Source organism: Staphylococcus sp. Z5-21 (genome assembly GCF_056529615.1).
On record NZ_CP096462.1, the window covers coordinates 1,499,459 to 1,557,129 of the forward strand.

The following is a 57,671-nucleotide window of genomic DNA, read 5'->3' on the forward strand; positions in this document are numbered from 1 at the left end:
TACTTTCATCTGTTAATTCGTCGTCTTAAATCTATAATTTTTAGAAAATTCCTTAAATTTATTCAAAAAAAATCCATATATATGGGATTATAAATTAAAATAGCATGTATATACTATCTCTTTTTACAAAACATATATGGAAGTTCATTCAAAAATCAAATCAATTGTTGTGATTTTAGATTTCTCGCTGCTCTTGAGACAGCTAATTTTACGTGTTCATATGTTAATCCGCCTTGAACATAGGCTTCAAATGGCGGTCTAATTGGCCCATCAGCAGAAAGTTCAATAGAAGATCCTTGTACAAATGTCCCTGCCGCCATGATTACATCGTCTTCATATCCTGGCATATAAGCTGGCTCAGGACTGAAATGTGCATTAATGGGAGAGGCTTGTTGTATACTTTGACAAAACTGAATCATTTGTTCTTTATTCTCAAAAGAAACCGTTTGAATTAAATCTGTTCGCGCTTCATCGTATCTTGGACTTGTTCGCATATCCATCTTCTCTAGAAGAAGACTTGTAAATAAAGCCCCTTTCAAACTTTGACTAACAACATGTGGTGCCAAAAAGAACCCTTGATACATTTCTTGTAACGAATTGAGTGATGCACCTGCTTCTTTACCTATACCAGGCGCAGTTAGACGATAACCACAACGTGCAATTAAATCTTTTTTTCCTGCAATATAACCGCCGATTTTTGCTAAACCGCCACCTGGATTTTTAATTAATGAGCCTGCAATTAAATCCGCTCCACATTCAATAGGTTCACGTTCTTCTACAAATTCACCATAGCAATTATCGACAAAAATAATGATTTCTGGATATTGCGCCTTAATTTGTTGTATGGCCTTTTCGATTAAATTTAAATTGATAGAAGGACGTTGGTCATAGCCTTTGGAACGTTGGATAGCGATGACTTTTGTTCGACTATGAATTTGTTGCATTACCGTTTCTATATCTATATCACCATGTTTCAAATCCACTTTATTATATTGGACGCCATGTTCTTTAAGACTTTCAATACCATTGCCATTGATACCAATGACCTCTAATAAAGTATCATAAGGATTGCCAGTGATATATAATAACTCATCACCATGTTTCAAAGTACTTTGCAGCGCAATCGTGATTGCATGTGTACCAGAGATGATTTGAGGTCTAACTAAAGCATCTTCTGCTTTAAACGTGTGTGCATAAATTTCTTCAAGATGATCTCTACCAAAATCATCATACCCGTAACCTGTCGTCCCTTGTAAATCACTTTCAGTAGCTTTCACTTCATGAAACGCATTAAGTACTTTTTCCTGATTAACAAAGGCGGTTTCTTCTATTGCTTTAAAATATGGCGCTAATGTAGCCTCTGTGTCCGCAATCAGTTGTTTCATCTCTTTCATTTTCATAACTTCCTTCTATTCTTTTTTGTATCCTTTAACTTGATAATTAGCATTTATCTCGTCAAATACTAATTCTGATATCAGCGTATGTTGTTTTAAAAAGTATAAGCGATCTGCATTTGCACTCGGTACACTTTCTTCATAATAAGTAAGCACTTGTTTAATTTGATTAAATAACAATGATTTTACTTTCTCTATATCTTTTTCATCTTTACTAGAAACAAATACATGAGGTTTGTTTGTAGCTGGTAATGAGCCATCATGCAAATCTTTCTTGTTAAAAATGATGGCCTGAGGTATTTGTCCCATATCTAAATCATTTACAATTTGATTAACGGTATCATATTGCGCGCGATATTCAGGATGACTACTATCGACAACATGTAATAATAAATCTGCATTTTTTGCTTCTTCTAAAGTTGATTTAAAAGCCGCTATAAGCGTTGTTGGTAGTTTTTGAATAAATCCTACTGTATCTGAAATGATGAGATTAAAGCCGTCGTTTATCTGTATCTGTCTCGTTTTGGGATCAAGTGTGGCGAAAAGCAGTTTTTTTTCATAAGTAGATTCCTTTGCTAATGCATTAAACCAAGACGATTTCCCAGCATTAGTATAACCTACCAATGCTACTTGAAATACATGATTTTGTTCTCTTTTATTACGATAGCGTTCACGGTGTTCTACTACCGTTTCTAATTGGTGTTTAATCTCATTCATTCTCGTTCTGATGTGTCTACGGTCCATTTCTAATTTCGTTTCACCAGGACCTCTTGTTCCGATGCCGCCACCTAGTCGAGACAAACTTCGGCCATGACCCTGCAATCTGGGCATAAGATAATCTAATTGCGCTAATTCTACTTGTAGTTTACCTTCTTTACTACGTGCGCGTAGAGCAAATATTTCTAATATAAGCTGCGTTCTATCAATTATTTTGACGTTTAAATTACCATTTAAAGTTTTGGATTGTGCAGTTGTAAGCTCATCATTGGCTACAACAACGTCTATGTCATGAAATTCAACATATGCTTTAATTTCATCCAATTTACCTTTACCAACATAAAATTTATTGTCTACGTTAGTTCTATTTTGGCTAAACTGTGCTTTTACGTTTAATTGGCATGTCTGAGATAAAGACGCTAATTCTTCCATTGTTGACTCAAAGTTAAAGTCTTCATCCGTTTGAGCATGTACTCCAACTAATATTGCTGTTTCTAAACTCTGTTCCGTTGTATATGTTTGTTGTTGGGTCATAACATGCACCTCTTTTCAAAGTATTCTTTGCCATTCTATCATAGTGCCAAAATAAAGACTATAAACTTAAATTATGTTAAATTAATAAAAAGAGGTGAAGTATTATGACTATTTACGACATAGAAGTGCAAAAACCAAATGGAGATGCTTATAAATTAGATGCTTATAAAAACAAAGTGATGTTAATTGTAAACACGGCTAGTGAATGTGGATTTACACCACAATTTGAAGGGCTACAAGCATTATATGATAAGTATAAAGATCAAGATTTCATCATTTTAGGATTCCCTTGTAATCAATTTGGTGGCCAAGAACCTGGTACAGGTGAGGAAGCTACTCAAAACTGTAAAATCAATTACGGTGTTTCTTTCCCAATGCATGAAAAAATTGATGTTAAAGGTGAACAACAACATCCTCTATTTAAATTTTTAACTGAAGCTCAAAATGGATTTTTCAATGAAAAAATAAAATGGAATTTCACTAAATTTTTAGTGGATAAAAATGGCGATGTGGTTCAACGTTTTTCACCACAGAAAAAACCAAGTCAATTGGAATCAGAAATTGAAGCATTACTATAACTGAAAATACAATTTTATATATGATATTAAAAAGCATTGTCGTATCCTTACTTAAACACGGCAATGCTTTTTAATACAAAAAACCGAGGTTGAAACATTTATTTGTTCCAACCTCGGTTTTACTTAAGTATTTTTCATAATTTTTAAATGTAAATTAACTTTCTTCAGTTGTGGCTGCTTCGTCAATAGTGAAGGTACTTATGGCGTGCTTATAAATAAGGTGTTGTTTTCCTTGAGATAATAGACATACGATGTATTTATCGTAATCTTCAATCGTACCTTTCATTTGAAAACCATTCACTAAAAATACAATTATTTTTGTTTGATCAGCCTTAAATTGTCCTAGGAATTTGTCTTGGATGTTTTCTGTTGTATTCATTTTATGTTCTCCTTTTCTGTATTTGGACTGAAACTTCATCTAACATTAGTGAAAGTGACATTTTCTCTCTATCTAACCACAAGACGTCTAATTTGTTCTTAAACCAAGTCATTTGTCGTTTAGCATAATTTCTAGAATGTTGCTTTAATTTATTAGTTGCCTCATCTAGACTAATTTGTCCGTTAATAACGGGTACAATCTCTTTATAGCCAATTGCTTGCATACTTTGACTTGTTTCATAACCATTTTCAACGAGTTGTTTCACTTCACTTAATAATCCACGTTCCAACATTATATCAACACGTCTATTAATTCTTTGATATAATATGTCACGCGACATTTCTATCCCTAATAATAATGTATCATAATTTTCTGTAAATTGTTGTACTTTCTTACGTGAACTCAAAAGTTTTTTTGTTTTTAAATAATATTGTATAGCACGTCTAACTCTTTTTCGATTATTGGGATGAATATCTTGCGCAGAAATTTCATCAAACGATGCCAAATACTGATGTAATTCATCATTTGATAGTTGATCAAGTTCCGCTAGCTGCGTTTCTACACTTTCGCTATGCGCTTCTGAAATAGTTTCATCTTCGAAGGCATAATCATAAATAAGTGATTGTATGTATAAACCTGTGCCACCTACAATGATTGGCACACGGCCTCTATGAGTAATTTCTTTGATTAATTTTTGTGCTCTGTTTTTGAATTCATAAGCCGAAAAAGGTTCATCGGGTTCTAATATGTCTATCATATGATGTGGTATGCCAGACATCTCATCAAGTGTTATTTTTGCTGTGCCGATGTCCATATTTTTATAAACTTGCATTGAATCTCCACTGATAATTTCACCGTTATATTTTTTGGCCAATTCAATACTAAATTCAGTCTTACCTACTGCAGTTGGTCCAACAAGAACAACTATAAAGGGCTTGTCGTTTTCCACGTGTATCATCTCTCTTTATTTATTTGCTATTTACTTTTTCTTTTTTAAAATTTGTTTTTCTATCCATTCATACATATGATGCCATGTTTCAACATAGCCTTTTTCAAAAAGTACTTCATGTCTTTTATTTTTATACAGTTGTACTGTGATATGTTTAATACCTGCTTTTTTATATAATCTACCCAGTTTCCTAATCCCTTTACCATAGTCTCCTAGAGGATCATCTTTACCTGAAATTAACAATACAGGAAGATTGGCGTTCATTTGTTTTATATTTTTCATTCGACTTGTTGATACCATTTGTTTCATAACTTGATAAATCAACTGATTTGAGACTAAAAATCCTGTATATGGATCTTTTATAAATTGTTCTACTTCATTCGCATCACTAGAGAGCCAGTCACTTGTCGTTTTTTGGTTATTAATATTTTTATTAAACGATTTATACATTATTTTGTTTAACCAATCTAATCTACGATGTTTTCCTAACACCAATGTAATTATTTTTAGTAATGTACAAATGGAAATGTTCAAAAAGGTTGGATATTGCGTTGTTCCGGTTAATATCATACCTTGAGCTGCATCTGGATATCTTTGAGCGAATATACGTCCCACAATTGATCCCATTGAATGTCCTATAATAATATATGGGATATGTAGATAATGTGAACACACCGTTTCAGCAATTTCATATGCATCTTCCGCAACTTGAGACAGGTCATCAATTTGTCCACGTTCATCTTCATTTATATCTTTGCCATGGCCCCGATGATTATGTCGTAACACATCATAACCTTGTTGGTTTAATGATTCCACAAGCTGATCATATCGATCCATATGCTCTGCCATTCCATGAAGTATATGCACGACACCGATAGTTGTTTTTTTAGCTTTATTCAATTTAACTTCTATCATTGTGCCATCTGCAACTGTAATTTTAAATTCATTTTTACTCATGTTATAGGCCTCCCATACTTTACGACTTATATTTTTGTATATTATACAATATACCTTCAAATGAGCATGTTATCAAATAGTACGCAATCAGCTCAGTATATACAAACATTGTTTTAATAAAAGTATTTTCAAATTTTAATCATGCTTTAAATTACCATTTTGGGTTAAAAAAACAGCTGCCAACCTCGCAAAGTTAGCAGCTATTTCTATTTAAATTATATTATTGAAAAAGTACTTTAATTATTCTTTTACTGCTGGTTGATGATTACCAGTTTGTGCTTCATCAATTGCAATTTGTAATTCTTTTGTATAAGCTTCTTTTTCAATATTTGTGTATCCTAATAAGCCAGCCATGACATCAATAACTTGTTCTTTATAATTTAAGACGTCATCAATTTTGAAGTATAGTTTACCTGTACGACGAATAAAGAAGTCTGTTGGACGATATACCATTTCGTTTTGGATTGAATAAACTAATTCAGTATAAATGTCTAAAGGTAAACCAGTTTCTTGATATTGTGCTGTTTGTGCAATCTTGAATAGTTCTTCAGCATTTGAACCGTATTTTGAAGCAAAGTGACGTGCAGTTGACTCATCAATTTGATAAGATTTTGCTTCTTCAACTTTTTGTTCAATAAACTTATCGAAGTTCGCACTACCACCAACATCTCCTCCTGAGATAGTTAAGTGTTTCGTCGCACATTTATCAAATTTAAGACCGAATTCTGATTTCAAGCGTTTAGATAGTAAATCCACAATTTCAAGTGCCATATGACGATAACCAGTTAATTTACCACCGGCAATTGTTAATAAACCAGATTTACCTTCCCATACTTCATCTTTACGTGAAATTTCAGATGGATCTTTACCTTCTTCTAAGATTAACGGTCTGACACCTGCCCATGAAGATTCAATATCTTCATCAGCTACATTTACATCTGGGAACATGTAATTAATAGCATCGATGAGATAGTCTCTATCTTCTTGGTTAGCTAATGGTGAAGTTTTATTGTTGTCATAGAACGTATCAGTCGTACCAACATATGCTTTACCTTCACGAGGAATAGCGAAAATCATACGTCCATCTTTTTCAGTATCGAAATAAACTGCTTGACCTAATGGGAATTTAGATTGATCAATAACAATGTGAACACCTTTTGTTAAACGTAATTGTTTATTGTTACGTGCATAGTCTCCACTGCGAACTTCATCTACCCATGGGCCACTTGCATTAATGACTTTTTTAGCTTTGATTGGATACGTTTCATTATTGATTTGATCTTCAACTTGTATACCGTTGACTTTTTCATTTGAATCATAAGTGAAATGTACTGATTTTGTATGATTAATAACTTTCGCACCTTTTTCTTCTGCACGTTTCATAACTTCAATAGTTAGACGCGCGTCATCTGTACGATATTCAACATAAGAACCGCCACCTTTTAGACCAGCTTTTTTAACTAATGGTTCTTTTTCTAATGTTTCTTTAGCATTTAACATTGTTTTACGTTCAGCTTTCTTAACACCTGCTAATCTATCATACATTGCTAATCCAATAGAAGTAGTGAATTTGCCCATTGAACCGCCTTTATGCATTGGTAAAAGCATACGTTCTGGTGTAGTAACATGCGGTCCATTTTCATAAACAATCGCACGTTCACGACCAGTTTCAGCTACCACTCCAACTTGAAGTTGTTTTAAGTAACGTAACCCACCATGTACCAATTTCGTAGAACGTGAGCTTGTTCCTTGTGCAAAGTCTTGCATTTCAACAAGTGCAACTTTCATACCTCTTTCACTTGCATCTAAAGCAATACCAGCACCAGTGATACCTCCGCCAATGATAACGACATCAAATTCTTGATCTTTTAAATCTTTTTTTATTTGTTCTCTTTTCAACGTTGATAAACTCATAATAAACAAGCGCCTCCTAAAGTATTAAAAAAAGAGAGATTAATCCCATACATATATAATTGTACGAATTGAATCTCTCATTTCTCATCTCGATATTATTAACTTACCCGTATTGTAGCATATATAACAATATTAAGTCTAATTTTTTACTCATCTTCTAATTTAAATACTTGTGTTGCTTCTACAGCTTTCTTCCAACCTTTATAAAATCTTTCTCTATCTTTTTCAATCATATCTGGTTGGAATTCTTTTTCTAAGTTCCAACGATTAGCAATTTCATCTTTACTATCCCAGAAACCTACAGCTAAACCTGCTAAGTACGCTGCACCTAATGCTGTTGTTTCATTAATTTCTGGACGCTCAACACCTACGTCTAATAAATCAGCTTGGAATTGCATAATAAAATTATTTTTTACCGCGCCACCATCAACACGTAAATTATTTACTTTGATGCCAGAATCTTTTTCCATTGCTTCTAATACATCACGTGTTTGGTAACAAAGTGATTCCAATGTTGCACGGATGAAATGCTCTTTTTCTGTACCGCGTGTTAATCCAAAGATTGCACCACGTGCATCTGCGTCCCAGTATGGTGTACCAAGACCTACAAATGCAGGCACGACATATACACCCTCTGTTGATTCAATACGTTCAGCATAATTTTCAGATTGTGGCGCTGAATTAATCATTCTTAATCCATCTCTTAGCCATTGAATTGCAGAACCTGAAACAAATATTGAACCTTCTAAAGCATAATTCACTTTACCGTCCAAACCATAAGCAATCGTAGTTAATAAACCACTCTTAGATGAAACAGCTTCTTCACCTGTATTCATCAACATGAATCCACCCGTACCGTAAGTATTTTTTACATCTCCACGGTCGAAACAAGCTTGTCCGAATAATGCTGCTTGTTGGTCGCCAGCAATACCTGAAATAGGTACTTCTTCACCAAAGAAATGATAATCAATTGTGTGTGCATAAACTTCACTTGATGCTTTGACTTCAGGTAACATTGTATTAGGAATTTCTAAAATATCTAATAATTCTTGATCCCATTCTAAATCATAAATATTATAAATTAATGTACGACTTGCATTTGTATAATCTGTAATATGCGCTTGTCCACCTGATAATTTCCAAACAAGCCATGAATCAATCGTACCAAATAATAAATCACCGTTATCTGCTTTTTCTCTTGCACCTTCCACATTATCTAAAATCCATTTCACTTTTGTACCTGCAAAATAAGGATCTAAAAGCAAACCAGTTTTATTGCGGAATTTATCTTCAAGGCCTTGTTCTTTTAAGTCTTGACAAATACCTTGTGTTTGACGAGATTGCCATACAATTGCATGATATATAGGACGTGACGTATGTTTATCCCACACAACTGTTGTTTCACGTTGGTTTGTGATACCAATACTAGCAATTTGTTCTGCTCCTACATTGCTTTCATTTAATACTTCTGCCATAACAGCTAAAACAGATGTCCAAATTTCATTAGCATCATGTTCTACCCAACCAGATTTTGGAAAGAATTGTTTGAATTCACGTTGTGCGACACCTTTAATTTTACCTTCTTTATCAAAAAGAATTGCTCTTGAACTTGTTGTTCCTTGGTCAATTGATAAAATATATTTTTCCATAATTAAAATCTCCCTCTTATCTCGTTTATCGCGGCTATATATATGTAACTCGTTTTTACACGTTATTATACACATTGCCATATATTCATTTTTACAAACATTAATCTAAATCATAAATTGTTATAATATAAAGCCTACTTATAGTTTAACTTATAAACAGGACTGTTTAAAACTTAATCAATATACAGATTCGATACCTTTTGCACTTTTAGCTTTATTTAACACTACACCAAGCGCAATAGTAACAATTAGTAATACAATCGCTACAACTGACATTGTATCAAACGCGCCTTTATAGAATAATCTATAAATGACTGCACCAATCATTCCTCCAGTAATTGGGCCTAAAACTGGCACAATCGCATAGCTCCAATTAGATTTCCCTTTCCCAGCAATTGGTAATATCGCATGTGCAATACGAGGTCCTAAATCACGCGCGGGATTAATGGCATAGCCAGTTGGTCCACCTAAACTTAAACCAATCGCTACAATTAAACCGCCAACGATTAATGGATTTAATCCATCAGCAATTTTATTCATCCCAATAAATAGTAATCCTAAAGTAAGTGTAGCAGTACCAATGATTTCACTTAAAAAATTGGCAAAATAATTTTTAATTGCTGGTGCTGTAGAGAATACACCTAATTTTGCGCCTTGATCTTCTGTTTGTTTCCAATGTGCTAAATACATTAACCAAACTAAAACACCACCGAAAATACCGCCGAGCATTTGACAAACGATATAGCCTGGTACCATACTCCAACTTAACGCGCCGTCCATAGCAAACGCTAATGTAACTGCGGGATTTAAATGCGCTCCGGAAATATTTCCAACCGCATATACACCCATTGAAACTGCAAGCCCCCAACCTAATGCAATAACAATCCAATCTGCACCGTTACCGGCACTTTTTTTCAAATTGACGTTGGCACAAACGCCACCCCCAAATAATACTAGTATTGCTGTTCCCAAAAATTCAGCAAAATACACACTCATAGAGACTCCTCCTAAAAAAAGATAGAGAGATTCCTACAATTATAGCCAGTTGCGAACCACCGGTTTAATTACTGTAGAAATCTCCCATCTCTGTTCTATTTATTAACTTGTGTTCATCTTACACCGATTTTGTAAGCGTTGTCAATCTTTTTGTAAAAATCTTGTCACATTTCAAGTGGTATTGACAGCATTTTCCTTGATTTTAAATTGTTTTTTATTACAATCTATTTTTGCTTGTAAACCATACGGTAGCATGTGCTTAGGCTCATTATGACCAAAAGACATGTTGTATAATACTGGTATATTCGTGTAATTGTATTGTTTCAATACATCTAATATTTTTTCTTTATAAGCTGTGTAATACACATTATCAAATGGTTTACCTATAATCATTCCATTGCACTGTTTTAATGCATCTTGTTGAATTAATTGGACCAACATCGCTTCAAATGCTTGAGGATCTGGTGTATCTTCAGATGTTTCTAAAAATATAATAGCATCTTCAAAATCTGTCTTATTTGGAAATAAGTCCGTGTTTATTAAACTTGTTAATGTTTCCAAATTCCCACCAATTAAGTGTCCTTGTTGAATACCATATCCTTGAATCAACTCATAACCTTGTTGTTGTATCGTTTGTCTAGCAATCATTTTATTTTCTATATACCACGCTAATCCAAATGGTCTAATATACTTTGCTGAAAGAATCTCACCTATTATATTAGTATTAAACCAAAATTTCTCTATATCTCGAACCGTATAATCGTCCATAGCAATATTTTCTGCAAAATCTGTCAGTAATGCAGGCCCATAAAAACTGACAACACCCATTTTATAAAACATCATATGAACCGTGGTTGAATCAGAATAGCCCGAAAAAATTTTTGGGTGCTCCCGTAGTGCTTCTAGATTCACAAATGGCAATATTTTAATAGCATCATCACCACCAATACAGCTGATAATACCCTTTATTGTGGGATCTTTAACGGCATTATTAAAATCTTCAGCCCGCGCTTCGGGATGTTGGCTAATATAAGTTCTTCCTTTTAAAGCATTTGGCATTACCTTCACATTTAAACCAAATACATATTTCAATCGATTAATACCTTGATACGTACGCCATAACATGTCAGTTTCACCAGCTAGTCCTGATGATAAAGAAACAATTGCTACCGTATCGCCACGCTTTAATTGTTTTGGTTTAATCATCAAATCACCCCTTAACACAATCTAATAAAATTTCACTAATCATAACATATATATTGAATCCTTTAACAATATCAGAAAAAAAGGCTAGCGCTAACAGAGTATCGCTAATATCTTTGTCAAATAGCAATATTATCTCTGTGTTTGGCTAGCCTAGCTTTTATCTTAAATTTTGTTTAAATAGAATTGATGTTTTCTTCATGATGGTTACCATAAATGGCGATCACTTGTCGTTATATATTTAGCACCATTTTTAACTGCGATATCAACTTCTTCTACCGTATTGATTAATCCACCTGCAATTACAGACGTGTTCGTTTCCTCGTTGATAATTTGTATTGCTTTAGTTGCAACTCCCGGTAATACTTCAACATAGTCTGGTTCTACACGTTTGATTAATTCAATACTTCTACGTAATGCATGACTATCTAATACAAAAACACGGAACACAGTCGTCGTATTCAATGCTTTGGCTTTGTTGATCACTTTAGTCTTAGTAGAGACAATACCTTTAGGATGATAATTTTGAATAATATATTCACAGGCAAATTCATCGTGACTCATGCCCTTAATTAAATCAATATGCATATATGTTTCAATGTGATGCTTATTTAATAAATCCATTATACTTTTAATATGACCAATATGTGTATCGAGCAATACGCATTCTTTATAATCTGTTTGCGTCATTTTTTCTAAATCTTTCATTGATCTAATTGCTGGTAAAATATATGGTTTCATCCACTTACCTCCTAGATAGTTCTTTTGAACAATCTTTCTAATTCGTAGTTTGAGAAATTAATAATAATTGGTCTACCATGTGGACAAGTAAAAGGATCTTCAGTTTCTCTCAATTGGTTGACTAGATCTGCCATTTCATTATTTTTTAAATAGTGATTTGCTTTAATTGATTTTTTGCAACTCATCATTATGGCAGCGTCTTCTCTAATTTTTTTTACATTTACTTTCTTATGCTCTAAAACATATTCAATCATATCTTTTATAATTTCTTCTGCTTCAGCTGTGGGAAACCAAACCGGATAACTATCTACAATATAGTCATTACCCCCAAATGGTTCAAGATGAACGCCTACTTTATCTAACTCTTCTTTGTGCTGATTAATAATCATTAATTCATCAGTTGAAAAGTGGAAAGTTAACGGAATTAACAAATTTTGAATTTCATTCGTCACTTCACCAATTTTCTCTCTAAAATATTCATATTTGATACGTTCTTGTGCCGCATGTTGATCAATCATATACATACCATTTTCATTTTGAGCGATAATGTATGTGCCATGAACTTGTCCGACCACTTCCATATAAGGCACACGACGTGAAGGGTCTTTACTGACACTTCCTTTAATATCATAATCTGAGTGATTGCTTATATCTGAATCAAAATCAGCTTCATTTATAAATTCAGATTGATTTTCATTTTCTAAATCATATAAAACAGATTTTTGCGTTTGGGTATAGTCATCATCACTATTAAGCGATGTAGAAACTGATGTGGTGTTTTCCTCTTTCAGTATATAATCTGTAGGTTCGTAATGAGTTTGACTGGAATGATATGCTTTGTCGTCATTCTTTTCATCTTCATCATGGCTATTTACAGGTTGTGAATGATTCTCTTGTTGTTGTTTCTTTTCAAAATCTAATTTCTGTTGCTCAAATTGATCCAACACTTTATTCTTTTTGGTAATTTTATCCATATCATTTTGCGGAATTAAAATACGATCTTTAAAAGCTTCACGTATTTTTTCAACTATTAAATTAAATAATTGATCCTCTTTGGACAGTCTTACTTCTAATTTAGTCGGATGAACGTTGACATCAACTAGAATTGGATCCATCTCAATATTGATATAGCATATTGGGTAACGACCTATCATGAGCAAGGTGTGATAACCTTCTAAAATGGCTTTATTTAACAAGAAATTTTTAATATATCTCCCATTGATAAAAATCGATATATAATGTTTGTTACTACGTGAATGTTCTGGTTTTGCAACAAAACCTTCTAAATGATAATCGCTCGTGTCACCAGAAATATGCACTAAATCTTTTGCCACTTTCATACCATAAATTTCTGACATTACTTCATTTGTACGGCCCGAACCATTTGTTTTCATAATCGTTTTGCCATCTGATATTAATGAAATACGAATATCTGGATGACTCATTGCCATACGATTAACAATATCTGTAATTTTGCCTAATTCCGTATACAAACTCTTAATATATTTCAAACGCGCTGGCGTATTATAGAATAACGATTCTACTAAGATATCTGTACCACGTTTCGCTTTAGCAGGTTTTTGATCTAATATTTCACCATTTTCCACATAAATCTGTTGTCCTTCTTCATTATCTGTACATGTACTTAATGTAACCTTTGCTACTGAAGAGATACTTGCTAAAGCTTCACCTCGGAAACCGAGTGTACGTATATGGAATAAGTCATCATCTGCATCCAATTTACTCGTAGCATGTCTGTGGAAGACGAGGCCTAAATCGTCTATGTGGATACCTGTGCCATTATCCACAACTCGTATAGATGCTACGCCGGATTGTTCAACTTCTATATTGATTTCAGTCGCTTGGGCATCAATCGCATTTTCTAACAATTCCTTCACTACTGATCCAGGTCGTTCTACAACTTCGCCAGCAGCAATTTTATTCGCTAAGGATGTCTGTAGTTCTTTAATTTTACCCATATGACTTCACCTCTATTTCAATTGTTTTTGTAATTCACTTAGTTTTACTAATGCTTCAATTGGCGTCATATTTGATAAATTTAATGTTTTAATTTCATTTTCTATTTCACTTTGTTTTGCAGGAGAATCAAATAAATCAAAGGCAGCTTGCTCAAATTGTCCATCACTTTTTGCATGTTGTGTTGCAGCTGACTGTTCATTATCAACATAATACGTAGCTTTTGTTTCTGTCACTTCATCACTTGAAGCATTTAGATTTTTATCAGTAGGAATATCAACATGATTCATGGTATTCTTATTGTTTGTTTGATTATTCAATTGTTCAAATGCATCCAATATCACTTGCGCTCGATTAATCACTTCCTCTGGTAAATGCGCTAATTTAGCTACTTGTATACCGTAACTATCATCTACGGCGCCATCTTTAACTTTGTGTAAGAAAATCAATTCACCATTGTATTCATTTGCAGCAACATGCACATTTTTCAAACATGCCAATGATTGATCTAGCGTAGTTAATTCATGATAATGTGTTGAGAATAAAGTCTTAGCATGCGACGTATGTGCGACATATTCAATCATTGCTTGAGCTAAAGCCAAACCATCGTATGTCGATGTACCCCTACCGATTTCATCAAATATGATTAAACTGTGTTCTGTAGCATGTGCAAGTGCTTTTTGAGCTTCTAACATTTCTACCATGAAAGTACTTTTCCCAGAAACTAAATCATCCGCTGCACCTATTCTAGTGAAAATCTGGTCAAACACAGGTAATATTGCCGATTCACATGGTACATAAGCACCCATTTGAGCCATGATACTAATAATTGCGACTTGTCTCATATATGTTGATTTACCCGACATATTAGGGCCAGTAATTAAATATATAAACGTTTCCTTATCTAATTCACAATCGTTAGGCACATAATCATTATGATCCATAACCCGTTCTACAACTGGGTGTCGTGAATTAACAAGTTCTAATGTCTTATCTTCACTAAAAGTCGGGCGAGCATAATTATATTTTTGAGCTATTTCAGCAAAACTCTGCAGGCAATCCAGTTCAGAGATTACTTTTGCTTGTTTTTGTAATCTTTCCGTATATGCTTTAATTTGTTCTCTAAGTTGCACAAACAATTGATATTCTAATTCAATAGCTTTATCTTCTGCACCTAGAATGATATCTTCTTTCTCTTTTAATTCATCGGTAATGAAACGTTCTGCATTTGAAAGTGTTTGCTTTCTATGATATCCAAATTCAGTGGGATCAAACCCTTGTAAATTAGCTCTAGTAATTTCTATGAAATAACCAAAAACCTTATTAAAACTAATTTTTAATGACTTAATTCCAGTTCGTTGTCTTTCTTTTGTTTGTAATTCTGCTAACCAATTTTTTCCATTTTTTGAAGCTTCTAAATAGCTATCAAGCGTTTCATTAAATCCAGTTTTAAATAAACCGCCTTCTTTAACTGAAATGGGTGGTTCTTCTTTTAAACTTTCTTCTAATAAATTCAGCAAATCATCTAGTGGTTCTAACGCCTCAAACTGTGCTGTCATTTGTTCATCAAAAGCTTGTAAGAGATTTTTTATATTGGGTATTTCTGAAATAGAATGTTTTAGCTGAATTAAATCACGTGCGTTAACATTGCCGTAACTCACACGACCAACTAGACGTTCAATATCATACACTTGATTTAAATAGCCTCTCAATGTATCTCTCTCAATAAAATGATTGATAAATTGATCTACTGTATCAAGACGTGATTCAATTTGCTTTTTTTGAATAAGCGGTCTATCGATCCATTGTTTTAAACGTCTGGCACCCATAGGTGTTTTCGTTTCATCCATTAGCCAAAGTAACGTTCCTTTTTTTGATTTTAAACGTATACTTTCTGTTAATTCAAGATTACGTTTTGCGTAAAAGTCCATTTTCATAAAGTCTACTGCTTCATATGTAATCACAGATTCAATATGAGAAAGATCTCTTTTTTGCGTATGATAAATATAATCTAATAATAATTGTGTTACGTGATATAAATGGCTATCATTCGTTGTATTAACATCATATTTTACATCAGAAATATCTGGAAGCACCGTGATAGTCTCTGTCGTTAGACTAATTTGTCGTTTTAGCGATTCACCAATGGCTTCTTTAACAACAATCTCATTTGGATTTATTGTCGTAATTTCATTAATTAAAGTTGCTTCATCTTCAAAATGAGTTACTTTTAATTCACCTGTTGAAACATCACAATAACTCAATGCATACATTGATGCACTTTGAATAAAACTCAGAATATAATTGTTTTGTTTTTCATCTACACCGCCTTGACCCATTACTGTACCAGGGGTGACAATACGAACAACTTCACGTCGAACCATGCCTTTAGTTTGTCTAGGGTCTTCCATTTGTTCACAAATGGCTACTTTATAACCGTTACTTATTAATGTCTCAATGTAGCCATCAGCTGAATGATATGGCACACCACACATTGGAATCGGGTCTTCTTTTTTTGCATCACGTTTTGTCAAAGTAATTTCTAGTACTCTCGATGCTACTTTAGCATCTTCAAAAAACATTTCATAGAAGTCACCCAATCTAAAAAACAATAGGCAATCTTGATATTGTGATTTTATTTTTAAATATTGCTGCATCATTGGGGTTTGGTTTGTCATAAATATATTTCACAATCCTTTTATTTTTCTTATTTTCACTTAGTTCATTGATTTAGTCATAGAAAGTAAGTTTTGTCTTTTTGCATCTCATCCTACATTGATTATAAGAGATGTACTTACATCTAATATCATTTTACTATCTCGTTATATTGTTTGAAATTTGTTTTAATAACCACACTATTTTTAGCTTTTCTAGCTAATTTAACTCTTAAATTTTAACATAAGTTTTCAATTTACGCCTGTTTATTAAATTTAAACATTTCTCATCATATTAAAAATTCAATGGGAGCGGGACAGAAATCAAATTTTCTAATAGAGATTTCATAATCCAACTCCCATATATAACAAAAGAGATTAAGACACTTTATTTTATCTTTAAGTAATAAATGACCTTAACGATTACAAGTTAACTTCATAAATTTACTTATTGATTAAAATAATATGTCTCAATCTCATAATAATAGTGTTTTATAAGTAGCGTTTTAAAATGCCTTTTCGCTTCAATATCATTAAAATGATATAACTAATAATTGCCCCAATTACACTTGAAACAATAAAAGCGAGCATTAATGGTTTAATTGCAAGATTTGAAAAACCAAGGACCCAAGCAAGTGGTATACACATGATGCTACCGATAATTCCAGTGCCAATCACTTCTCCCACAGCTGCCATAAATAGGTGCTTTCTATAATAATAAAAACCACTAGCGAGTAATACACCAATCATACTACCTGGAAAGGCAAAGAAACTACCGGTACCAAAAATCATGCGCAAGATTGATGAAATGAAAGCTTGAGCAAGTCCAAACCAAGGACCTACAAATACAGCGCAAAGTACGTTAATTAAATGCTGCATAGGTGCTGCTTTTATAGGACCTAGTGGAATCACAATTATACTGCTTAACACAACATTTATAGCAATAAAAATTGCTGTTAATGTTAACTTTTTAGTCTTCATAGTGTTCAAACCCTTTCCATAAGTGCAATAAAAAATTGCTTATTCTTGGTGTTTATTTAATCTATCGGACATTGTGTGAATCATCATTTGTAATAAATCATTGGCTTCTGCTTGTGATTCTCTAAATTCTTCTACAATTGGCAGTATATTGATATCTTCTTCGATGTCTTGAATCTTTTCTTCCGAGGCCTGTAAGGCATGTATTTTACCGTAATTTTGCAAATTGACCGATTGCTTTTGATTTTTCTTTAATTCTTTCATTCGTTGTTCTAAATTTTCATTATGATGAATTTGTGATTCTACTTTATGATATTCTTTGACAGTATCTAGAGATTTAATACGTTCACTCAAACGTTCTGCTTCAGCTAAAATATCATCTTTTTCATACATTATTGTGTCACCACCGTTTTATCATTCACACTGATAAACGTACCATTAAGTGAAAATTGTTTAGCTTCGTCAATATATACATTAACTATTTTTCCAGTCATTGATTTAGGAGCTTTAAAATTCACTAATTTATTTTTTGAGGTATAACCAGATAAGACCGTATCATCTTTTTTACTTACACCTTCACATAATACTTGAACTGTTTGTCCTTCATATTGTTGCATTGCACGTTCAGAATAATACGCAACTTTTTTATTTAATTGCTGTAATCTATCTTTTTTTACATCCAATGGCACATTATCATTCATCTTAGCTGCAGGGGTGCCATCTCTTTGTGAGTATATATACGTATATGCGTGTTCAAACTCAACTTCGTCGTATAATGTTAAAGTTTCCTCAAACTGTTCATCTGTTTCATTTGGATAACCAACTATAATATCAGTTGTAAGTGCAACATTAGGAATATGTGTCTTAATTCTGTTAACGAGATCTAAATAACTTTCACGTGTATATTTACGTCCCATAATCTTAAGCACTGCATTATTACCAGATTGTACAGGAAGATGGACATGTGGCACAATATTTCCACCATTTGCAATGACTTCAATCATTCTGTCTGTGAAATCCCATGGATGACTCGTCGTAAATCTTACTCTCGGAATATCAATTTTTGAAATGTCTTCTAATAAATCTCCTAAACCATATGCTAAGCCATCAATATCTTTACCATAAGCATTAACATTTTGACCTAATAATGTGATTTCCTTATAGCCTTGGCGCGCTAAATCACGGACTTCATCTATGATATCTTCTGGTCGTCTGCTTCGCTCTTTACCTCTAGTAAAAGGCACTATACAGTATGTACAGAATTTGTCACAACCGTACATAATATTAACCCACGCTTTGATATTACCTTCTCTTACTTTAGGAAGATTTTCAATGACGTCTCCTTCTTTAGACCATACTTCAACAACCATTGCTTTTGAAAGATAAGCTTCTTCCAAAATTTCAGGTAAACGATGAATATTATGTGTTCCAAATATCATATCAACATTTTGATAAGATTTTAATATTTTATTGACCACAGACTCTTCCTGTGACATACAACCACATACACCAATGACCGTTTCAGGTTTTTCTTTTTTCAAATGTTTTAAATTACCTATTTCACTAAATACTTTATTCTCAGCGTTTTCTCGAATCGCACATGTATTAATTAATATAACATCTGCATGATTAATATCTTCCGTTGCTGTATAACCCAATGCTCCAAGTATGCCTGCCATGACTTCTGTATCATGCGCATTCATTTGACAACCATATGTTTTAATCAAAAATGTTTTGCCTTGTCCCATGTTTCGGTACTTTTCATCTATTTGAAAATCGTCATTATAATTAACTTCCGCTTTACCACGTTTTCGTGCTTCTTTTAAACTCGGGGGCTGATACACGTGTTCAAAATACTTGCTATAATCTTTAGTCTTTTTTTCACGTTCTGCTAAGATATCAATAGAAGTACTTTTTCTTTGTTCTTCATTCACTCTACAAAATCCTTTCTATATCATAAAAACTAAGAACAAGTAATTCAAAAGATTTCGCATCATTTTGTTTAACAACCTCGTAGTTCTAAGTTCTATAACTTTATCCATAATCATTATTACATTATATTAAATTTGAACACAAAGTGCAAAAAGACTTGTAAATAATTAAAGTCAACTTTTTTTGCAGTTAACCTTTATAAACAACTTTCATCATTCAATAAATGTGGCCGCGCTCAAAAATATAATCAAAAGTAGCCATGTCAGTATGAAATCAATGACTTTCAGCAATTAAAGTTTATAGATTAAGCAATATGAAGAAAATAAATTGAGCAGCTCTAGCTTGGGCTTACAAGTGCCAGAGCACTTGCATAAGTACCACTATCTCAATAAATTGAGAAGTATCAGCTTGGGTTTACAAGTGCCTTTGCACTTGCATAAGTACCACTATCTCAATAAATTGAGAAGTATCAGCTTGGGTTTACAAGTGCCTTTGCACTTGCATAAGTACCACTATCTCAATAAATTGAGAAGTGGTTCTAAAAAACAGTTTATTTATAAAATAAATCTGGCGCATACATAAATCTATATTTGAACTTTTTAAAGTTCATCATACTTCCCAGTCAGTGTCTCAATCGTTATCCCCTCAGGTACATGATAAAATTTAACCTGACTTATAATACTAGGAATTTCTAGTTCAACCATGCGATCATTTAATTTTTGAATTAATATTAAACATTCATTCATTTCACCTTGTACTGTTGTTTCTAATGGACCTACTCGGTACGTTAAACCTGCGTCATCTATTACTTTAATCGCTTCATCAACATATGGAATTACGTCTTCTCCGTTAGCAGTTTTAGGAATAATCTGAATACTCATTAATGTATCATTCATACTACGTCAACCCCTTAATTACTTTATTTACTTTATATTTTAGCAAATTAAACATAATACGCACAGTTATTCGCGTGTTACTTTATTCAAAAACAAAATGAAAACTAATGTACAACAATGCAATTATCATTTCATCATGTGTACTCATGATGTACAGCTTTATAATCATCCAATATCTAAATTACTCGTACAAAAAAACTAAAGAACCTCAATTATTTATATGAGATCCTTTAGCTTTTTTTGTTTCAAACTGCCTATGAGCGCTTGCTCCGCTTCAATCATTAACTTATTAATTGGACAACTATCACCATGATTAAAACTATCTTCAAACAAGCTTTGTTTACCATCAATTGTTGTAATCACTTCATAGATTGTTACATCTTGCCACTTTAAACTTAATTGGTATCCACCTTTAGCACCGCTACTCGCTGAAATAACACCAACTTTAACTAATCTTGTTAAAATTTTTGACAAGTAAGTTGTAGAAATACCTAATGCTTTAGCAAGATCTTGTACCGGAATTCGTTGAACATCACCATTATTTTTGATCATAAATAATAACGCGTGTAACGCATAATTGGTCGCTTTAGAATATTTCATTTATCATCATCTTCCTATTATAGACATCTTGAATCTATAATAGCTTAAGTGTCCATTATTTACAAGCGTTACTACACCTTTTGTATCGCTTGAACGATTGCACTTGTAAAGTTATCCATAAACTGACTCCAATTACTTTGGTCTTCTCGGCTATGTTTATTATATTTTTGATTTTTAAAGCACAATTTTCTTAATCCCGAAGTTAATTCTAGCTGTACACCTTCACCTGTGCTACAACAATTGATAATATTATCATCGTGTGCACCAGACATATGTTTAGGCGCTTGATCTACTTTAATATCTAATTGCTCAAATTGTTCTTTTAATGCACGAATCAAACTTTCATCTTTGCCGCCCATATATACAATGCTATCATCACCCACGCAACCATGAATTGCTACTGCGTGTGTCTTATTTTTGACCATTTCCATCATATCCGGTTGGTCATAATGACGAGAGGTTACGTGTAACGCTTCATTTCCTTTTGATTTTGTTCCTTTAAAAGTAAAATAATCAAAATCACCCTTTTGTGCTGTTAAATCAGCAATTTCCGTTGTACCAGGTTCAATCGCTCCACCATGAATCGCCGAAATAATAACTTGGCTATCTAAGTCGCGACGAACCACTGACCAATCACTATTTTCAGTCGTATATTCAGCCAATTCAGTCATTGATTTATATTTATCTGCCATAAATAAACACCCTTCATAGTTTCTATTCAACCTATTCCCTAACTTAAGCACTATTATCTTAAGATTTTGTAAAGTCGTACCTAATCATTTAATATTTTTAAAGCATTGGCAATTGCAGTAGAAAATGAAAACATTAACTGCGACCAATTCTCTCGATTCTCTCTATCATGTAAATTATATTTATTATTTTTAAAACATTGTTTCCTTAATGCCACAGTTAGTTCTAATTGTACACCTGCGTCACGTTTACCCTTATTTACAAAATTCTCTGTTTGCATACCAGCTATATGTGCTGGAGCCGGTTTGACCTTTATGCCTATTTTTTGTAATTGTTGTGTAATTTCATAGGATAATTCTAAATCTTTACCTCCAATATAAAGTGCTACATCATCACCCATACAACCATGTAACGATACTACAGCTTCATGTGTCGGTACTAATTCATTAAGTATGGGCTCATCAAAATGCTTTGATGTAACATGAAGTTCATGATTTTTATTTTTCCTGATTCCTTTAAATGTATAAAAACTATAACCACCAATTTCACTAATTAATTGTGCAATTTCTGATGTGCCACGTTCAATCGCACCACCATGAACAGCTGTTATTAAACTTTTTGCAACACGCTCGTTATATAAAATTTGCCAATCTTTATGTTCTTCGGTGTGATCAATCAGTTCTGACATTGACATAAATTGATCTATCATAATGAATGTCCTCTCTATCGTGTAATGAAAATATGTTCTACAAATCATGCTTACTCAAACATACAAAAAAACTGTCACATGCTCAATACGACAATCAATGCGTGCATGATTATTTCGTTAATAATGTGACAGTTCATTAGCTTATTTAGTTAAAAATATTTTATACAAATTGTTTCGTTAATGCCTCAAATTGTTCTTCATCGATATGAATGTCTTGTTTAGCTAAAGGTGTACCGTTCATTTCTTCAATTTGTGATTCATATGAAGGTGTTTCAGTATCTTGATAAACAATACCTTTTATTAATGAATTATATTCTAACACTTTTTGAGTGGCTTTTTGCTTATCTTTAATATCAAAATCTTCAATATCATCGATATTTGTTAAATTTTCTTTAAACCAATCATACGTATTCACTTTGTTATATGTTACACATGGAGAAAATACATTCACAAATGAGAAGCCATCATGATTAATTGCGTCCTCAATCATTTTTGTTAGTCCTTTAATGTCACTTGAAAAACCTTGCGCTACAAATGTTGCACCTGATGAAAGTGCTAACTCTAAAGGTGCTACATTTTGTTCAATATTTCCTTTTGGTGTAGATTTAGTAATAAATCCTTGAGCTGAAGAAGGTGACGTTTGACCTTTAGTTAAGCCATAAATTTGATTATCCATAACAATGTAAGTCATATTCATATTTCTACGTAATGCATGAATCGTATGACCCATACCAATGGCATAACCATCTCCATCACCACCAGAAGCAATAACCGTTAAATCTTTATTAGCCATTTTTACACCTTGTGCCAATGGTAATGAACGGCCATGTATACCATGAACGCCATATGAATTTACGTATCCTGATAAACGTCCAGAACAACCAATCCCCGTAATAATCGCTACTTCTTCCGGTTCTAAACCAACATTGGCTGCTGCCTTTTGAATGGCTGCTTGTACTGAAAAATCTCCGCAACCAGGACACCAGTTAGGTTTTACATTATTTCTAAAATCTTTAAATGTCGCCATTTATACCAACTCCTTTATTTCTTTAGCTATCTCAAGTCCATTAGCTTCAATTTCATGTGGTAAAAATGGTGTGCCATCGTATTTCGTTTGATTTACTAATTTATCACCTAAATTTACGTTCATTTTTAATATATTGGCAAGTTGACCTTGATAATTATGTTCAACTACAACGACTTTTGAAGCTTTGTCGACTTCTTTTTGAATCGTTTCACTAGGGAATGGATGCAATTGTCTAATTTGTATGTGGTTAACCTTAATATTTTGTGATTCTAATCTTGATTTACCCTCTTGAATTGCACCTTTAGTTGAAATAAATCCTAAATATAGTATGTCTGCTGTTTCATGTTGTACATCAGCTTCTACTGGATTTTGTATTAATAGGTTTTCTGTTTTACGCATACGTTTATCCATTTGCTGTTGTCTATTATCTGCAGCTTCACTCGTTTTTCCTTCTTCATTATGTTCAACACCTGTAACATGATGAATGCCGCCTTTTAACCCAGGAATAGGTCTTGGGGAAACACCACTTTCTGTTAATGCATATCGTTTAAAGTAAGTTTTGTCATTTTCTTCACGTTCTATATCGGATTGGATCATGTCACCACGATTGATTTCTATTTTATTATAGTCTAATTGTTCAACCGTTTGTTTACCTAATGAAAGTTGTAAATCACTTAATACTATGACTGGACATTGATATTGTTCAGCCAAATTAAAAGCTTCCATAGTTAAATAAAATGCATCTTCTGCATCAGTAGGCGCGACTACAATTTTAGGAATATCACCATGTGTACCGTAAATCATTTGCATTAAGTCTGATTGCTCTTGTTTCGTTGGCAATCCTGTTGAAGGGCCACCACGCTGTGTATTTATAACTACAAAAGGCGTTTCTGTCATACCTGATAAACCAATCGCTTCCATCATTAGCGATAGTCCTGGTCCCGCACTAGCAGTAAATGCACGTACACCTGCATAGTTTGAACCGATTGCCATGTTTGCTGCAGCAATCTCATCTTCAGTTTGTACAACTGTTCCGCCCACTTTTGGAAGATTTTCAATCATATATTCCATAATTTCTGAAGCTGGTGTTATTGGATAAGCCGCCATAAATCTTGATCCAGCTGATAACGCACCTAAACCAATGGCATCGTTACCAATCATATATAGATGTGGCTTTCCATCCGTTTTATCTAAGATAAAATCAGCATCAACGTTATTTAACTGTTCATTCATTAAACGATAACCTTCATTTAACGCCTCTATATTCAATTCTACAACCTTGTCACCTTTTTTAGTAAACATGTTTGTAATTAATGTTTCAAAACCTGAAATATCGAGGTCCATAACAGCACAAGTGGCACCAATCGCTACCATATTTTTCATCAATGCAGTACCTAATTCTTTAGCAGTTGCAGTAAATGGTAGGTCTATCAATTGAGCACGACAGTTGTCTGGTTTCTCTGGCTTTGCTTTACTATCTGCAATAATTACGCTGTCTTCACGCATTTCATGATGGTTTAATTCGATTGTTTCTTGATCAAATGCAATTAAGATATCTAAATCATCACTAATTGCATGCACTGGTGTCGTGGATACGCGTATTTTATTATTCGTGTGTCCGCCCATGATTCTACTTGAAAAATGACGATATCCATATAAGTAGTATCCTTTACGGTTCATAGCAGTAGCAAAGATTTCCCCAGTAGATTCAATACCTTCGCCTTGTTGACCGCCCACTTTCCATGATACTTGTGATTTCATATCATCTTGCCTCCTAGTGGTTATAATAATTCATTGTTCATCATACCAAAATAAACCACCCTATTACTATGTACAGAGTGGTACTTTTTTTAAATTCATACTAATGGACGATATTTTAAAAAGGATGATCGTCATTGATTAATACACGTTCAATGTGTGTGGTTCTTCCTTCTTTATTGATATCTATAATCACGCCCGATAATACACTGCGACCTTCATCTGGCACAACATGTCTTTGTGGCAAACTTGTAATAAAACGCGTAATCACCTCATGTCTATTTATACCTAATATACCATCATAAAAACCTGTCATACCAACATCCGTAATATAACCTGTCCCTCCTGGTAATATACGTTCATCCGAAGTTTGTATATGTGTGTGCGTGCCCACAACAGCACTTGCTCTACCATCAAGATACCAACCCATAGCATTTTTTTCAGATGTCGTTTCAGCGTGAAAATCTACGAATATATAATCCGTTTCTTTTTTTGCTTCGTTTATAAGCTCATCTGCCTTTTTAAAAGGATCATCAATATCTTGCATAAAAGCACGACCTTGCAAGTTGATGATAGCTAGCTTAATTTCATTTATTTGAATAAATCGCATACCTACGCCTGGTGCTTCTTCTGGAAAGTTAGCCGGTCTTACCATACGATTTGCTGAATCTATAAAATCATAAATTTGACGCTGACCATATGTGTGGTTGCCCATCGTCATAAAATCTACGCCTTCTCTTAATAAATCTTTGTATATTTTTTCTGTCAGGCCTTTACCATGTGCCGCATTTTCAGCATTCACAATTGTAACTGTAGGACGATATGTCTGCTTCAGTCTTGATAAATATGTTGTAATGGCCTCGCGCCCTACTTTTCCTACAATATCCCCAATAAATAATAATCTCATTTACGTGTTCATCCTCTCTTAGTGTTAGTTTAATTCAATTTATTTACAATGAAAAGGTGCTGATGAAAATTTATTAAATTAGCTAAGTTTTAATTATAAAAATAGTGGTATAGATTATAGTAGTTAAGAGCTAATCCAAAATATAGGAGTTGGAAGTAATACATGTCAATTAATATCGATCCACAACATTTTGCTGACTTAGTTGTTACAGCAAATCCATCAAAAAGTGAAGATGCAGAAGACATAGCTAAAGAAAGTTTGGAGCTATATATCAATGCATACCGTTTAGCTGAAAGGTATGCCAATATCTCTACAAACTGTTATGATACTGCAGAAATAATTAAAGAAGTACAACAGGCAGATTTAGAGCTCACTTAAATTTTAATATGTTAATTACAATGAACTTGGATTATTAAATCCATATACATCATTGAGCGTATCGATAAACTGTATAAAAGTATGACATATACTACATTATCTTAATGAGTTGTTACCAATACTTTTCATTGCAGTTATTTTTAACCTCAATGTGAAACATCCGCGACATAAATAAATTGTCGCGGATGTTCTTTTATTCTAAAATATTAAAAAAAACAAACTAAACGAAATATCGTTTAGTTTGTTTAAATTTCAAAAATTAATCGTTTAATAATTAACTTTTATTTTGCATATTCAATTGCTCTAGTCTCACGAACAACTGTCACTTTTATATGACCTGGATATTGAAGTTCATCTTCAATTTGGCTCTTAATATCTCTTGCTAAGCGATGTGATTTTAAGTCGTCGATAGTATCTGGTGATACAATAACTCGAATTTCTCTACCTGCTTGGATTGCGAATGCTTTCTCAACACCTTCATAACTTTCAGATAGTGTTTCTAATCTTTCCAATCTTCTAATATAATTTTCTAAAGTCTCTTTACGAGCACCCGGTCTCGCAGCTGAAAGTGCATCTGCTGCAGCAACCAAGATAGAAATAATTGAAGTTGGTTCAACATCACCATGATGGGAATGTATTGCATTAATGACTGTTTCATTTTCAGCGTATTTTTTCGCTAATTCTACACCGATTTCAACATGGCTACCTTCTACTTCGTGATCAATAGCTTTACCAACATCATGAAGTAAGCCAGCACGTTTAGCTAATGTAATATCCTCACCTAATTCTGCTGCTAAGATACCACTTAAGTGAGCAACTTCGATAGAATGTTTCAATACATTTTGTCCATAGCTAGTACGATACTGTAAACGACCTAAGATCTTAACAAGATCTGGATGCATGTTATGTACATTTATTTCAAATGTAGCTTGTTCCCCTGCATCTCTAATAATGTCGTCTACTTCTTTTCGAGCTTTGTCTACCATATCTTCAATTCGTCCAGGATGGATTCGACCATCCGAAACAAGATTTACTAATGCAGTTCTTGCAATTTCACGTCTAATTGGGTCAAAACCAGAAAGAATTACGGCTTCTGGTGTATCATCTATAATTAAGTCAATACCAGTTAACGTTTCTAACGTTCTGATATTTCTACCTTCTCTACCAATGATTCGACCTTTCATTTCGTCATTCGGTAAATTAACAACAGAAACTGTAGATTCAGAAGTATGCTCTGCAGCTAACCTTTGAACAGTAGTCGCTAATAGTTCTTTTGCATTTTTATCGACTGCTTCTTTTGCTTCTCTCTCTTTTTCCTTAACAAGTATTGCAATATCTTGTGACAATTCATCTTCAACTCTTTGAAGTTGCTCTTGTGCAGCTTCTGCTTGAGTGAGACCAGAGATGCGTTCTAATTCTTGTTCATGCTTATTTATTAATGTTTGAACACTACTCTCTTTTGCATCTACTTGTTGTTGTCGTTCTTCAAGTTTAGACTCTTTTTGCTCTAAAATCTCATCTTTTTTATCTAATAGATCAGATTTTCGCTCTAAGTTTTCTTCTTTTTGTAGAAGTCTTGCTTCCTGCTTTTGAAGATCACCACGTCTTTCACGAAGTTCAATTTCACTTTGCTCTTTTATGATTTGATTTTCTTCTTTAGCTTCTAGGAGCTTTTCCTTCTTAATATTCTCTGCTTCTTTATTACCTTGTTCGATAATATCTTCGGCAGTTTGTCTTGCTTGTAATTGCTTTTGATGCAACAAATTTCGGGCAACAATATACCCTACAACAACTCCGAGAATAATACCTAGCAAAATGAGTAGGAGGCCTAATAAATTCACACAAACACCCCCTTTTTATCTAGGATTTTGCTCTGTATATCAAATTTCAATATGATTAAATATGATTATATGAAATTCTAAAAGAATCATACAATGTAATTGTACGGTTTACAGCTAAGAAGTGTCAAGGTTTCCATACACATTAATATAATATTTGAAGCGTTCCTTTTACACAATATTTACTTTACCGATTGCGCTTACTTAACTCACAGCACATTTGAAATGAAAAATATTTTCATATAATATTTTTATATTCTTATTCATATACAAAAAATAAGCTTAGACACGCTTGAATGTCTAAGCTTATTATTATGTTATTAGTAATAAATAACTCAAATTATATTTTATAACGCTCTACTGATAACCAGAACTTTAGTTATTCTTCCTCATCAAAAAGTTTAGCAGGACTTTCAGCTTCTTTTTCTTCAACGTCACCGTCAAAGATACCTAATTTTTCCCGTAATTTTTGATCAATTTCTTCTCGAATAGCAGGGTTTTCTTTGAGGTATAATTTCACATTTTCTTTACCTTGTCCCATACGTTCACCATTGTATGAATACCAAGCCCCTGATTTATTTACAATTTCATGTTCAGCACCTAGGTCAATTAATTCTCCTTCTTTAGAGATACCTTTACCATACATAATATCAACTTCTGCAACTCTAAATGGTGGTGCTACTTTATTCTTAACGACTTTAATTTTTGTTCTATTACCAACAATTTCTTGACCTTGTTTCAATTGTTCCGCACGGCGCACTTCTAAACGAACAGAGCTATAGAATTTCAAAGCACGTCCACCTGGTGTAACTTCAGGATTACCGAACATCACACCAACTTTTTCACGGATTTGGTTGATAAATACTGCTGTTGTATTTGATTTTGAAATTGCACCGGAAAGCTTTCTCAAAGCTTGGGACATAAGACGTGCTTGCAAACCAACGTGCGTATCTCCCATTTCACCTTCAATTTCAGCTTTAGGTGTAAGCGCAGCAACTGAATCGACCACAACGATATCAACAGCGCCACTTCTAACAAATGCTTCGGCAATTTCTAAACCTTGTTCCCCATGATCAGGTTGAGATAAATATAAATTTTGTATGTCTACGCCTAAAGCTTCTGCGTAAACAGGATCTAATGCATGCTCAGCATCTATGAACGCTGCAACACCGCCATTTTTTTGTACTTCAGCGATAGCATGTAACGCTACAGTTGTTTTACCAGAACTTTCTGGACCATAAATTTCTACGATTCTTCCTTTAGGGTAACCACCTACACCTAAAGCATTATCTAATGTTACAGAACCACTTGATACACTCGAAACTTTGCGCGCTTTGTTGTCGCCTAATTTCATAACAGCACCTTTACCAAATGATTTCTCCATATTTTTAATTACCGTATCTAAAGCTTTTTGACGATCGTTATCCAATGCTGGACCTCCTAAATGAGATTTATCTCTCGAAAAAATATCTTATATTCACTATACCTTGATTCAGATAATTTCGCAAGTATTTTGCGAATATTTGTTCGCTAATATTTGAATTCAATAATGCTAAAATAGAACACACGTGCTATTTTTCGCATTTTCTGTATACTGTTCGTATTTATTTAAACCAATTTAGTAATCTAATCAACACATAATTTTGAGTTCTGCTTTTAATTAAATGTCTTCTTTGTGTCATTTTAAATGATTGTACAGCTAATTCATCATTTTCTAAAATACCTAAATATACCGTATCATGTTGATGTATCACTGAAATACCTATTTCCGTGTTAAACATGTCTTTGACAATCTGAGCAGATACTGAAAGTTGAGATGTTATTATATCACGTTCATCTATAAATTGCGTGTGGTGAGATAACATACCTTGAAGTAACTGATTATTATCAAAATTTTTCATCCGAGAAAATAATATACCATCTGTCACCCCATCATAAATGGCAAATGTTTTTGTCATATTATTCATAAATGCTTGTTCTATAACAATATCATCAGAACCATAATAATATTTACCGATACGTTCTAAAATTTCTTCTTTAAGCGGCGCTATTAACGTTTCACATACTTGTTTTGTCTCACCACTTGCTGTCAATCTTACATTGACTTCGTGAGACCCAGCTAATGGTGCTATCGTAGGGTTCGTTTGTTGATCGATTAAATCCATTAATTCTGTTTCGACCTTTGATTCTCCTATACCCGCAAAGCGAAGTAATTCTGAAAATATTGTATTTTCACCATTTATAAAATAAGGTAATAACGCCTCTTTAGCCATCGGTTTCATTTCTTTTGGTGGACCTGGTAACAAAGCAATTTGCTTTCCATGTTGTTGGACAAGCATTCCTGGGGCCATACCGACCTTATTATCCAAGACATGCGCACCTTCAATGACTAACGCTTGTTGACGGTTATTTGGCGTCATTTCGACGTTTTGTTCATTAAAATATTGTTCGATGTAGTCGAGTGCATTTTGATCGATAACTAAATCTCGATCTAATACTTTCGCAACTGTATGCTTAGTTAAATCATCTTTTGTAGGGCCCAAGCCTCCAGTTAATATAACGGTATCATAATTTTCTAATGCTTTATTAATTACTCTCTCTAATCTTTGTGGGTTATCACCAATCACTGTATGTTCAACCACATTATGGCCAGCACTATTAAATAATTTTGATAAGTATTGACCATTAGTATTAGCGATTTGTCCTAATAATAATTCTGATCCTACCGCAATAATAGATATATTCAAAACGCTTCCTCCTGAGACATTTACATTTTTGTAAATAATTTATTCCTTATAGCTTCTAATTAACAATATATTTCTACTTCCCTATATTATAAAATGAAAAACCATAAATAACGAAAGATTCGTTCATGTAAAAGCGCTTCTATACGACTTGTTTATAAAAATTAAAAAAATCGAAGCATGTCCAAATTATCTACATGCCCCGATTTATAGCGTTATGATGTTAATGTGTTTATGATTTTGCCTTAAACACATCTCTACCTTTATAAAAATATTCAATTCCTGATAGGATAGTGAAAAATACACCGATATATAGTAATACCTGTCCTAATTCAAAACCAATCCAGCTAGACAATGGATCGCCTAAAAGAATCCAAACAAGGGCAACCATAGTAACAGCAGTTTTTATTTTACCTAACTGACCTGCAGCACTAACAAAACCTTGTTCTATTTGTAATAAGCGTAATCCCGTAACAGCAAATTCTCGAGCAATAATAATAATTGCAACTACAGAATTGGTTAAATCTACTTGTACGAGCGCAATCAAAGCACTTGATACTAGTAATTTATCTGCTAATGGATCTAAAAATTTACCCATGTTTGTTACAAGTTCCCATTTACGCGCTAAGTAACCATCTACAAAGTCACTTAATGATGCGACGATAAAAATAATGCCACTAATTAATAATTCTATTCTAATTTCATTACCACCGATAAATGAAATTTTACCAAATCCAAAATCCGCTAGAGCAAACAATAGGAAGATTGGAATGAGTATAACTCTAAATACAGTTATCCAATTCGGTATATTCATACAAAGTCCTCTTTTCTATTTATAACTTATGACGTACTTGGACTTACAGATTAAAAAATTAATACTGAAAAAATCCATAAAAGTGCTGTAATAATAACAAATATACTTATTACAACGGCCACTTGCAATGGTTCTTTATTTTTAGTTCGATAAGTCGGTTTATCTTCTTTTGAAAAAGCAGTTATTGTATTTTGAAGCGATTCATCATTACTAGGAATTTCTTCTCTATGCGCCTCAATTAACTGTACTGAGTCGATATTCACTGCTTTTGCATATTTCCTAATAAAACCTTCTGCATAATTTACATTTTTCAACGATTCAAAATCATTATTCTCAATCAGTGTAAGTGTTTCTCTTTTTATTTGGGTACGCGTTTCAAGTTCGTTTAGTGTCATACCTAAACGTTCTCGACGTCCTTTTAAAGTTTGACCAACTAAATTCAAAATGTTAGTCCTCCTCAATAACTATTCATATTTTATTCAAAAAATCCAAATCCGCCACCAAACGTATCATCACCAAAATCTAAGTTATTTTTACTTTTAACTGTTTTCTTTTTCATTTCTTCATATTGAATTTCTTGATTTTTATTTTCTCGTAATTCGATGATATAGTCAAAATCACTCATTTCATAATCACTCGTTTCAACGAACAAGTCAGGATGTTCGACTACTTTTATTGCTGGTAAACTCATAACTTCTTTAACTAATTCTTGATGTTTTTGACTAGACTCTCTCGCTGTGACTGCACCGTCGATAATATAAACATGATCAGAATCATATTCTCCTTTAATTAAAGAGCTACGAACAGTCTGTTTAATTAACGTTGAACTGATAAATAACCATCTCTTGTGCGCACACACACTACCTGCAACGATTGATTCAGTTTTACCTACTCTCGGCATACCTCTAATACCAATTAATTTATGGCCTTTCTCTTTAAATAATTCTGCCATAAAATCAACAAGTAAACCTAAATCATCTCTTTCAAAACGAAACGTTTTTTTATCATCTGCATCTTGTTCTATGTATCTTCCATGTCTCACAGCTAAACGATCACGTAACTCTGGTTTACGCAATTTTGTTATAGATATATCATCTATTTCTGTTACGATATTTTCAAATCTATGCACTTTATCTAGACTATCTGACTTTATTAATAGCCCTCTACGACCTTCATCAATACCATTGATAGTCACAATACTAATTCCCATCAAACCTAATAAACTAGAAACATCTCCTAAAAGGCCAGCTCGGTTCATTGTTATCTCATATTCTAAATACCATTCTTTTTTAGTTGCTACTGTCATGAAATAAACACCCCTTTGTTTATAAACCATATGTTGTCTTTTATGATAAACAGCAAATGATACACTTTAAATAAACATTATTTTATAAATTATATCATTGACGTTTTGTTTTATTAGCTGAGGATAAATATAAGAATCATCCTATTAGATCATATGAACAACTAACGACTAGAATGAACTACAAACGTGCTACTTCACTTTAGCTATAGCAATCCTTTCATCAGTCATCTAAGTTAAATAGTAATACAAAACTTTTTAGAAAATTACTTCCTCATACTTACTGACATTATATCATTGAATGTTTCAAAGTTGTTTTATTTTCTATAGTTTACTTAAATTATTTACAAGTACCAAGCGCCATTCACTTTTTGAATTGTTCCGGTGATACTTTTCGCAAAAGGATGACATAGATAACTACATGTGTGAGCAATTTCAGTCGGATCTATCAATCTTTGTTGTGGCAAGTCTTCAGTAATTACTGCCAATTCCGCTTCACTCCAAACTCGAGCCATATTACCACTTACCAAACCGGGTGCAATAGCGTTCACCGTTACTGAAGTCATTGCAAGTTCTTGACTCAATGCTTTTACAAAAGCAATTTGGGCACCTTTCATTGCAGAATAAACTGATTCCATACTTGCACCTGTTTCACCCCAAATAGATGAAATAACAACAATCCTACCACTCTGACTTTGTCTTAGTTGATCAACAAAATACCTACAAACACGTATGAATTGTTTTACGTGAATTTGATAAGCTAAATCAATCATTTCGTCAGTCATATCTTGTATTTGTCCATATAATGCAGTGCCACTCGCATAAATAAGGCAATCCAAATTAGTAATAAAATCAAAGTAATCCGCAAAATCGATGTCCTGCATTAAATCTATTTGTATGAATTGTACAGGCTGACTTTTATATTGCGACTGCAGTGTATCAACATTAGCCTGATTATACTGAATGATAACTTCATAACCGTCAGACAATAGACGATCAACGATAGCTGTACCTATACTACCAGAACCACCCATCACTAATGCCTTCATTTTTATTTCATCTCCAAACGACTATCAACAACTTGCTCTAGGTTCAAGCACATTTTTGAAGTTTCGTTTACACTCTCTAAAGTGATGCTTTCAACAATTTCCAATAAATCGAATAAACTTACGCCCTCAAAATATAATTTCGTATATTGGTTCGCTATGTATTCCGGAGAATTTAACCCTGAAATAAATTCACCTATGAATTGTTTTTTTAGTAAACTAAATGCTTCTTCATCATTCAGTTGTCCTTGGTTGTTTTCAATTTCTGTTAAAAGTAACGCTTTTAATTTATCAGGATACTGTGTTGCGCTCGTAATTACTGAGAAACTATATGTCGGTTCTAATACAAATTGATATCCAAATGTCTCATCAATTAGATCTTCGTTAAGTAAAGATTGATAAAAATCTGTTTCTTCACCAAATAACATTTCATAGAAAAGTGTCATCTCTAAATCTCTCTTTACAAAAGATGCGTCGGGTTCATCAACTAACGGATTGTTTTTAAAGCCTAACATCAATCGAGGTGATTGCAATTTCATAGTTTCAGTCACTTTGGATTCATTTACAGTTGCTTTTTCTATCAATGGATCTCTAACTATTTGCGGTTGTGCTTCTTTATCGCGTTGATTTTCATGCGTTGCCACGACATCATAAATATTTGCTACATCTACATCGCCGACAACAAAGAGTACCATATTCGATGGATGATAAAATGTCTCATAACATAAATAAAGATCATCTTTAGTAATCTCATAAATACTCTCTACACTGCCTGCAATATCCACACGAATAGGATGTGTATCATACATAGCTTTCAATGTATTAAACATTAATTTGTAACCAGGCTGTTCTTGGTACATTTTAATTTCTTCAGCTATGATGCCTTTTTCCTTATCTACTGTTTCTTTAGTGAAATAAGGTGACTCAACCATTGTTAATAAGCGTTTAATATTACGCTCCACATGATCTGTTGCACTAAATAGATAACTTGTACGATCAAAACTAGTGAATGCATTGACTTGTGCATTATCTTCAGCAAATGCCGTAAATAAATCTTCACTCTCATCATCGTTTTCAAACAATTTATGTTCTAAGAAATGCGCTACACCATCTGGAACAGTGACAAAAGTATCACTACCATGTGGCTTAAATTTATTATCTAACGAGCCGAACTTTGTAGTATACGTCACAAATGTTTTTTGGAACCCTTTTTTGGGGATAATAAATAATTTCAATCCATTATTTAATTCTGCTTCAAATACACGTTCATCTATTTGTTCATAATAATTTTCTCGCATTAGTCATTACCTCCTTTTGTCAGAATATAAATGGTATCAAGCACAACCGCTTGCGCTAATTGTTGCACATCTGATTTTGTAACACTTTGGATACCTTCAAAATAACTTTCTTCTGACATAGGCTCATCTAATAAGATATTGTTGTTTAAAATTTCTATCATACTTTTTGGTCTGTCATGTGATTCTTGTCTCTGCGAAAGAATTACTTTTTTAGCTAATGCTAGCTTATCTTCTTCAAATTGACCGTTTTGGAACTTTTCAAATTCTTTGATAATTGTATCTTTTGCAACTTCATATTTATCTATGGATACACCACTCAGTACAAACATGAAGCCATTTTTTGCATCAATTTGTGAATGAATTGAATATGCCAAACTTTGTTTTTCACGGACTTCATTAAATAATACAGATGAAGGGTCACCACCGAACATTACATTAAATACAACCATTGTAAAATACGCTGCGTCGCCATATTTTGCAGGCATTCTAAAGCCCATATTCAACTTAGCTTGATCTACATCGTCCACTTCAACAATTTCTTGTGGTAATGTATGTGCTTGTTTCATAGGTGCGTCTTGCGTTAATTCAAAGTGGAAAGGTTTGATATCGAAATAAGTTTTCAATTGCGTTTTAACTTGTGCTTCATCTACGTTACCAACGACGTAAACTGCACAATAATCATTCTGTAGCATAGATTGATATGTATCGTATAAAGTTTCTGGCGTTACACTTTTTATGTATTCTATTTGACCTGTAGCCAAATGTCTATAAGGATGTTCTCCAAACATATGTTTTAATAAATTTAAAAATGAAATCTGCGATTTGTTATCAACCATCGCTTCTAGTTTTTTACCTAATAAAGATTTTTCTTGTGACACAAAAACCTCATCAAATTGTTGATCAGTCACTAACGGGTTCCAAATAATTTCTTTTAACAATGCCACACCTTTTTCAAATAATGGTGTTTGGTCTTTCAAATAACGTTCATTAATTAACTCTAATGAAATGCTTATAACATGCTTATCTTTAAATTTTGAAACAAAACTATTCACATAGGCGCCATATAAATGTGATAAATGTCTATTGAATGCTTTATCTGTAGGCCATTGTTTGGTTGCTCGAACTAATACTTTGCTTAGAATCGAACGCGCAGTCATGGTGTCACTTTCTAAGGGAGCCATAAATTTCAACGTTATTGTGGTCGTTTTAAATTTTGTAGTTGGCATTACTTTAATATGTATGTCATTCTGAGTATTTTTGTTCTTCAAATTGTCATGCCTCACTTTCATAAATTTCTTATTATAAACTATTTTTAACCGTTTTAAATTTTACTAAACTACTTTTGAAATAATTAAAAGAATAAAGTATTGGTTGGTCATCTTTATCATAATGGACTAATTTCAATAACATAAGCCCTTCATGTGGTGATGCACCTAAGATGTCTGAAATGTGCGGCTCATAACTGATGGCCTCCATTTCAGTATCAGCATATGCCACTTTTTTTCCCGCATGTGCTTCGATAGCACCTAGTAACGATTCATCGCTATTTTGATATTGTGCGCATGTTAAGTCACTCGCAGGCACTTTATCTAAACAATATACTACGGGTTTCTTATTTGCCGTTCTGACACGTTCTATAATTGTAACGTTTGCCTTATCTGCAATATTTAATCGTTTTGAATCTAATGAGGTCGCTGGTTTTTCATCAAAACTAATATATTCTGTCCCAGCACTATAACCCTGATCTTCAATCATTCTACTTATACTTACAACTTCTCCTAAAGGATAATAGAATGGGTGCAGTGATTTAACACGTGCACCTTCTTCTAAATTATTTGATAAAACTTGTTCAGTGATTAATTCATCTACTGCATCATAGACATCATCTGTCTTTACATTTAATGTTCTAGCTATTGCTAAATTACTTGGTAATGGTTCACCATGTTGTAATTTGCCATCTTTGATTTGTTGTATCATCCACTCTTTAACTTTATAAACAGAAGTCAGTTCCATTTTTACACCTCATCACTATCTAAATCCACTAATATTTGTCTAGGTTTACTTCCTTTTTGTGGTCCAATAACTTGATTTCGTTCTAAATCGTCCATTAATCTGGAAGCGCGATTATAACCAATTCTAAATTGTCTTTGTAATAAAGAAGTACTCGCTTTTTGTTGTTCAATGACAAATAAATATGCTTCATCATAAAGCGCATCTTCACTCTTCATTTCTGATTTTTCTACTGGTGCATCTGGTTCCATTTCTTTAACATAATTCGCTTTTTGCTGTTCTACTACATAATTAACAATGTCTTGCACTTCTTGATCGCTTAAAAATGCACCCTGCACACGCGTTCTTGTAGAACCACCATTTGCAACATATAGCATGTCACCTTTTCCTAATAGCTTGTCTGCGCCACCGCTATCAATAATCGTTCTAGAATCCGTTTGTGAACTAACAGCAAAAGCAATTCTACTTGGAATGTTATTTTTGATTAAACCAGTAATCACATCCACAGAAGGGCGTTGTGTTGCAATGATTAAATGAATGCCTGCTGCACGAGCCATTTGAGTAATTCTTTGAATTGCATTTTCTACTTCTTTACCAGCAACCATCATTAAATCAGCTAATTCATCCACAATAACCACGATATAAGGTAGTTCAGCTTGTTTTTCATCTAGCTCAAGATTTTGTCTTCTAATCGCTTCGTTGTAACCTTCTATATTTCTTGTAGATGAATGTTGGAATAAATCATAACGACGCTCCATTTCGGCCACAACTTTTTCTAAAGCTTGAGATGCCTTATGAGGATTTGTAACTACCGGTATCAATAAATGGGGAATCCCATTATATACATTCAATTCTACCATTTTCGGATCAATTAACATAAGTTTTACTTCATGCGGCTTTGCATTAAGTAAAATACTAGTGATAATACCATTGATACATACGGATTTACCACTACCTGTAGATCCAGCAACAAGTAAATGAGGCATTTTATTTAATTCAACTGTTATAGGATCACCTGAGATATCTCTTCCTAATCCTACTTCTAATTTATTTTTTGCAGGGAACTTCTCATCTAATACTTCTTTAAGTGATACAAGTGAAATTTTGTCATTTGGTACTTCAATACCCACTGCAGAACGTCCTGGAATAGGTGCTTCAATACGAATATCCTTAGCTGCAAGTGCAAGTGCGATATCATTGTGCAAGTTTACAATTTTACTTACTTTAACACCTTGTGCAGGTTGAATTTCATATTGTGTTACCGCAGGACCGATTTTTATTTGTGTCACTCTAGCATCTACACCAAAGTTTTTAAGTGTTGTTTCTAGCAGTTGCCCCTTTTTCTGAACTTCTGCTTTTGAAGTTGCTTTTTGTTTCGCTGGTTGCTTAAGTAATGAGAGTGGTGGAATCGTGTATGCCTCGTTTTCCACTTCTCCAGCTTCTGAAATCGAGTTAACCGCATCGCTTTGACTATCTTCAGTTTCTTCAGTAGCATCCATAGATTGATCTAATGAAGCCAAATCCGCATCATTTGTATCATGCTCTGTATGTTGAACATTATCCGCTTCATGATCGTACATGCGTTTAGTACGTTGTTTTTTAGTATTTGGACTTTGATTTGTAGATTCTTCATCATTTTCACTATGTCCGTATATAGGGATAGATAATTGTTGGTTACTTGTTTCGTTTGGTACTTCTTCTAGCTCGCTAACATCTTTAATGTCTTGTTGCTCAGTCGCTTCTAGTTGTTGTTTCTCACGCTCAGCTTTCTTCTCAGCTTTTACGCGTGCATTCGCTTCTTTTTTGATTTTATTTTGTTTGCGCTTTTCTTTATAATTTTCTGAAGCATCCTGACTTTTAACTTTTAACTTTTCAAATAATATTTTAGATACATCTCGGTGCTTTTGTTTTAAAAGTAAAATAATACTTGAAGCTATAAGTAAAATTGTGACAATAATAATACCTACAATTGAAATAAGCGGTATAGATATCGATAATAAATAATGACCTAAGAGTCCTCCGCCAAAATTCGGAAAATTCGTATGTTTATATGAACTATATACAAATGACAATACTGGTTCACGTTGCGCTTGTACCTTGTTTGTAAAATAAAAAACAATATGTGTAACTAGCAATAAAGCTAATTGTAATACGAAGGCACCCACTGTACGTCTCGTTTTAGGTAATGCTTTATAATATGTAATGAATATAGTTCCAATCAAAATAAGTATATAAGTTAAAAATCTACTGTTACCAAATAAATAATTAAAGAAACTATCAATCATTGTTCCCACTATACCAAGTTGAAAAGCACCTAAGACGATGATGACAAAAATTGCAATTGCCAATATATATCTTAAGGGATGATCACCTTGTTGTTTCTTCTTATTGGATGTCTTTCTTCTTGTATTTGCAGGTTTTCGCTTAGCTGTTGATCTTTTTTTCGTTTGTGCCAAATTTAACACCTTCTTTTCGACTCAGTTTTCAAATATGCGTCATCATATGTTCAATTCCTACATATGTGATATAACATTTTCGTTTAAAATATATGCATGTTTCTCATAGTTATTAATATTTATGTATAAATAAAGTTTCGCATTCTTACATAATAACATAAAAGAGGTAAGACATTTTTTCGCTCTTAGTGCATTTAAAGGTTGGATTTATGGCAAAATTGCTTAACATGTCACCTTAATCTACTTTTAAATATATTTACCTAAGCGTATGTCTTAACCTCTTTGTTTAGTATTAAAATTATTAAATTTCAGAAATAACTGGAATAATCATCGGACGACGTTTCGTATTTTCAAATAATAATTTACTAATTTGATCACGCATACTCTGTTTAATTTCAGACCATTCAATGCGTTTCTCTTGTAAACCTAATTCGACAATTTCACGGACTTTTTCTTCAGCTTCATTTAAAAGTGCTTCACTTTCTCTTACATAAACGAAACCTCTTGATTGAATTTCTGGACCTGCCGCTATTCTTCTATTTTTTGGATCAAGCGTAACCACAGCAATAAATATACCGTCTTCCGCTAATAAATGACGATCCCTTAATACGATATTACCGACATCTCCTACACCGATACCATCAATAAGTACATTTCCAGAATTTACTTTTTCATTTAAAATCATTTCTTCACCATCGTAGTTAACAACATCGCCTTTTTCTACAAGGAAGATTTTTTCAGGTTGTACACCTGCTTCATTAGCTAATTTAGCATGAGAAATTTGCATTTTAAATTCTCCATTTACTGGTATAAAGTATTCTGGTTTCATTATGTTAATCATCATCTTCAACTCTTCCATGCAACCATGACTAGAAGCATGAATCTTTTTACTATCTGGTATAATTTCAGCACCTGCACGTACTAATTCATTTAAAGTATTACCTACTATCACTTCCATATTGGCAGAAGCTGTAATAGCTAGAAAGACAGAGTCCCCTGGTTCGATATTCATTATCTTATGCTTTTTCTGAGCCATTTGACTAAGCGCTTCAACAGGTTCACCTTGCATACCAGTGGCTATGATAATCACTTCATTCTTAGGATAATTTTCAACATCATTGATTGGAATTAATAAATCTTTTGAAATATCAAAATATCCCATTTTTCTAGCAATGTTAAATGAGCTTTCAAGTGAACGTCCTAAGAATGACACTTTTCTATTTAATCTTTGCGCAAGATTTAATACTTGTTGAATTCTTATAAAATTAGAAGCATAACAAGATACAATTAATCTGCCCTTCACTTTTGTAAATGCATCGTACATATGTGATTCAATCACATTTTCTGGTGTATTATAACCTGGCTTTTCAGCTTCAGTCGAATCACTAATTAAAGCAAACACACCCGCTTCGCCTATCTCAGTCATTTTCTTCAAATCTGGTGCATAATGTCCATGTAAACTTTGGTCGAATTTAAATTCACCCGTATAAACAATTGCGCCATAAGAAGTATGGATACAAATACCTAAACTATCTGGAATACTATGCGTCGTATTAAAGAAAGTGACATTTACCCCTTTAAAACGCATCACTGATTCATTATTCACTGTGTAGTATCTAACTTTTTTATTTACATTGCGTGCTTTCATATTCTCTTTAATTAAAGCAATCGTCAATTTCGAACCGTATACCGGAGCATCAACTTGTTCTAACACATACGTTACAGCACCAATAGCATGTTCGTGTCCATGCGTTAGAAAGATCCCTTTTAATTTTTCTTTATTTTCTATTACGTATTGAATATCTGGAATAACAATATCTACGCCCAGCATTTCGTCTTCTGGGAACATTAAACCAGCATCAAGCATAAACATTTCATCGTCCACTTCGACGATATACATATTTTTCGCAATTTCTCCAACTCCGCCGAGTGGAATGATACGAATGTTTTTATTTTTTTTCTTTATTAAACTCAAAATGTTACCTCCTATTTAATTTCCCCGTCCATATATAAACTCATAATTTATTATAAGTTAAAATGCGCTTTATGTACACTATTAAAGTAATTACAACAAATAGTTTATATCTATTTTAATTCTATAATCACTCAATTTATATTGACTTAATATACAATGCGACTTGAAAATTTTCCACAAACTGAAATTCCGTTTATATACTATTTATAATTACAAACTTCCTTATTAGCATTTTTATATGTATAAAAAAAGAAACTAGCAAATACTGCAATGTGATACTTCCAACAATAGAATCGATGACATGCTATTGTAGGAAGTTACATTCAGTTAACTAGTCTCTCGTTATAGTTACAATACCAATTTTATGATAAAACTCTAATTTATAGTAATGCTTTATGTGATGCATTGACACGACCTTGTTTGTCAATTTCAGTTACTTTGATTTTGAAAATATCGCCGACTTTTAAAACATCTTCGACTTTATCAATACGTTCATTCGCAATTTGCGAAATGTGAACAAGTGCATCTTTACCTGGGAATAATTCAACAAACGCACCATATTTCTCAATACGTTTGACTTTACCTTCATAAACTTGTCCAACTTCTGCTTCACGTGTAATATCTTCAATGATTGAACGTGCACGTGCTATGGCATCTTTATCAACTGCACCAATAAAGATCGTACCATCTTGTTCGATATCAAGTTTCACGCCAGTTTCATCAATGATTTCATTAATTTTTTTACCACCAGGTCCAATGACATCTCTAATTTTCTCTGGTTTAATTGTCATCGTAACTACTTTAGGTGCAAAAGCACTTAATTCGCTACGAGACGTATCGATAGTTTGTAGCATGTGATCTAATATAGCTAGACGACCTTCACGTGCTTGATCTAACGCTTCTTTAATAATTTCTTTTGTTAAACCATCAATTTTAATATCCATTTGAATTGCAGTGATACCTTCAGCTGTACCTGCAACTTTAAAGTCCATATCGCCAAGTGCATCTTCCATACCTTGAATGTCTGTTAAGATTGTATAACTATCATCACGTGTCACTAAGCCCATAGCAATACCTGCAACAGGTGCTTTAATCGGCACACCAGCATCCATTAATGCTAATGTAGACCCACAAATTGATGCCTGTGAAGACGAACCATTGGATTCTAATACTTCACTTACAATTCTTACAGTATATGGGAAGTCTTTCAAATCCGGTATAATATGGCTCAATGCACGTTCACCTAATGCACCATGACCAATTTCACGACGACCTGGAGAACGAACAGGACCCGTTTCACCTACTGAGTAGTTTGGGAAGTTATAATGATGCATGAAACGTTTCTGTTCTTCTTCCCCTAAACCGTCTAGGATTTGATATTCACTCATTGAACCTAAAGTTAGGACAGATAGTGCTTGTGTTTGACCACGTGTAAACAAACCAGAACCATGCGCTCTAGGTAAGACACCTACTTCTGATTCTAATGGACGAATTTCATCTGTTTTACGGCCATCAGGTCTGATTTTTTCTTCAGCAATTAAACGTCTAACTTCCTCTTTCACTAAGTCATTTAATATACTATTCACTTCTTTAATTAACGCTTCGTTATCTGCGTCTTCTTCATCAATAAATTCAGCTGCTACTTTTTCTTTGAGCGCATCTAAATTGATATCACGTTGTTGTTTATCAAATGTTAAAACAGCATCTTTTAAACCGTTCTCTTGTGTTAGTTGTTTAACTTTTTCAACTAATGCTTCATCTTTTTCTACAGGAACGAATGCTTTTTTCTCTGGTTGGATATGATCAACAATTTCTTGTTGGAAATTAACCAATCGTTGAATTTCGCTATGTCCAAAGAAAATAGCTTCTAGCATTTCACTCTCAGTAATTTCACTAGCGCCCGCTTCAACCATGTTCACTGCATCTTTATGACCAGCAACTTCTAGGTCTAAACGCGACACTTCTTTTTGTGCTACCGTTGGATTGATTACGTATTCACCATCAATATATCCCACATTCACACCGGCAATAGGCCCTTGGAATGGAATGTCAGAAACACTCAATGCCATAGATGAACCTATCATAGCTGCCATTTCTGGTGAACAATCTGGATCAGCACTAAGTACAGTATTCATTATTTGAACATCATACTTATAACCTTTAGGGAACAATGGGCGGATTGGTCTATCAATTAATCGTGCAGTTAACGTTGCTTCATCGCTTGGACGACCTTCACGTTTCTTAAATCCACCTGGAATTTTACCAGCTGCATACATTTTTTCTTCATAGTTAACCATTAATGGGAAAAAGTCACCATCACGTGGTTCTTTTGAAGCTACTGCAGTAGATAAAACTACTGTATCACCATAACGAACGAGTACGGCACCATTAGCTTGTTTAGCAAGTTGACCTGTTTCAATCGTTAATGATCTGTTTGCCCATTCGGTTTTAAAAACTTTTTTCTCTTGAGACATTACGAATCTCCTCTCATATATCTATTAGTTCTATCATATCATTTCTTAGAATAATTTTATATTAGTATATTCCTTTTTAAAAAATAGCTGTTCTAAATTATAAAAAAGGGAAAGGACCCTAAAGGTTCTTTCCCTATCAATAAACGTCTTAAAATTAACGACGGATACCTAATGATTTAATTAATTCACGGTAACGTTGAACATCTTTGTCACGTAAATAGTTAAGTAAGTGTCTACGACGACCTACCATTTTTAATAATCCGCGACGTGAATGATGATCTTTTTTGTGTTCACGTAAATGTTCGTTTAATGCAGTGATTTCTGCAGTTAATACAGCGATTTGGACTTCTGGAGAACCAGTGTCTGCTTCGTGTGTACGATATTCTTTAATTAGTTCATTTTTGCGTTCTTGTGAAATTGCCATTGTCAATTTCCTCCTTTTAATTTTTATTCGCCTTTATCCGAGCAAAACGTCGGAGTCTCGAGCTGCCAAGGTAAAGGTGCATAAATGTGGATTACACATTCGACTTAAATATTATATGATAATTCATCACCAAAATCAACCGATAATAGATATTTTGCTTTTTCTTTATCTTTGTTCATCTGTTCAACTAAAGGATCTATTCCATCAAATTTAATTTCTGGTCTTAAATAGTGATGCCAATATACGGTTACACGTTCACCATAAATATTTTCACTAAAGTCGAATAAATTCACTTCAATAACTACTTGTGCTTTGGAAGGATCATGAAACGTCGGTTTAACCCCAACATTGGCTACGCCTCGATATGTTTCTTTGTTTACACCAATTTCCATGCTGACAGCATAAACGCCATTTTTCGGCAATACATAATCACCACTCGGTTGCACATTAGCCGTAGGGAAACCAATTGTTCTCCCTCGTTTTTCACCCTGAACAACTGTACCTTTAATACGATATCGGTAACCTAATTCTTCATTGGCCTTCTGCAAATCGCCTGTTTTAAGCGATTTTCTAATATCTGTTGTAGATATTTTTTCTGACTCAATCTCTTGTTTACTCACAACTGTTGTATTAAACTCAGACATTTCGTCAAGAATCATCATGTTCCCTTTACCGAATTTACCAAATGTAAAGTCAAAGCCAGCAATCACTTCTTTTACATTATTTTTGATAATATAATCCTGAATAAATTCTTCAGCTGTAACTTCAGCAAACTTAGATGAAAAATTAATAACGATACAATAATCTATACCATATGACTCTAAAATTTCCACCTTATCCTGAATTGGTGTTAAATAATCTGTTCTCTTTAATTTAGGATTTAATACAACTGAAGGGTGCGGATCAAATGTCATGACTGCTTTTTTTAAATTTTGGGATTTTGCTTTGGCATCTAATGTTTCAAATACTTTTGCATGACCTTTATGCATACCGTCAAAAAATCCAAAAGCCATCGCAACCACTTCTGTTATATATTGATTATCTTGAATTGGATGAGCTACTTCTATCACTTTCATGTGTATGACTCCTTTAGTTAAACACTTTTTTAGGTTTAATTTCATCAAGTTTTTCTGGGTGTGGTTCATAAATTGCTAACACTTTATGTGTTTCATTATCTACCATTATAACGATGTCGTCTATATTTTGCTTGAACTCAGCTTTGTAAAACTTTTGTCCATTTAATATTTTTCCTTTAATGGCGTTATCAGTAATTAAAATTTGTTCAATACCTTTCAAACCATATTCTATAGGAAATAATTTCTCAAGTAACGTGTCATGCTCATGCAGTGACTTTATATCTTCAAGTGTTAGACTATCATTGATATCAAACCCACCACTTTGCGTACGTGTTAATTTTGACATATGTGCAGGTAGCCCAAGTGCTTTACCAATATCTGTGGCAAGTGTTCTAATATATGTACCTTTACCACATTCAACTATCATATCAAATTGACAAGTATCGTCTACAAAACGCAAATCTGAAATTCGATTAATTTGATAAATGTTGACCTTTCGCTCTGGTCTTTCAACTACTTGATTGTTTCTTGCATATTCATATAGTTTCTTACCATTTACTTTTACGGAAGAATACATTGGTGGAATTTGTATCAGCTCACCTTTAAATTGTTGTAAAACATCATCTATCGACTTAGCAGAAACATCTTGCTCATTAACAGCTATTTGTTCTAATATTTCTCCAGTCTGATCTTCAGTCGTCGTTGTTATGCCCAAACTAACTGTAGCTTTATAAGTTTTACCCATTTCCATAATGTAGTCACTCACTTTCGTAGCACTGCCAATACAAATTGGTAGAACACCTGAAACTTCTGGGTCTAGCGTACCCGTGTGACCAACCTTTTTCGTTTTTAAAATTTTCCTCAACTTGAATACAACATCATGACTTGTTAATCCACGATTTTTAAACACCGGTAAAATCCCATTATACATTTTCAATTCACCTTCAGAGTCTCATTTTTATTATATATACTATACTAACATGTATTGATTTACGCGTTTATGTAAAAAAGAGCGAGACTGAAATCTATTCGATTTCAAGTTCTCGCTCCTACACTAAGAATCTACAATCTAAATTCAAATATTGAGCTAAATAGAATGTAATCATCCTGTGAAAATATATTAATCAATTGTCCACTTCATATTGAATCAAAGACATGCTAATTAATATTTAGTCTTTTTTATGCAAATCCTGAATCATTCTTTCGATTTTATTACCATAATCAATCGATTCATCATATTCAAAATTCAATTCTGGAATGATACGGAGTCTCATTCTAGAGCCTAATTCAGATTTTATAAAGCCTTTAGCTTTTTCTAAGCCTTTGAAGGTATCTGCTTTTTGTTTTTCATTACCTAAAACAGTTAAATAAACCGTTGCAATAGATAAATCATTGGTTAATTGTACGTCAGTAATTGTTAAAAAACCAATTCTTGGATCCTTAACTTTATTATTAGCGATATCCATGATTTCTTGTTTCATTTGTTCGCCTACACGTTCTGCTCTCATATTCATATTTTTCACCTCACATATATCTTACTTCGTCAATTGTTTCCTTACTAACAAATTATATGACAGTTTATTTCATGACGTCAAACAAATATTATTACTTTGTATTCCCTTTTATCGAATCAGTAGAGTTATGTTTGTCATTACAATATATTGCATGTCATATATAAATACAACATATTATATGACAGTTGAGCATAATTTTAATTCCTAACTGTTAATTTTTGAAACATTATTTCATAAGAACGCTATAATTTTATATTTAAATTGCCTAAGCGATGAATTTTTATGCTTAAGTGTAAATGGCATGTGTTTTTCATCAAAGCCATCAACTTTAGTACGTCAATTCATAATGATTTTACACATTTATAAAAATATAGTGCTATACTATAAAACTAATCGATATTATAATTGATTTGATTTTAAAACTTTAGGAGTTGCATCTTTTTTGGAAAAACCAGAACGTCTGCTCTATATTTACACCCGATTACTAAATGGTAAAACGATAAGCAAAGAAGCCTTGTCACAAAAACTACAAGTTAATATACGTACGATTCAAAGAGACATTAGTGATATAAATAATTTTATTTATGAAGATCATGAATGGCATGGTCTTGAAGGCAAAGTAATATACGATACTACAATTGAAAAACATCGCTTAAAGATTGATAGATATAAATTTAAAAATAATAGATTGCTAAATCTTATTTTTCGAATGAAAGATTTCACCCCGGTTATTCATGAAGATACATATAATCTCATTCGTGGTTTGAATGCTAATTCAAATCTAGCAGAAAAATTATTATCTAATAAATTATTAAGCCAATTCAAAATACATCGTGAACTCAATGAGTCTACTTTAATCTATAAAATTCAACTTGCAATCGAGAATAATCATAAACTCACTATACAACTTGATAATGTCGAGCTCCCTAACATCATTCCAATTTATACGCGCTATTTTGATAACGTGTATTGGATTACGTACTTATATGAGGGAGAAATATATACGCGTGATTTAACAACAATTACAGATATTAAACTAACAAATCAAGTATTTGAACGCGATATCTTTAATCATATTAAACAAGTGAAACTGCTAGTGAAAGATGATATTTGGCCAGAAATAAAGAGACAATTCATTATCTTAGATACTACTCCTTCAACAGATGGGACTATCGTTAACCTAATTATTTCAAAAGAAGAAAGTATGCATTTAGCGTATCTATATCCTCAGGCTATCATACTTCTACAACCACAATCCTATGTCGATGAATTTAAAAGAAAAATACAAGTTTTATTCAATAATTACGACATTTAAAAAAAGCTTACAGTTAGTGATACACACATACTATAAGCTTTTTTATTTATTAGTTAGAATTAGAAAATTCATATCTCATAGAATCCATTTTCTTGTGAAAATCAGAATCACCATTTTCGCGTGCAGCCTTTTGTTCTTGATTCCATTTGTAATACTCAATTTTTGATAACGCTTGTTTTTTTCTCAGACGTTCCCTATGCTCTTTATAACTCAATACGTTACATAACGTAAGATGTCTATTTTGTTTAGAAGATAATACAAATAGGTTTTCAATTAAATATTCACAAATATCACTATCCGCAAAATTTTTGAAAATGGATATATATAATTCTTCCTCACTTACGATATAAATTCGTTTTTTATCATCTTTTAGCATTTTAATTAACAAGTTAAAATTTTGCCTCTGGGAAGGAAGTATATATTTAAATGATAAGAAATCTTTCGGTATACCTGCTGCATGACCTGTTTGATAAGGGAAAAATTTAATAACCATTAAACGATTAGGGTCAATATTAAAGTATTTTAAAGTTGACGCATTACTATATAAATATTTTACAAACCATCTATGGCGATCAATATAAGGTAAAAATAATTTTTGACCCTCAAATGTTAATTTACCTTGAATATCTAACAAGATCCTCTTTCTATACTCTATTGCTTCAGCTTCAGGCAAACTGAGTTCGTATGTTTTAAAATCATTTTCGGGTTGTTTTTTTAATATAACGATATCTGCAATTTCAGGATTTCCAAAATAAGGTCGCGCAGTCGCAGGATTAAGTTCAGCATTTTCGAATGTCACTTTTTGTCTATTTTTATTAACTGTCACTTTACCATTAGCGAAATCAATCATTTTCTTAAATCTTGGAATTTCCATAAAATTTTCACCGAAATGTTTTTTTATATATTCTAAATCTCTAGGATGTAAAAATGCTGTAGTATCATTATTTTTAATGATTGCTTTTAATGTCGATTCATCATAAATAGAGTTATATTGATCTAAATATTGTTGCCAGAATTCATTTATTTCTTTTAAATATTCACTCATCATTTATAACCTCCTATTTATTCTAAGTTTAATCATGCACATAGACAGCCAGTGTCAGCCAATATAGATAAAGGTAATTTTACAATATTTTTTATATCTAATTTACAACTATAAAAACATCTATTAATTATATAAAATAGTGCGATAAAATTTGTATGTTTCAATTATTTAATTTTAATATCTTTTGATATTAATTGTTTAATAAACTATAAAAGACGTATACTTAAAATTCGAATCACTGATAAGCCATCGAATTTTGGAATATATATTATATAACAACATAATACGTAAAATCAACATCTCTGATATTTTTCACATCTACTATCAACACTCTCTTTTATACGATGCTTCAGAGTACGAAAGCTTTACATCATTATCAAATATAATCTATTTAGTTGTTAACAGATATACTCTCATCGATTCATAAACATATCTTAATTAAATCTAAAAGTCCCTAATGATGACTGATGGTGACTCAATTTACGCCCTTATACAGAAACTTCATTGATAATAAAAAAGCACGCCAAAAATGAGATTTTAATCTCACTTTTGGCGTGCTTATGATGATTTCAATAAAGAAAATGATTATCGTTAGTCTGAGGTGATTATATGCCTGAATCTTTATTTTAATTTAAATTTTATCTTTTAATTTCTACCATTTCGAACGCTTCAATGATGTCACCTTCTTTAAGGTCATTATACTTTTCAATTGTGATACCACATTCGTAACCTTGAGCTACTTCTTTTGCGTCATCTTTAAAACGCTTCAATGTGTCTAGTTCACCTTCGAATTGTACAATGCCGTCTCTAATGACACGTACACCTGCATTACGAGTGATTTTACCATCAATAACATAACTACCTGCAATTGTACCGACTTTAGAAACTTTGAAAGTTTGACGAACTTCTGCTTGCCCAATAACTTGTTCTTCAAATTCTGGATCTAGCATACCTTTCATTGCTGATTCTATTTCTTCTATAACGTTGTAAATGACACGGTGTAAACGCATATCTACGCCTTCATTATCTGCCGCACGTTTTGCACCAGTATCTGGTCGAACATTGAAACCGATAATAATACCGTTAGAGGCATTAGCTAAAGTAACGTCTGATTCATTTATAGCACCTACAGCTGTGTGTATAATACGCACATTAACGCCTTCAACATCTATTTTCATCAATGACGCAGCAAGTGCTTCAACTGAACCTTGAACGTCACCTTTGATGATGACATTAAGATCTTTCATTTCACCTTGTTTCATTTGTTCAAATAAATTATCTAATGAAACACTCTTACTTTCTTGACGTTGTTGCATCACATTAGCTTCATGGCGTGCTTCACCAATACGTCTTGCTTGTTTTTCATCTTTAAATACAACAAATCTGTCACCAGCTTGTGGCACATCATTAATACCAGTAATTTCAACTGGTGTAGAAGGACCAGCCGTTTTAATACGTTGGCCTAAATCATTAACCATTGCACGAATTCTACCATACGTGTTACCAACTACGAGTGAATCACCCACATTGAGTGTACCATTTTGAACTAATAATGAAGCAGACGGACCGCGTGACTTATCTAATTCAGCTTCAATCACTGTACCTACAGCATTTTTTTCTGGATTAGCTTTTAATTCTTGTACTTCTGAAGTCAATACAATCATTTCTAATAAATCTTCAATACCGTCGCCACTTAATGCTGAAAGTGGAACGAAGATTGTATCGCCACCCCAGTCTTCTGGAATTAAACCGTATTCAGTTAATTCTTGCATCACACGGTCTGGATTTGAAGTAGGTTTATCAATTTTGTTTACAGCTACAATTGTTGGCACTTCAGCCTCTTTGGCATGATTTATTGCTTCAATTGTTTGAGGCATTACCCCATCATCAGCTGCCACTACTAAAATAGTAATATCGGTAACTTGAGCACCACGTGCACGCATTGTTGTAAAAGCAGCGTGACCAGGTGTATCAAGGAAAGTGATTTTTTTGCCATCATTTTCAATTTGGTAAGCACCGATATGTTGTGTAATACCACCAGCTTCTCCAGCTGTCACTTTCGTATGACGAATAGAATCTAATAACGTCGTTTTACCATGGTCAACATGCCCCATGATTGTAACTACTGCTGGACGTTCTATTGCATTTTCATCTTCTGTTTCATCATCAAAATAAATCGCCAAGTCTTCTTCATCAACTACGATTTCTTTTTCAATTTCAACACCATAATCGTCTACAATAAGTTCTAATGTTTCGTCATCTAGTGATTGATTGATATTAGCCATGATACCTAATAAGAATAATTTTTTGATAATACCTGAAGAATCAACATTTAATTTTTCAGCAAGTTCACCAACTGTTATGCCATCTTGGTAGGTAATTTTTGATGGCATTTCTTTTGGTTCTTCTTGTTTAGGTTGTTTGTTATTTTTATTATTTTTGTTGTTCTTGTTATTTTTATTATTTTTCTTATTATTCGGCTTATTATTTTGGTTACCTTTATTCGATTGGTTACCTTTATTGTGAGTTGTTTGTTGTTTATTTTGAGTATTCTTTTGTTGTGATTTCTCACTTTGTTCTGCTTTTTCTGGTTTGTAAATTTTATCTAAAGCTTTAATTTGGTCGTCTTCTAACGTTTGCATATGACTCGTTACCTCAACGTCCATTTTTTTCAATTCATCAATAATTTCTTTACTTTTAATTTTTAAATCTTTTGCGTATTCGTAAATTCTTTTTTTACTCATATAGTCACTCCTTACGATATTCATCAATCATTGACAATAACTTTTTAGCAAAGCCTTGATCAGTGATTCCAATGTTTACACGTTCTGCTTTACCCAAAGCTTGTCCTAATTCAGCTCTCGTTCCAAATATACGTAATGATATATGGTAACTTTCACATTTGTTCTGTATCACTTTAATTGTGTTATCAGAAGCATCCGTTGCAATGATTACGAGCTTTAGTTTGTTCTTTTTCAAATCATTTAAAATAACTGATTCACCTGTTTTTACTTTTCCAGCACGCATTGCTAAACCTAAAAAATTTACGATTTGTTCTTTGGTCATTTAGGTATCTCTTCACGGTATATAAGACGTATAATTTCTTTATACACAGGCTCTAATGTATCAGCATCAGCTTTAAAATACTTTTCTAAAACACCTTTTTGTTGAGCTTCTTCTACTAGCTTAACATCCTTTGATACGTAGGCACCACGACCTTGTTGTTTACCTGTCGCATCAGCAAAAATTTGCTCATCTTTATTGATTACAACTCGAATCATGTCATTTTTAGGATGCATTTCATTTGATAGTATACATTTACGCATTGGAATTTTTTTCTTTTTCATAAAGTATCCACTCCAATTTATTTTTCTGCGTCTTCGTCTTCTATTTCAACTGTCTCTGTTGGTTGCGATTCAGTAGTATCTTCTTCTACTTCAATATTTTCAGACGACACAACATCATCTAATTGCATTTCATCTTCTTCATTTAATGCTTCTTCTGCAGGATAAACGCCTGCTGCTCTCGCATCAGTTTCTGATTTAATATCGATCTTCCAACCAGTTAATTTTGCTGCTAATCTCGCGTTTTGACCGCGTTTACCAATTGCTAGTGATAATTGATAGTCAGGGACAACAACGACTGTTGATTGATTTGGCTCATCCACGATAACCTGTAGCACTTGTGAAGGGCTTAATGCATTCTTAACAAATACCTTAGGATCTTCATTCCATTGAACAATATCAATTTTTTCGCCACCAAGTTCTTCTACAACCGCTTCTACACGTGCACCTTTAGCACCAACACATGCGCCAACTGCATCAATATCAGGGTTATCAGAATGCACACTGATTTTAGAGCGATCTCCTGCTTCACGTGCAACAGATTTAACAATAACTGTACCATCAAATATTTCAGGCACTTCTTGTTCAAATAAACGTTTTAATAAGCCTGGATGACTTCTAGAAACATAAATTTGTGGACCTTTTGTAGTTTGTTCAACCTTATTTACGTACACTCTAATTCTTTCATTCGGAATATAGCTTTCATTTGGGCTTCTTTCAGCTTCAGATAGTACAGCTTCAGTACGCCCTAAATTCACATATACATAACGGTGGTCTACTCTATCAATTAAACCTGTTACAATATCATCTTCTTTATCGATGAATTCATCGTAAAGGATTTCGCGTTCTGCATCACGTAAACGTTGCATAACAGCTTGTTTCGCTGCTTGCGCACCTACACGACCAAAGTCACTTGGCGTTACATCTTCTTCGTAAATATCACCAATTTCATAGGCTGGATTTTTTACTAATGCAGTATCTAAACTAATTTCTTCTCTATCATCCATTGATTCTTCAACCACTTCTTTACGAGCGATTACTTTGAAACTACCTTGATCCATATTTAATTCTACGCGTACAGTTCTCGCGCTATCGTAGTTCTTTTTATAAGCAGTGATTAAAGCTGCTTCAATGGCATCGATCAATACTTCTCTAGGAATCTTTTTTTCTTTTTCTAAGTACTCAGTAGCTAATAATAATTCATTACTTGACACGACTTATCATCCTCCTCATCACGTTATATCATTACAGCATGGCGTGCTTTTGCGATTTTATTTCTTGGAATTTCAATTTGCTTTGTTTTAGCCTTTTCTTTAACTTCCATAACAATGTTTGTTTCATCAACAGATTGTAAAATACCTAACCATTCTTTAGAACCTTCAATTGGTGCATATAAAGAAACAAATACTGGTTTTGTTATTGCGTTTTGGAAATCTTTTTCTTTTTTAATTGGTCTTTCAGCACCAGGTGACGCGACATCTAAATAATACATTTCTTGTATAGGATCTTCCGCGTCCATGACTTCGCTGATTTTTTCAGAAGCTAGCGCACAATCGTTTAAATCAACGCCGCCTTCTTTATCTATAGATACTCTTAAAAAATGGTCTTTTCCTTCTTTGGTAAACTCAACTTCTACTAATTCAAAATTTAAGTCGTTAAGGACAGGTTGAATGATAGTCTCAACTTGCTCAGTTATTTTACTCATGCTGACCTCCTTTTTTGGCAAATAGAAAAGAGCGGGTATTATGCCCACTCTTTCTGCCTGAGTCTAATTTTTTAAGCACTATTATTATACCATATGTTCATTTTCTATACAAATAACTATATTTGTTAAACGGCACAATGACAACTTACTTAAGTTATTCTCAAATTTACTTATATTTAATTAATGTCAAATTCAAGTAAAATATATCAACCTCTTATACTTTTACTAAATCTATAAAATAATACACTTAATTGAAATTTAAATAGTCTCTAGTAAATCATATTTAAGGATTACATATCAAAAATGGAAAGCTGTGCTTTATCTGGCAAATTAGGTAATGAACCTAATTCATCTAGATACTCAATAACTTTTTGAGATAAACCAGCTTTTTTATTTAAATCTTCTTTAGATAAGAAAGGCCCTTCATCGCGCGCTTCTACAATTCTTTGTGCAACATTTTCACCTAAACCTGGTACAGCAATAAATGGAGGAATTAAAGTATCCCCTTCGATTATGAATTCAAATGCTTTGCTCTTCTCTAAACTGATTGGTTGCATTCGGTAGCCACGTTGCGCCATCTCGTTCATAATCTCAAGCACCGTTAACGTATCTTTTTCTTTTTTTGCTAAATCCATATAACGTGAATACATATCATTTACCGTGTTACGTATACTTTCTTTATCTTTAATCATTGAGATTAAATCAAAGTCTGAAGCACGTACAGTAAAGTAACTAGCATAGTAATATAATGGATAGTGCACTTTGAAATAAGCAATACGTACAGCCATTAGTACATAAGCTGCTGCGTGGGCTTTAGGGAACATGTATTTAATCTTTCTACATGAGTCTAAGTACCAATCTGGCACTTCATTATCAACCATCGCTTCTACCATATCATCAGTTAAACCTTTACCCTTACGAACAAATTCCATTGTTTTAAAGGCTAATGAAGGTTCCAAACCGTTATACATCAAGTAGACCATGATATCATCACGACAACAAATTACACTTGCTAAATCGCATTTACCAGAGCGTATTAAATCCTGTGCATTACCTAACCATACATCCGTACCATGAGATAGCCCTGAAATTCTAACTAATTCAGAAAATGTTGTTGGTTTCGTATCTTCTAACATTTGTCTAACAAATCCAGTTCCGAATTCTGGTACACCAAATGTACCTGTTTTACATAAAATTTCATCGGAAGTGACACCTAAAGGCTCTGGTGAACTAAAAATGCCCATGGTCGCCTTATCATCTACTGGAATCGTTTTTGGATCAATACCTGACAAATCTTGCAACATACGTATCATAGTAGGATCATCGTGACCCAGTATATCCAATTTCAACACATTATCATGAATGGAATGGAAATCAAAGTGCGTTGTCATCCAAGAAGAACCTTGATCATCTGCTGGGAATTGAACAGGTGTAAAATCGTAAATATCCATATAATCGGGAACAACAATAATACCACCTGGATGTTGTCCAGTCGTACGTTTAACACCAGTACAACCTTTTACAAGTCTGTCTATTTCTGCTCCTCGTTTATGAATACCTTGATCGTTTAAATATCCCTTCACAAAACCAAAAGCAGTTTTTTCTGCAACCGTACCGATCGTTCCCGCACGAAATACTTTATCTTCACCAAATAGCTCTTTAGTATAGTTATGCGCTTCAGGTTGATATTCACCACTAAAGTTCAAGTCAATATCAGGTACTTTATCTCCTTTAAATCCTAAGAAAGTTTCGAATGGAATATCCTGGCCTTCTTTAATCAAATCACAACCGCACGATTCACATTTCTTGTCTGGTAAATCGAATCCAGAACCAACAGAACCATCATCAAAGAACTCACTTTGCTTACACTCTGGACAAATATAATGTGGTGGTAGGGGATTCACTTCTGTAATTTCAGTCATTGTTGCCACAAAGCTCGAACCAACAGAACCACGTGAACCTACTAAGTAACCATCATTCAGTGATTTTTTAACTAATCTTTGAGAAATTAAATATATTACTGAGAAACCATTACCTATAATACTTTCCAATTCTTTCTCTAAACGATTAATGACAATCTGTGGTAAATCATCGCCGTAAAGTGCTTTTGCATTATCGTAACTCATTTCACGTATTTCTTCATTCGCACCTTCCATTCTCGGTGTGAATAGTTCATCTTTAATTGGTACGACACGTTCTATTTTATCTGCTAAATCATTCGTATTCTGAACTACAAGTTCATATGCTTTTTCCTCACCTAAAAAGTGTAATTCATCTAACATTTCATCCGTTGTTCTAAAATGCGCTTTTGGTAAAGTAGAGCGATTTAATGGATTACCCGGTTGAGCGGCAATTAATATTTTACGAGCAATCGCATCATGTTCATTTAAATAATGTGCATTACCTGTTGCAATCACTGGAATATTATTTACATCCCCCGCTCGAATTAAACGATTATAAATTTCATGTAAAGTTTCATTATCTCTTACTAGCTCTCTATCAATTAGATCTTGATAAAGTGCTGGCGGTTGAACCTCAATAAAATCGTAATATTTGGCAATTCGCTCTACTTGAGACTGGTCTTTTTGCATAACTGCTGTAAATACTTCGCCCTCATCACACGCAGAGCCTACAAGTATTCCTTCTCTATACTCATCCAACAAAGAACGTGGAATTCTTGGTGTACGGTAATAATATTGAACAAGAGAAGCACTCACAATTTTAAATAGATTTTTCAAACCATCTTGGTTCTGCACAATGAGTGTTACATGAT

47 protein-coding genes and 3 pseudogenes (1 of these 50 cut by a window edge) are annotated in these 57,671 nt (G+C 33.3%); 3 read left to right on the top strand and 47 right to left on the bottom strand.

From position 1 onward, the window contains the following. Positions 1-155: 155 nt before the first annotated feature. Both M1D64_RS07425 and hflX read right to left on the bottom strand, forming a co-directional pair. Positions 156-1,394, bottom strand: coding sequence for a methionine gamma-lyase family protein (locus tag M1D64_RS07425; protein ID WP_069821948.1), 1,239 nt, complete (start codon positions 1,392-1,394; stop codon positions 156-158). A gap of 15 nt (positions 1,395-1,409) precedes the next feature. After that, positions 1,410-2,645, bottom strand: a complete 1,236-nt coding sequence (gene hflX / locus M1D64_RS07430) for a GTPase HflX (RefSeq protein ID WP_047503666.1) — start codon at positions 2,643-2,645, stop codon at positions 1,410-1,412. Positions 2,646-2,746: 101 nt separating this feature from the next. On the opposite strand from hflX, the gene M1D64_RS07435 reads away from it, so the two are divergent. Further along, complete coding sequence (locus tag M1D64_RS07435) at positions 2,747-3,223, top strand: glutathione peroxidase (RefSeq protein ID WP_370445200.1); 477 nt, start codon at positions 2,747-2,749, stop codon at positions 3,221-3,223. Between the two features lie 154 nt (positions 3,224-3,377). Here M1D64_RS07435 and hfq read toward each other — a convergent pair whose 3' ends face one another. From hfq to M1D64_RS07535, 20 genes and pseudogenes are all read right to left on the bottom strand, one after another. Next, positions 3,378-3,602, bottom strand: a complete 225-nt coding sequence (gene hfq / locus M1D64_RS07440; RefSeq protein WP_002483414.1) for an RNA chaperone Hfq — start codon at positions 3,600-3,602, stop codon at positions 3,378-3,380. 1 nt (position 3,603) lies between these two features. Beyond that, the gene (gene miaA / locus M1D64_RS07445; protein ID WP_069821947.1) at positions 3,604-4,560 is read right to left on the bottom strand and encodes a tRNA (adenosine(37)-N6)-dimethylallyltransferase MiaA; all 957 of its coding nucleotides are present in this window, start codon (positions 4,558-4,560) and stop codon (positions 3,604-3,606) included. Positions 4,561-4,581: 21 nt separating this feature from the next. Further along, the gene (locus M1D64_RS07450) at positions 4,582-5,508 is read right to left on the bottom strand and encodes an alpha/beta hydrolase (RefSeq protein ID WP_069838008.1); all 927 of its coding nucleotides are present in this window, start codon (positions 5,506-5,508) and stop codon (positions 4,582-4,584) included. Between the two features lie 240 nt (positions 5,509-5,748). Continuing rightward, positions 5,749-7,422, bottom strand: a complete 1,674-nt coding sequence (locus M1D64_RS07455) for a glycerol-3-phosphate dehydrogenase/oxidase (RefSeq protein ID WP_002483417.1) — start codon at positions 7,420-7,422, stop codon at positions 5,749-5,751. 146 nt (positions 7,423-7,568) lie between these two features. After that, positions 7,569-9,071, bottom strand: a complete 1,503-nt coding sequence (gene glpK / locus M1D64_RS07460) for a glycerol kinase GlpK (RefSeq protein WP_002483418.1) — start codon at positions 9,069-9,071, stop codon at positions 7,569-7,571. Between the two features lie 177 nt (positions 9,072-9,248). Then, complete coding sequence (locus M1D64_RS07465; protein WP_002483419.1) at positions 9,249-10,067, bottom strand: MIP/aquaporin family protein; 819 nt, start codon at positions 10,065-10,067, stop codon at positions 9,249-9,251. 171 nt (positions 10,068-10,238) lie between these two features. After that, positions 10,239-11,273 (bottom strand): S66 family peptidase, encoded by a 1,035-nt coding sequence (locus tag M1D64_RS07470; protein WP_069821945.1) that lies wholly within the window; start codon positions 11,271-11,273, stop codon positions 10,239-10,241. 204 nt (positions 11,274-11,477) lie between these two features. Continuing rightward, entirely contained in the window at positions 11,478-12,011 is a 534-nt protein-coding gene (locus M1D64_RS07475) for a glycerol-3-phosphate responsive antiterminator (RefSeq protein WP_002483421.1), read from the bottom strand. An 11-nt stretch (positions 12,012-12,022) separates the two neighbouring features. Beyond that, positions 12,023-13,990, bottom strand: coding sequence for a DNA mismatch repair endonuclease MutL (gene mutL / locus M1D64_RS07480; RefSeq protein ID WP_069821944.1), 1,968 nt, complete (start codon positions 13,988-13,990; stop codon positions 12,023-12,025). 308 nt (positions 13,991-14,298) lie between these two features. After that, positions 14,299-16,666, bottom strand: a pseudogene (gene mutS / locus M1D64_RS07485) (DNA mismatch repair protein MutS); the annotation flags it as partial. Positions 16,667-17,134: 468 nt separating this feature from the next. Beyond that, positions 17,135-17,623: an energy coupling factor transporter S component ThiW gene (gene thiW, locus M1D64_RS07490; RefSeq protein ID WP_002483424.1), complete on the bottom strand. Its 489-nt coding sequence runs from the start codon at positions 17,621-17,623 to the stop codon at positions 17,135-17,137. A gap of 39 nt (positions 17,624-17,662) precedes the next feature. Beyond that, on the bottom strand, positions 17,663-18,013 hold the full coding sequence (locus tag M1D64_RS07495; RefSeq protein WP_002483425.1) for a YlbF/YmcA family competence regulator: 351 nt from the start codon (positions 18,011-18,013) through the stop codon (positions 17,663-17,665). After that, the gene (gene miaB, locus M1D64_RS07500; protein ID WP_069825862.1) at positions 18,013-19,554 is read right to left on the bottom strand and encodes a tRNA (N6-isopentenyl adenosine(37)-C2)-methylthiotransferase MiaB; all 1,542 of its coding nucleotides are present in this window, start codon (positions 19,552-19,554) and stop codon (positions 18,013-18,015) included. The genes M1D64_RS07495 and miaB overlap by 1 nt, the downstream gene beginning before the upstream one ends. A gap of 597 nt (positions 19,555-20,151) precedes the next feature. Next, positions 20,152-20,448 (bottom strand): thiamine-binding protein, encoded by a 297-nt coding sequence (locus tag M1D64_RS07505; RefSeq protein ID WP_002483427.1) that lies wholly within the window; start codon positions 20,446-20,448, stop codon positions 20,152-20,154. A 216-nt stretch (positions 20,449-20,664) separates the two neighbouring features. Further along, complete coding sequence (locus tag M1D64_RS07510) at positions 20,665-21,048, bottom strand: RrF2 family transcriptional regulator (RefSeq protein ID WP_002483428.1); 384 nt, start codon at positions 21,046-21,048, stop codon at positions 20,665-20,667. A 71-nt stretch (positions 21,049-21,119) separates the two neighbouring features. Then, positions 21,120-21,740: a poly-gamma-glutamate hydrolase family protein gene (locus tag M1D64_RS07515; protein ID WP_041080473.1), complete on the bottom strand. Its 621-nt coding sequence runs from the start codon at positions 21,738-21,740 to the stop codon at positions 21,120-21,122. 80 nt (positions 21,741-21,820) lie between these two features. Then, positions 21,821-22,447 (bottom strand): poly-gamma-glutamate hydrolase family protein, encoded by a 627-nt coding sequence (locus M1D64_RS07520; RefSeq protein WP_002483430.1) that lies wholly within the window; start codon positions 22,445-22,447, stop codon positions 21,821-21,823. A 160-nt stretch (positions 22,448-22,607) separates the two neighbouring features. Continuing rightward, positions 22,608-23,474, bottom strand: a complete 867-nt coding sequence (locus M1D64_RS07525) for a 2-oxoacid:ferredoxin oxidoreductase subunit beta (protein ID WP_002483431.1) — start codon at positions 23,472-23,474, stop codon at positions 22,608-22,610. Next, positions 23,475-25,235, bottom strand: coding sequence for a 2-oxoacid:acceptor oxidoreductase subunit alpha (locus tag M1D64_RS07530; protein ID WP_041080472.1), 1,761 nt, complete (start codon positions 25,233-25,235; stop codon positions 23,475-23,477). It abuts the gene before it with no gap. 115 nt (positions 25,236-25,350) lie between these two features. Next, a complete protein-coding gene (locus M1D64_RS07535) occupies positions 25,351-26,139 on the bottom strand; it encodes a TIGR00282 family metallophosphoesterase (protein WP_002483433.1) in 789 nt (262 codons plus the stop codon). Between the two features lie 162 nt (positions 26,140-26,301). Between M1D64_RS07535 and M1D64_RS07540 the strand changes: the two genes are divergently transcribed. Then, positions 26,302-26,517, top strand: a complete 216-nt coding sequence (locus M1D64_RS07540) for a hypothetical protein (RefSeq protein ID WP_002483434.1) — start codon at positions 26,302-26,304, stop codon at positions 26,515-26,517. Positions 26,518-26,798: 281 nt separating this feature from the next. On the opposite strand, the gene rny is transcribed toward M1D64_RS07540, so the two are convergent. From rny to rbfA, 18 genes and pseudogenes are all read right to left on the bottom strand, one after another. Beyond that, positions 26,799-28,358 carry a ribonuclease Y gene (rny, locus tag M1D64_RS07545; protein WP_037538515.1) on the bottom strand — a complete coding sequence of 520 codons (1,560 nt, stop codon included), beginning with the start codon at positions 28,356-28,358 and terminating at the stop codon, positions 26,799-26,801. 376 nt (positions 28,359-28,734) lie between these two features. Further along, positions 28,735-29,784, bottom strand: coding sequence for a recombinase RecA (recA, locus tag M1D64_RS07550; protein ID WP_041080466.1), 1,050 nt, complete (start codon positions 29,782-29,784; stop codon positions 28,735-28,737). A 175-nt stretch (positions 29,785-29,959) separates the two neighbouring features. Then, on the bottom strand, positions 29,960-31,102 hold the full coding sequence (locus M1D64_RS07555; protein ID WP_041080464.1) for a CinA family nicotinamide mononucleotide deamidase-related protein: 1,143 nt from the start codon (positions 31,100-31,102) through the stop codon (positions 29,960-29,962). Between the two features lie 229 nt (positions 31,103-31,331). Then, the gene (gene pgsA / locus M1D64_RS07560; protein WP_037538519.1) at positions 31,332-31,913 is read right to left on the bottom strand and encodes a CDP-diacylglycerol--glycerol-3-phosphate 3-phosphatidyltransferase; all 582 of its coding nucleotides are present in this window, start codon (positions 31,911-31,913) and stop codon (positions 31,332-31,334) included. A gap of 50 nt (positions 31,914-31,963) precedes the next feature. After that, complete coding sequence (locus tag M1D64_RS07565) at positions 31,964-32,356, bottom strand: helix-turn-helix domain-containing protein (protein ID WP_002483439.1); 393 nt, start codon at positions 32,354-32,356, stop codon at positions 31,964-31,966. Positions 32,357-32,388: 32 nt separating this feature from the next. Next, positions 32,389-33,219: a DUF3388 domain-containing protein gene (locus tag M1D64_RS07570; protein WP_002483440.1), complete on the bottom strand. Its 831-nt coding sequence runs from the start codon at positions 33,217-33,219 to the stop codon at positions 32,389-32,391. A 341-nt stretch (positions 33,220-33,560) separates the two neighbouring features. Further along, complete coding sequence (gene ymfI / locus M1D64_RS07575) at positions 33,561-34,265, bottom strand: elongation factor P 5-aminopentanone reductase (RefSeq protein WP_041080463.1); 705 nt, start codon at positions 34,263-34,265, stop codon at positions 33,561-33,563. Positions 34,266-34,267: 2 nt separating this feature from the next. Beyond that, entirely contained in the window at positions 34,268-35,560 is a 1,293-nt protein-coding gene (yfmH, locus tag M1D64_RS07580; protein ID WP_002483442.1) for an EF-P 5-aminopentanol modification-associated protein YfmH, read from the bottom strand. Then, positions 35,560-36,849 carry an EF-P 5-aminopentanol modification-associated protein YfmF gene (gene yfmF / locus M1D64_RS07585; protein ID WP_041080462.1) on the bottom strand — a complete coding sequence of 430 codons (1,290 nt, stop codon included), beginning with the start codon at positions 36,847-36,849 and terminating at the stop codon, positions 35,560-35,562. The genes yfmH and yfmF overlap by 1 nt, the downstream gene beginning before the upstream one ends. Before the next feature lie 10 nt (positions 36,850-36,859). After that, on the bottom strand, positions 36,860-37,573 hold the full coding sequence (locus M1D64_RS07590; protein WP_002483444.1) for a GntR family transcriptional regulator: 714 nt from the start codon (positions 37,571-37,573) through the stop codon (positions 36,860-36,862). Between the two features lie 2 nt (positions 37,574-37,575). Then, positions 37,576-39,039: pseudogene (locus tag M1D64_RS07595) on the bottom strand (DNA translocase FtsK); the annotation flags it as partial. A 101-nt stretch (positions 39,040-39,140) separates the two neighbouring features. Further along, positions 39,141-40,026 (bottom strand): annotated as a pseudogene (locus M1D64_RS07600) (cell division protein FtsK); the annotation flags it as partial. A gap of 301 nt (positions 40,027-40,327) precedes the next feature. Next, positions 40,328-42,001 (bottom strand): ribonuclease J2, encoded by a 1,674-nt coding sequence (gene rnjB, locus M1D64_RS07605; protein ID WP_041080459.1) that lies wholly within the window; start codon positions 41,999-42,001, stop codon positions 40,328-40,330. A gap of 380 nt (positions 42,002-42,381) precedes the next feature. Further along, positions 42,382-44,475: a polyribonucleotide nucleotidyltransferase gene (pnp, locus tag M1D64_RS07610; RefSeq protein WP_041080458.1), complete on the bottom strand. Its 2,094-nt coding sequence runs from the start codon at positions 44,473-44,475 to the stop codon at positions 42,382-42,384. A 154-nt stretch (positions 44,476-44,629) separates the two neighbouring features. Beyond that, entirely contained in the window at positions 44,630-44,899 is a 270-nt protein-coding gene (gene rpsO, locus M1D64_RS07615) for a 30S ribosomal protein S15 (protein WP_002483448.1), read from the bottom strand. A gap of 104 nt (positions 44,900-45,003) precedes the next feature. Beyond that, complete coding sequence (locus M1D64_RS07620; protein WP_129303519.1) at positions 45,004-45,975, bottom strand: bifunctional riboflavin kinase/FAD synthetase; 972 nt, start codon at positions 45,973-45,975, stop codon at positions 45,004-45,006. Between the two features lie 13 nt (positions 45,976-45,988). Then, positions 45,989-46,906 (bottom strand): tRNA pseudouridine(55) synthase TruB, encoded by a 918-nt coding sequence (truB, locus tag M1D64_RS07625; protein WP_129303518.1) that lies wholly within the window; start codon positions 46,904-46,906, stop codon positions 45,989-45,991. A gap of 238 nt (positions 46,907-47,144) precedes the next feature. Next, positions 47,145-47,489 (bottom strand): 30S ribosome-binding factor RbfA, encoded by a 345-nt coding sequence (gene rbfA / locus M1D64_RS07630; RefSeq protein ID WP_002483451.1) that lies wholly within the window; start codon positions 47,487-47,489, stop codon positions 47,145-47,147. A gap of 442 nt (positions 47,490-47,931) precedes the next feature. Between rbfA and M1D64_RS07635 the strand changes: the two genes are divergently transcribed. Then, complete coding sequence (locus M1D64_RS07635) at positions 47,932-48,804, top strand: HTH domain-containing protein (RefSeq protein WP_041080456.1); 873 nt, start codon at positions 47,932-47,934, stop codon at positions 48,802-48,804. A gap of 49 nt (positions 48,805-48,853) precedes the next feature. On the opposite strand, the gene M1D64_RS07640 is transcribed toward M1D64_RS07635, so the two are convergent. The 7 genes from M1D64_RS07640 to M1D64_RS07670 all read right to left on the bottom strand — a co-directional run. Beyond that, positions 48,854-49,852: a hypothetical protein gene (locus M1D64_RS07640; protein WP_002483453.1), complete on the bottom strand. Its 999-nt coding sequence runs from the start codon at positions 49,850-49,852 to the stop codon at positions 48,854-48,856. 635 nt (positions 49,853-50,487) lie between these two features. Next, positions 50,488-52,593 carry a translation initiation factor IF-2 gene (gene infB, locus M1D64_RS07645; protein WP_069825856.1) on the bottom strand — a complete coding sequence of 702 codons (2,106 nt, stop codon included), beginning with the start codon at positions 52,591-52,593 and terminating at the stop codon, positions 50,488-50,490. 4 nt (positions 52,594-52,597) lie between these two features. After that, complete coding sequence (locus M1D64_RS07650; RefSeq protein ID WP_002483455.1) at positions 52,598-52,915, bottom strand: L7Ae/L30e/S12e/Gadd45 family ribosomal protein; 318 nt, start codon at positions 52,913-52,915, stop codon at positions 52,598-52,600. Continuing rightward, positions 52,912-53,196, bottom strand: coding sequence for an RNase P modulator RnpM (gene rnpM / locus M1D64_RS07655; protein ID WP_002483456.1), 285 nt, complete (start codon positions 53,194-53,196; stop codon positions 52,912-52,914). The genes M1D64_RS07650 and rnpM overlap by 4 nt, the downstream gene beginning before the upstream one ends. Positions 53,197-53,213: 17 nt before the next feature. Then, the gene (gene nusA, locus M1D64_RS07660; protein WP_002483457.1) at positions 53,214-54,407 is read right to left on the bottom strand and encodes a transcription termination factor NusA; all 1,194 of its coding nucleotides are present in this window, start codon (positions 54,405-54,407) and stop codon (positions 53,214-53,216) included. A gap of 23 nt (positions 54,408-54,430) precedes the next feature. Beyond that, a complete protein-coding gene (gene rimP, locus M1D64_RS07665; protein ID WP_002483458.1) occupies positions 54,431-54,898 on the bottom strand; it encodes a ribosome maturation factor RimP in 468 nt (155 codons plus the stop codon). 290 nt (positions 54,899-55,188) lie between these two features. After that, positions 55,189-57,671, bottom strand: partial view of a PolC-type DNA polymerase III gene (locus M1D64_RS07670; protein ID WP_069838010.1) — the 3' portion only. It continues 1,834 nt past the right edge of the window; 2,483 of the gene's 4,317 nt are visible here — the last part of the coding sequence; its start codon lies beyond the right edge, outside the window — the gene reads right to left on this strand; the stop codon is at positions 55,189-55,191.

What these genes read in the sequence shown, in the direction of transcription:
- M1D64_RS07510 (WP_002483428.1), bottom strand. Translation starts at nt 21,048, where the DNA reads ATGAAATATTCTAAAGCGACCAATTATGCGTTACACGCGTTATTATTT.
- M1D64_RS07505 (WP_002483427.1), bottom strand. Translation starts at nt 20,448, where the DNA reads ATGAATGATACATTAATGAGTATTCAGATTATTCCTAAAACTGCTAAC.
- M1D64_RS07570 (WP_002483440.1), bottom strand. Translation starts at nt 33,219, where the DNA reads ATGACAGTAGCAACTAAAAAAGAATGGTATTTAGAATATGAGATAACA.
- hflX (WP_047503666.1), bottom strand. Translation starts at nt 2,645, where the DNA reads ATGACCCAACAACAAACATATACAACGGAACAGAGTTTAGAAACAGCA.
- M1D64_RS07620 (WP_129303519.1), bottom strand. Translation starts at nt 45,975, where the DNA reads ATGAAAGTGATAGAAGTAGCTCATCCAATTCAAGATAATCAATATATA.
- M1D64_RS07520 (WP_002483430.1), bottom strand. Translation starts at nt 22,447, where the DNA reads ATGATAGATCAATTTATGTCAATGTCAGAACTGATTGATCACACCGAA.
- pgsA (WP_037538519.1), bottom strand. Translation starts at nt 31,913, where the DNA reads ATGAATATACCGAATTGGATAACTGTATTTAGAGTTATACTCATTCCA.
- yfmH (WP_002483442.1), bottom strand. Translation starts at nt 35,560, where the DNA reads ATGCGAGAAAATTATTATGAACAAATAGATGAACGTGTATTTGAAGCA.
- M1D64_RS07475 (WP_002483421.1), bottom strand. Translation starts at nt 12,011, where the DNA reads ATGAAACCATATATTTTACCAGCAATTAGATCAATGAAAGATTTAGAA.
- M1D64_RS07590 (WP_002483444.1), bottom strand. Translation starts at nt 37,573, where the DNA reads ATGGAACTGACTTCTGTTTATAAAGTTAAAGAGTGGATGATACAACAA.
- glpK (WP_002483418.1), bottom strand. Translation starts at nt 9,071, where the DNA reads ATGGAAAAATATATTTTATCAATTGACCAAGGAACAACAAGTTCAAGA.
- miaA (WP_069821947.1), bottom strand. Translation starts at nt 4,560, where the DNA reads ATGATACACGTGGAAAACGACAAGCCCTTTATAGTTGTTCTTGTTGGA.
- M1D64_RS07495 (WP_002483425.1), bottom strand. Translation starts at nt 18,013, where the DNA reads ATGTATGAAAAAGATGATATTTTAGCTGAAGCAGAACGTTTGAGTGAA.
- M1D64_RS07425 (WP_069821948.1), bottom strand. Translation starts at nt 1,394, where the DNA reads ATGAAAGAGATGAAACAACTGATTGCGGACACAGAGGCTACATTAGCG.
- M1D64_RS07540 (WP_002483434.1), top strand. Translation starts at nt 26,302, where the DNA reads ATGTCAATTAATATCGATCCACAACATTTTGCTGACTTAGTTGTTACA.
- pnp (WP_041080458.1), bottom strand. Translation starts at nt 44,475, where the DNA reads ATGTCTCAAGAGAAAAAAGTTTTTAAAACCGAATGGGCAAACAGATCA.
- M1D64_RS07650 (WP_002483455.1), bottom strand. Translation starts at nt 52,915, where the DNA reads ATGACCAAAGAACAAATCGTAAATTTTTTAGGTTTAGCAATGCGTGCT.
- rbfA (WP_002483451.1), bottom strand. Translation starts at nt 47,489, where the DNA reads ATGAATATGAGAGCAGAACGTGTAGGCGAACAAATGAAACAAGAAATC.
- M1D64_RS07535 (WP_002483433.1), bottom strand. Translation starts at nt 26,139, where the DNA reads ATGAGATTATTATTTATTGGGGATATTGTAGGAAAAGTAGGGCGCGAG.
- M1D64_RS07465 (WP_002483419.1), bottom strand. Translation starts at nt 10,067, where the DNA reads ATGAGTGTGTATTTTGCTGAATTTTTGGGAACAGCAATACTAGTATTA.
- M1D64_RS07640 (WP_002483453.1), bottom strand. Translation starts at nt 49,852, where the DNA reads ATGATGAGTGAATATTTAAAAGAAATAAATGAATTCTGGCAACAATAT.
- M1D64_RS07450 (WP_069838008.1), bottom strand. Translation starts at nt 5,508, where the DNA reads ATGAGTAAAAATGAATTTAAAATTACAGTTGCAGATGGCACAATGATA.
- M1D64_RS07455 (WP_002483417.1), bottom strand. Translation starts at nt 7,422, where the DNA reads ATGAGTTTATCAACGTTGAAAAGAGAACAAATAAAAAAAGATTTAAAA.
- rimP (WP_002483458.1), bottom strand. Translation starts at nt 54,898, where the DNA reads ATGAGTAAAATAACTGAGCAAGTTGAGACTATCATTCAACCTGTCCTT.
- M1D64_RS07530 (WP_041080472.1), bottom strand. Translation starts at nt 25,235, where the DNA reads ATGAAATCACAAGTATCATGGAAAGTGGGCGGTCAACAAGGCGAAGGT.
- M1D64_RS07470 (WP_069821945.1), bottom strand. Translation starts at nt 11,273, where the DNA reads ATGATTAAACCAAAACAATTAAAGCGTGGCGATACGGTAGCAATTGTT.
- hfq (WP_002483414.1), bottom strand. Translation starts at nt 3,602, where the DNA reads ATGAATACAACAGAAAACATCCAAGACAAATTCCTAGGACAATTTAAG.
- infB (WP_069825856.1), bottom strand. Translation starts at nt 52,593, where the DNA reads ATGAGTAAAAAAAGAATTTACGAATACGCAAAAGATTTAAAAATTAAA.
- ymfI (WP_041080463.1), bottom strand. Translation starts at nt 34,265, where the DNA reads ATGAAGGCATTAGTGATGGGTGGTTCTGGTAGTATAGGTACAGCTATC.
- truB (WP_129303518.1), bottom strand. Translation starts at nt 46,906, where the DNA reads ATGTATAATGGGATTTTACCGGTGTTTAAAAATCGTGGATTAACAAGT.
- M1D64_RS07525 (WP_002483431.1), bottom strand. Translation starts at nt 23,474, where the DNA reads ATGGCGACATTTAAAGATTTTAGAAATAATGTAAAACCTAACTGGTGT.
- rpsO (WP_002483448.1), bottom strand. Translation starts at nt 44,899, where the DNA reads ATGGCAATTTCACAAGAACGCAAAAATGAACTAATTAAAGAATATCGT.
- yfmF (WP_041080462.1), bottom strand. Translation starts at nt 36,849, where the DNA reads ATGAAAGTGAGGCATGACAATTTGAAGAACAAAAATACTCAGAATGAC.
- mutL (WP_069821944.1), bottom strand. Translation starts at nt 13,990, where the DNA reads ATGGGTAAAATTAAAGAACTACAGACATCCTTAGCGAATAAAATTGCT.
- rnpM (WP_002483456.1), bottom strand. Translation starts at nt 53,196, where the DNA reads ATGAAAAAGAAAAAAATTCCAATGCGTAAATGTATACTATCAAATGAA.
- M1D64_RS07515 (WP_041080473.1), bottom strand. Translation starts at nt 21,740, where the DNA reads ATGGCAGATAAATATAAATCAATGACTGAATTGGCTGAATATACGACT.
- thiW (WP_002483424.1), bottom strand. Translation starts at nt 17,623, where the DNA reads ATGAAGACTAAAAAGTTAACATTAACAGCAATTTTTATTGCTATAAAT.